We start from the raw sequence: 57,671 nt of genomic DNA, 5'->3' as shown, positions 1-57,671 counted from the left end.
CTTTATTATTTCCAATAATATGTTAATAACTCTATTGTAGAATTTTTCCTAAATATATTCAAGAAGATTCAAATAAAATTCAAAGAAATCTAAAGAATCATGTGTAAATGTTTATACTTAAAGTAAAATTATTGTATAATTAACTTGAATATGATTTATGGGGGTAATAATATGTCAAATATAAACTTAGAAAGTCAACTTTATCTCGAAAGAGAACAACGAACAAAGTGGTTTCAAGATGCAAGATTTGGAATGTTTATACACTGGGGATTATATAGTATTCCAGCATCAGGCGAATGGTTTATGACTAGAAAAAAAATGACTGTTGAAGATTATAAACCCTACTTCGAAGAATTTAATCCAACAAAATATGATCCAAAAGGATGGGCAAAACTTGCTAAAAAAGCTGGTATGAAGTATGCAGTTATGACTGCAAAACATCATGATGGATTTTGCTTATTTGATACAAAATATACAGATTATAAATCCACCAACACTAAAATTGGCAAGGATTTAATTAAAGAATATGTAGATGCTTTTAGATCTGAGGGAATTAAAATCGGATTATACTATTCTCTTCTTGATTGGCATCATGAAGATTATCCTGGCTTTGGAGATAGACATCATCCTATGAGGGATAATCAAGCTTTCAAGAATAAAGTACATAACTTTGAGAACTACATAGAATACTTCCATGGACAAGTCAAAGAACTTGTAACTGGTTATGGTAAAATTGATATAATGTGGTTTGATTTTTCCTATGATGATATGACTGGAGAAAAATGGCAAGCAACTAAACTTGTTGACATGATAAAAAAATATCAACCTGACATGATAATTGATAATAGACTTGATGATAAGAAAAATATCAAGAAATCTAATTTATCTATCTACACAGGAGACTTTGACTCTCCTGAACAAATAATTCCTCCCAAGGGTGTTGTTAATGAAAATGGGAACCCTATCCCTTGGGAAGCTTGTATAACTCTAAATAACAACTGGGGTTATGCTTCTATGGATAAAGATTATAAATCGCCCAAACAAGTTATTCGAAGCTTAGTCGAATGTGTTAGTAAGAATGGTAATATGATTTTAAATGTGGGCCCAAATGCTAAAGGGGAGATTCCAAAGGAATCCATAGAAATCCTTGAAGAGGTTGGAACTTGGATGCATGATAATGGTGATAGTATCTATGGTTGTAAATCTAGCGATTACTCCAAACCAGAATGGGGAAGATATACCCAAAATGGTAACCTTCTTTATGCTCATATATATGATAGGGGTATAGGTCACACTAACCTTAATAACCTCCGTGGGAAAATAAAAAAAGCTAGACTTCTTCAGGATGGTGCTGAAATTGATGTGGAATTTCCATGGATGGCTGAGGAATTTGAAACAGATGCCTTTATTAACTTAAGTGGAGCTAAATTACCTGATGAAAAGGATACTGTAGTCGAATTAGAATTGTTATAAGCACTATGTTTCAGATTAATTAATAAAGTTTAATTTCATTTAAAAGCAGAGTAACTCCAATTGTACAGTTCCTCTGCTTTTTATATAAACATTTATTCATCAACCAATCTATATCCAACCCCTACTTCAGTCTTAATGTACTGTGGATTTGCTGTATCCTTCTCTATTTTTCGCCTTATACTTGCCATGAATACTCTAAGGGATTGTGTTTCACTTTCGTATCCACTTCCCCAAATCTCATTGACAATAAACTTATGAGTCAAAACTCTCCCTGGATACTTTGACATTAATTCTATTACCTTATACTCAATAGGTGTTAAGTGTATTTCTTCGCCATCCATAAATATCCTATGTTTTTGAAAATCAATTTTTAAACCCTTGACTTCAAATGTAAGCGCTTCATTATTTGTATCCTGAATATTTTGTTTCCCATTTCTAAGAGCAACCCTAACTCTAGCTAAAAGTTCAGAGAGGCTAAAAGGCTTCGTCAGATAGTCATCAGCACCACAATCTAAAGCTTCGACCTTTACTCTTTCATTTCCCCGAGCAGATACCACTATTATCTTAGCCTTAGTATTTCCTCTTATCCTTTCTATTACCTTAAGTCCATCCATATCTGGAAGTCCTAAATCTAAAATTATTATATCCGGATTCATAGAAAAAACTAAGGAAACTGCTTCACTTCCGTAGCTTGCATCAATACATTTATATCCTTGAGTTTCCATAGATATCTTTATGAATTTACTAATAGACTTATCATCCTCAACTACTAGTACTAATGGTTTTATCTCCATCTATCTCGCCCCCTTCTTTTGGTATAATTACCCTAAATGTAGCTCCACCTTGTTTATTATTAAAAACTTCTATTCTACCATTATGAGCAATAACTATTGACTCACATATGGCAAGTCCAAGTCCTATTCCCCGATTTTCTAACTGATTTGAATTAGATTTCGTATAAAACCTTGTAAATATATATGGTATCTCCTCTTCTGGTATACCTTTACCATCATCTTCAACTTGAAAAATAACATTATTATCTTCAACTTTTACATTTACTTCTATATTCGAATCATCTGCGGTGTATTTTATAGCATTATGAATTATATTAACAAGCACTTGCTCAATTAATAATCCATCTACCGATAACAATATCATATCTTTTGGCAAATCTATTTTAATATCATGATTATCTGAGAATCTCCTAACCCTTGATATAGCTTCTACTACAATTTCTTCTACAACCTCTAAATTTTTTTTAATTTTAAGTGTTCCTTCATCTATTCTAGTCATGCTTAATATATTTTCAACAGAATGAATCAACCAGCTAGTATCTTCGCAAATGTTTTGAAGCAACTCTTTTTGTAACTCCTTATCCAACAAATCATAATTCTCAATAATAGTTGATGCAGATCCCATAATACTTGTAAGTGGCGTTCTTAAATCATGGGAAATTGACCTTAATAGATTTCCTCTTAATCGCTCACTTTCTACAGCCAAATTAGCTTGTTTACTTTTCTCAAATAAATCTTCTCTTTCAATTGCTAATGCTACTTGTGCTGATATTGATTCTAAAATAACCTTTTCATTACCCGTAAGAACTTCCTTTTCAAAACAACTCATACCTATAACACCTAAAATAGCCTTATGCCCTTTTATAGGGTAATAGTACCCTCGACTTTTGTTATAGAACTCTGTTCCAATGCCAACTGCTTCCCCTAAATTAAATGCCGCTCTTAATGCATTCTTTTCTAGTGAGTATTGAAATGTATTTTCCCGCTCTTTATTTGTACTAATGTATATTTTAGGTTCTATTAACTTATTTTTATCATCTACAATAGTTATAATAACATTTCTACTACATATCTCAACTAAACTTTCACCACAAAAATCCATTATCTGATTTTTATTTCTTGCTTTAAGTAATTTTTTGTTATTTATGTATAATAACCTGAGTCTTCTCTCTTTAATATATGATATTCTAACTTCTCTCTTTATCTTAGATGTTAAGGTACTAGTAATTACTGAAGTTAGAAGCATTATTAAAAATGTTATAGGATAATCTGACCTATATGCTCTAAAACTAAAGTAAGGTTCTGTAAAAAAGAAGTTGAACGATAATACCCCAATAATAGATGCTAATACCCCATAAATATACCCTTCCGTACTTCTCGCTGAAAATAATACACCTACTATAAACACAAGAATAATATTTGACTCATTAAGACCTATATTCTTAAAGAGAATTGCAATTATAGTCGCTACTGACATTATCCCTAAAACTTTTAAGCTATTTTTATCATTACAACATGTTTTATTTAATTGTTTATCCTCTATATGCATACCTTCGTACTCTTCCACTATATTCACATCCTTCAATCTATTACCTGTAATTATATGATTTTAAACTATAAAGTACAATGTTAAAAAGTTGATCAATATATTAAATTACATTAATCAACTTTCTTTATTCTAATGTCTCAGTTTCTAGTCCATTTAATTATTAAACCTTTGATTTTAAATTCACTTGCATAGTATTATTCGCTACTTAGTATCCTTCTTTTTCTTCTCTGCTTCCAACATCAAGTACCTTTGTTCATCTGAAAGCCGTTGGCGTTCAAGAGCCATAGCAACTTGAGATACAATCATCTGTAAAAATATCTTACTATCTTGGGTTAAGATTTCATTCTCGCAAAATATTCCTATTACTCCAAGTACCTTGCCTTGAGATATTACTGGCATATAAAATGCTCCAGCTCCCATTAAGGTATCTGTTCCTATTCCTGCTCTCTTTTTATTTGTAAATACCCAACTTGCAACTGCTTTCTCATCTTTACTTTTCATAAATAGTTCATCAATACGTTGGTTTTTTCTAATCATTAAGATTCCTTCTTCACCCTTAGCCGGATCTTCAGCATAGAAAATAACTGAATGCTTAAATAGTGATGTAATATACGTATTAGTAAGTTTTATTATATTTTCTAACCCTCTTGTTATTAGCAATTTTTTACTTATGTCATAAAGCACTTGAGTCCTTTGCTCTCTAGATGCTGAACTTTTTGCCTGTTCCTTAATCCTTAATGTTAATGCACTAGTTATAAGCGCCACAAGCATCATAATTACAAAGGTAATTGGAAATGTTGATTTCATTAAATCCATAGTATAATATGGATAAACAAAAAAAATATTGTAGCACATCACTCCTATTACAGAAGCTGCCATACCATAAAAATATCCTTGTGTAACTCTAGATACTATCACTACGGATAATATATATAATAGTGCTATATTTTCACCTGTTACACCTACTTTATTAATAATCATACATGCTATAGTCGTTAAAATAAATATTATCATAGTTTTGATAGTATCTATCCAAGAAATGTTAACCTCTGTATTCTCTTTTACTTTAGCATACTTTTTATACGGTTTAGTATTATTTATATCTGGAATAATATGAATTTCTACATCTGGTATAATAGAAATTAATCTATCCTCAAAATCATCATTGAATAGATACTCTAACCCACTTCTAGTTCTACGCTTTCCTATAATAATATTAGTTATTCCAGCTGTTTCTGCATACTTGGCAACAGTTAGTACAATATCACTACCATATAAAACTACAACCTCTGCTCCCATTTGTTCTGCCAGTGTCATATTATCTCTTAGAATCTTATTATGCTTCTCCGAATTGAAATTATCAGACTTCTCAACATATATTGCAGTCCAGCCACAATGATAAGCTTCTGCCATTCTTGCCGCCACTCGTATATTCCTAGCCGAAGATGGTGATTCACTTAAAAGCATAAGTATTCTAGAACTAACATTGCTCCTATTTATTGTGCCATTCTTAACCGAATTATCATGATATATTCTGTCAGCAGTTCTTCTCATAGATATCTCTCTAAGTGTGCTTAAATTCTGAATGGAAAAGAAATTATTCATAGCTGTAACTACTCTATCAGGTTTATATATCTTCCCATCCTCAAATCTCTTTAGTAATTCATCTGGTTCAATATCTATAAGCTCTACTTTCTCAGCAGAATCAAATATATAGTCAGGTACTGTCTCTTTTACTGCAACTCTCGTTACACCTTTTATAGTATCATTTAAACTCTCAATATGTTGGACATTTACTGTAGTGTAAACATCGATTCCCGAATTCAATAGTTCCTCTATATCCTGATATCTTTTCCTATTACGAACCCCCTCCGCATTGGAATGAGCAAGTTCATCAACAAGTATTACTTGCGGCTTTCTTTTTAATGCTTCGTCTAAATCAAATTCCTTTAACCATATACTTTTATATTTTATCTGTTTTACACTAATCCTTGGAATTCCATCTATAAGTTTCATTGTTTCTTCTCTAGTGTGAGGCTCAATGTATCCAAGTACCACATCAATTCCGTTTTCCATCAACATATGTGCATCTTCTAGCATTGCATAAGTCTTCCCAACTCCAGCTGAATATCCAAAAAATATTTTTAACCTTCCTTTATACTCATTTCCTTCTGCTTCTTTAACCTTACGTAAAAGTGCATCTGGGTTTGGTCTTTCATCATTATAAATATCCATCACCACCTATTTATACACAAATTAGGTGGAATGTAATAATTCCACCCTTGCTTCTACTCTATATAAGACCATCAAGGTCTAAATTTACCATTAATACATTTACTGTTGGCTCTCCTAATATCCACAAAAATCTGCCTTCAGTATGTTTTTTTATTACTTCTCTAACCTCATCTTCACTAATCCCACGCTGATTTGCCAGTCTGCTTACTTGATATTCTGCTGCCTCTATGGATATATGAGGGTCAACACCACTACCTGACGCTGTTACTAAATCCATTGGTATGTCTGCAGTATTTTCAGGGTCAAGTTCTTTTATAACCTTTATACGCTGTTCCACTAATATTTTTTGTTCCTCTGAAACTGGTGAAAGATTTGTAGGTGATCCTGTATCTGGCCTACCTATTAAATACTCTGGCTTTGTAAACTGCTGCGCCATAAGTTCTGACCCATAACTTACTTTTGTTCCATCTTCTAATGTAACTGAAATTATACTTCCGTTTGCTTTATCTTTAAATGCAAGCTGTGATATTCCTGTAACTGCTAGTGGATATATTATTCCACATATAACTGTTAAAGCTAATATACAAACTATAGCAGGTCTTAAAACTTTTTTCATATATTATATTAGTAAGAGATTAGTTCTACCAATCTCCTACTAAAGTCCACCTCCCTTATTTCCTTTGAATTATATTTAATATTTCTATTTAATAACCGTTAATTTACTTATGAAACTCCACAAACTGTAAGAATCACGTCTATTATTTTTATGGCTATAAATGGTGCAATAATACCACCTAATCCATATATAAGCATATTTCTTGAGAGTAATTTCCCAGCTGACATTTCACAATACTTAACACCTTTTAGGGATAATGGTATCAACGCTATAATAATTAAAGCATTGTAAATTACCGCTGATAATATTGCACTACTTGCACTTGTTAGTCCCATAACATTTAGTATTGAAAGTTTCTGGAAAATTCCACAAAACAACACTGGAATAATTGCAAAATACTTTGCTATATCATTTGCTACACTAAATGTAGTAAGCGCTCCTCTTGTCATCAATAGCTGTTTCCCAATCCTTACTACTTCTATGAGTTTTGTAGGACTTGAATCTAAATCCACCATATTTCCTGCTTCTTTAGCTGCTTGTGTACCCGAATTCATTGCCACTGCAACGTCGGCTTGTGCAAGTGCCGGAGCATCATTAGTTCCATCTCCCGTCATCGCTACAAGATGACCTTTAGCTTGATAATCCCGAATAAGCTGTAACTTAGCCTCTGGTGTTGCTTCTGCCATAAAATCGTCAACTCCAGCTTCTGCTGCAATTGCAGCCGCTGTCATTGGATTATCCCCTGTAATCATTATAGTCTTTATTCCCGCTCTTCTAAGATCTTCAAACTTTTCTTTAACTCCATTTTTAACAATATCCTTAAGATAAATTACACCCATAATTTTATCATTTTTTGCAACAACTAATGGCGTTCCACCTGCATTAGCTACTTTCTCCACAATACTTTGGCATTCACTTGGAACTTTACCACCTTTTTCAATGACATAAGCTTTAACTGCTTCTGATGCTCCCTTACGAATTTCATCACCACCAAAGTTTATACCACTCATCCTAGTTTTAGCTGAGAACTCTACAAATTTAGCATTCATATTTGAAAGATCTCTACCTCTTATACCAAATCTCTCTTTAGCAAGAACTACTATACTTCTTCCCTCTGCAGTTTCATCTGCAATAGATGATAGTTGAGCCGCATCAGCTAATTGTTCTTCAGTTACACCTTTAACAGGTATAAATTCGCTTGCTTGTCTATTTCCAAGAGTTATAGTACCTGTTTTGTCAAGAAGTAATATGTCTACATCACCAGCAGCCTCTATTGCTCTACCACTCATTGCAAGTACATTTGCCTGATTTAATCTACTCATTCCTGCAATCCCTATTGACGATAAAAGAGCGCCTATTGTAGTTGGTGCTAAACATACAAGTAATGCAATAATGTTTGTTAAAGAAACTGCACTACCAGAGCCTTCCTGCACACTTACAAATTTTGAAAATGGTAGTAATGTTGCACTTACTACAAGAAACACAATTGTCAATGTAACAAGTAATATTTGAAGAGCAATTTCATTAGGAGTTTTCTTTCTTGATGCTCCTTCTACCATTGCAATCATCTTATCTAAAAAACTTTTACCAGCTTCTGCTGTAACTCTTACAATTAGCCAATCAGAAACAAGAGTTGTTCCTCCTGTTACCGCACTTCGGTCTCCACCAGATTCTCTGATAACAGGAGCTGATTCTCCAGTTATCGCACTCTCATCTACAGATGCAACCCCTTCAATAACTTCTCCATCCATTGGTATTTGTTCTCCAGCGATACTTAGCACAATATCGCCTAGCTTTAATTCACTTGAAAGCACCTCTATATATTCAGAGTCAAAATTTGGTGTTTTCAATTTTTTAGCTTTTACATCTTTACGAGAAGCTCTTAAGCTATCAGCTTGTGCTCTTCCTCTTCCTTCTGCAATGGACTCTGCAAAGTTTGCAAATAATACAGTAAACCATAGTATTATAGCAATAGCAAAAGTGTATAGACTTGATTCATCTTTTATTCCTGTAAAAGATAAAATATACAAAACAGTTGTAAATATAGCCCCAATATAAACCACCAACATAACTGGACTTTTAATTTGTACCTTTGGCGAAAGCTTAATGAATGACTGTTTAATAGCATCAATAAATATTTTTTTTCTTGAATTCGATTCTTTCATATTTTCCACCTCTACTTCAATGTATTAACAAATTCAGCAATTGGTCCTAATGCTAAAGCTGGTAAAAAGCTTAATGCTCCAATAAGAATAACAACGCCTATTAGTAGTCCAACAAACATTCCATTGCTAGTTTCAAGAGTACCATCCCCTTTAGGAATACTCTTTTTCTTAGCCAAGTTTCCACCAAGGAATATAATCGCAACCATTGGTATAAATCTTGCTATAAGCATTATTAAACCTGTGATTATATTTGTATAAGGTGTATTTGCATTAAATCCTGCAAATGCACTGCCATTATTACCAGCAGTAGACGTAAATGTATATAGAATTTCTGAGAATCCATGTGCTCCAGAGTTTGTTAACCACTCTGTAACTTGTGGCAGCATAGTTGTAATTGCTGTTCCAAATAGAGCCAACAATGGCGGTGTTAAAATAACAATACATACCATTTTCATGTCAAAGGGTTCAATTTTCTTCCCTAGATATTCTGGTGTACGTCCAACCATTAGCCCTGCAATAAATACTGTGAGAATAGCAAATGCTATCATACCGTATAAACCACAACCAACGCCTCCAAATACAACTTCACCAAGCTGCATTAAGAACATAGCTACCATACCACCAAGTGGCGTAAAGCTATCATGCATGGAATTAACTGAACCATTTGAAGCTGATGTTGTAGCCGTTGCCCAAAGTGATGATCCTCCAACACCATACCTAACTTCTTTTCCTTCCATACTTCCCGAAGTACTTACTCCACTAAATTGCGGAGCTGCCATAATTTCACTTGCTGTTATAGCCACTAAACAGACTATAAATATAATAAGCATCGCTTTAAATATTGCTTTACCCTGCTTACTATCTCTCACTGCATGTCCGAATGTAAAACAAAGCCCAGCTGGAATAATAAGTATAGATAACACTTGAAGCATATTAGATATTGGTGTTGGATTTTCAAGAGGAAATGCTGAGTTTACACCAAAGAATCCTCCTCCATTTGTTCCAAGTTGTTTAATTGCAATTTGACTCGCGGCTGGTCCCACTGGAATAGTTGTAACCTCACCACTTTCAAGGCTTACTACCTCTTTATAAGGTGAAAGTGTTTGAACAACTCCTTGTGATACTAATATTAAAGATAACACCATCGCTAATGGAATAAGAATATATAATGTAGATTTTACCAAGTCACTCCAAAAGTTTCCGATTTTATTTGTCTCCTTACGAGTAAATCCTTTTATGAAGGCAAATAGCACAGCAATTCCTGTAGCTGCTGATACAAAGTTTTGAACATTTAGTCCAATCATTTGTGTTAAATATGACAATGTAGATTCTCCTGAATATGCTTGCCAATTTGTATTTGATACAAAACTTGCTGTGGTATTAAAAGCTAGATGTGCACTCGTTCCCGGAAGTCGTTCTGGATTCAGCGGTAATACACCCTGTAATAAGTGTAATGAAAATACAATCACAAATCCAACCATACTAAATGCTATTACAGACAACGTATATTTTTTTGCATCCATTTCTTCTTTTTCATTTATTCCCATAACTTTATATGTGATTTTTTCAACTGGAATAAATACCTTTGATAAAAACACCTTTTCCCCAATCATAACCTTGTACATATATTTCCCAAGTGGTATACCTAAACCGGCAAGTAAAACTACATATGCGATATTTTGAAGTATAATCCAAATCATAAATTTTCACCCCTAAATAAAACGTAGAAAAGATAAACTAATAAACCTAGCATTGATATTCCTGCAAATAATAAAATAATTTCCATGTACGTCCCTTCCTTCAACTTAATTCTTAACATAAATTAATTCTAACAATATTCATATAAAGATTGTGTTAAGATACTTGGCTTCTACATTAAGATTGCATTAATTCATCAATTTTCATGTACTTATTACCCTATATTGAAATAGACAAGTACAAATAAAAATAGCCTGTTAGTTTACATCTAAACTAACAGGCTATTTTCTTAATTATTTAAGACTTTGTAGTAAATCATCTAATCTATACTTTAATTCTTCTACTTTTTCTTTAGAAATATTTAGTTTGCAAAATACATCTTTTGGCACATCAAGTATATCACTCTTTAACCCTAATCCTATACGCGTTAATTCTACTATTACAACCCTATCATCGTTCACATCTCTATGCCTAGTAATTAAACCTCTACACTCTAACTTTTTTAATAAGGGTGTTAAGGTTCCCGAATCTAGATGTAATCTTTGACCTATTTCCTTAATTGTCATTCTTTCCTCTTCCCACAATACAATCATTGCTACATATTGTGTATAGGTAAGGTTATGAGTTTCAAGGATTGGTTTGTATAGCTTTATTACCTCTCTGGATGCTGCATATAAAGAGAAACATAATTGATTTTCTAATTTAATACAATCATAATTTTTCATATAAACTCTCCTACAGTACAAAATAACTTACTACAAATCACATAAAATAATTTATCTTACTTATGCTTCTTTGAGTCTACATATGAAACTGCTGATAGTGCAGCTACATTTCCTTCTCCTGCTGATTTTATATATTGGTATGGTCTACCAACGATATCCCCTGCAGCAAAGCAACCTTTTAAATTAGTTTGCATTAATCTATCTACTTCTACATGATTATCTACAATTGTTAGTCCTGGAACTAATTGGCCTGGTGATATGCTATCTCTTAAAATAAATAATCCATCAGTTATAATCACCTTTTCCTTTAGAACTAGCTTATCAACCGCATCTTCTCCTAATATTTCTACTGGAGTATCTTTAACTATCTCTATAGCTGAATCAACTTCCACTGCTTCCTTATACATAGGTATATAATAAACCTTAGCTGCTATTGTTGATATAAAATTCGCTTCCTCTTCTTCTTTTTTACTATATGCTATTATTGTAACTATCTTATTCTTGTACAGTGGAGCATCGCAAGTAGCACAATATCCTACACCCTTTCCAAGAAGTTTCTCTTCTCCTGGAAATAATTTTCCATACTGTATACCTGTTGCAAGTATTACAGATGTAGCTTCATAGATTTTATCATTTACCATTAAAGCAAAATACTCACCCATTGAATATATATTGTTTATTTTTTCTTCTTTGATACTTATATCCATTGACTTCAAATGATTATTAAACTCTTGTGCTAAATCTTTACCACTTGCCTTGTAAAATCCTAAATAATTATTAATTTCATGTGCTTTTGTTAACTTACTACTAAGCTCATTCGTCCCAAAAATTATAAAACTCTTATTTCTTATCTTCGCATTTAATGCCGCAGATATCCCCGCTGGCCCACTACCAACAATTGCAATATCATATCTTTCAGTCATAGATTTATACCTCTCATTTCTCATTTTAATAATTAGATTACTACTTATTATCTACTTCTTACTAATTATTATTTATATTATATATGATTTTCTACTCTAGCTTTTATCTTTTCTTTTGGAACAAACCCAACTAATGAATCTACCTTTTCTCCATCCTTAAATACCATTATTGTTGGAATTGATGCAACATTATATTTCATAGCTATATCTTGACTATTATCTATATTAACCTTAACAAACTTTGCCTTACCCTCAAGTTCACCTTTTAGCTCTTCAAATATTGGAGCTAACATTTTACATGGTTGGCACCAATCTGCAAAAAAATCTACTACTACAACATTATTTTTTATCTCATTACTAAACTCACTTGCGTTAACTATTTTTGACATTTTTATTCCTCCTAAATTTGAATTAAGTTTACATAAATAATATTTATATAAATTTAATTTTATACAATTTAATTTCTTAATATCAATATATGCTTACCCACTAAAAATGTCAACAGATTTTTATTTTTTTTTTAAACATTAATATATATTTTAACCAACATAATCATAAAAGCATTAGTCATTCATATTCTGTTAGTCATATTATTTTCAATTTATATTTCTCCATTTTTATTGCCACATTAAGTTCAATATATGTTAAAATATAGTAAACTATTTGAGTTTATAGGAGATATTATATATGCATGAATTTGAATTTATCAAAAATAAAAATGTAGGAATTATATATGACGTTTTAATCGGATTTCTATCTATTGTTGCAGTCTTTGTAGTTATATTTCAATTTAATGATAATCTAACTAGTTACCAAATAAGTACCTTAAACTGTTTTGATAATATAATTTATACAATATTTCTATTAGATGGCATAGCTAAATTATTCTTGTGCACTAATTATAAGAAGTTTGTTATGGAAAATAAAATAGATTATTTATCATTAATTCCACTCCAGTTTTTTATTTTCGGCAATCTTGGAAGTGTCTTTAAGCTTTTAAGGGTAGCAACATACTTTCTAAGAATAATTGATAATATGAAAATCTTTTTATTTAAAACTGGATTCCTACAAATTATTGCGGGAACTGGCATCGTAACCTTCTTTGGCTCTTTAGCACTATATTTTTTTGAAAAAGGTGGTGAAGCAATATCTACATATGGTGATGCCTTATGGTTAAGTTTAGTTACCCTAACCACTGTTGGTTATGGTGATATAAGCCCTAAAACTTCTGCTGGAAAGGTAATTGCTATTGTACTAATGCTTACAGGTATAGGCTTTTTATCCATGTTAACATCAACAATTTCATCTTACTTAATTTCAATGAAAGAGCAAAGAGATCCCTTATGTTTTAAAAATGATGATAGAGAATTTATTGATATTACCAATTTGTCCGATGAGAAAAAGGCTAGTTTAATTAGTTATTATAACTTCTTAAAAGAAAAAAACTAAGTTAAATTATTAAACATTTAATAATTTAGCTTAGTTATTTTAAATTAAAATACTGTTTTAACTACTTCATTATATAAGTTGGGAGAAATACCGCAGATGAATTTGTTATAAAATCCCCTATTCTAGTAAATATACCCACAGGTTTATCATCAGTTATATAAATACCCATAACAGGAAATTGCATAGAAGTTTTCGAACCCAATACAGAATGTCTTTCAATTTGTATTGGTGCAATATTAACACGTTCCTGAAAAACAACATCACTTATATCTTCAGGCATCTCCTCATAACTCATAGTTATACCTCCACCTTCTCGTGATAAATAGGGTTTCACTAAAAAATCTGTAGATATATTATTATCTGGAAATAAACAAGTATATGGAATATACTCCTTTATGAATTTTTCTTCTTCACTCGTATAAAGTCCCTTACCAATAAACTCATAAATAACCGCTAGATATCCCTTCGATTGTGTTACCAGTGTATGAGTCGGATTTATAAGTGAAATCGACTTATTTAATAGCGGGATAATATCAGATAAACTATCATCATAAGAAATCCAATCTAAAGGAAAATATCTATACATAGCATCAATGGCCGTATTATATAAGAATATTTTATTATCTTTGATTTCTAAGTCATAAATGTTACCCACAATTAAATTATATTCGCCTTCTTCGTTTAAAATATCATGCAATATAGACGTATTAAATAAATCTTCATAATAATTTGTAGATACAAACCCAATATTTTTCACTTCTTTATTCATCTTAATATCTTTAAGGATTTTCTTAAAGATGACACTAATATTATCTTTTAATCCCTCATTAGGATTTATGTATTCTAACCCCAATTCCTCTTTAACAATCTTCGTGATTCCAATACTTTCGACTAAACCAGCTGGAGTTTCTGAATTAAACTCTAATATTTTCAAATCTCCACTACTGTCTAAAACAAAATCTATTCTGCCAATTGCACATAGTGCATCAGTATCAGAATTAACTATCGCTTCTGCTAAAGTTTCTGGTAGCCCTAACAAATCAGAAAACATAGGAAAATTAACTTTTATAGCTTCACTAGTCTTTTTTAATATATTGCAAAACTTAACACTAGCTAAGTTCATTTCATCATAAATCTCTTGGGTGATAAGAAACCTATCTATTGATAAAAATTCATCTATATTTGTATATGGACCTGTAAAATTATATTCAAATAAAGCCCGCTCAACAACCTTATCCCATACTTTTTTTCTAGGTCTCAAATATTTTGAATCTATTTCTATAGGATAATCTTTAACCCCTAAGGGACACATCCAAGAATTACTATCATCTGTAAGAAAATTTTCACTCCATCGTATACAAATACCTATGAGCTTTTCTTTTGTAATATATGTTCCAAAATTTCCATAACCCAGTACTGGTAAATTCATATTATATTCTCCAGGTCTATAAGTATATTCTTGTTTTATATCTATCAAGTCTTGAACTATATGAACATTATCAGATTCTATAACCTGTTTAACCTGCTTTTCCCAGTTTTCTTTATTATAAAGTTTACCTATATATACCTGTCCACTATATCTTCCAAGGGAAGATTTAATAACATACTTATCTTTATTATTTATAAGGTTAGCAATTTGACTTTGAGAATTTTCATCAATGCCATTCTTAAATAAAGTCGTATATGGAATACATGTCTTTATATCCTGCTTTTCATTATTAGATAGTAGTGGCGAGTCTAATAATACTAATTCCCAAAGATAAGCAAAGAAAGTTTTAGCTTGTACTGCCACAACTCTAGGATCATTTAGTATTGTAACCTTTCCTTTATTAAAGGCATCTAGTATTTCTGCAAAATTATCTATTTCATAAAGATATTCTGCAGGAAATAGTTTTAAAATAACTTTAATTTTAACCTCACCAAAGGCATAGACTTCCTGATCTTTAACCGATAAATTTTTAGGTCCAACTTGATATATACTAATATTTGTCTCACTTAATATATCTTTAATATAAGTAGCTAAATGAAATTCTTCATAATGACATGGGTCCATAAGTATGCCAACGTTTATATTTTTTTCTTTATATAAATCATTACAAATTGATATCAATGAATCTATAAAATTTGCTTTAAAGTCCATGTTTATATTTTTATCAAAATCCAAAGAACCTGCTAACGCTATTTCTTTTTGAGCACAAGGTTTATCATAATTAAACTCTGCAAAATAAATCCCGCCCTTTGAATCTCTAAAGGTATCAAACCGTGTCCATATCATTGGAGCTATAGGACAAGTTAAATTGAAAATATCCTCTTTAAAAGGAAAGTCATCTATATATGAAAGAAGTTTATTATGATTTGTATTTAATTCACTAAGAACTCTAATTGAAATTTTATTAATAGTTTCTGAGTAATATACCATTTTATCATAACAACTTGTACCTATATAAAATGGTATTTGGCTATGAATATAATTTTCATAGCCACTACTAATCATATAATTGTTAAATAAAACATCTTCTGTGAATAATTTTTGATTTTTCATATTAACGCCTTTCTATTAATTTATTTTATAAATCCTAGCTAGAAGAACTTCCACCTTTTGAGCTACTATATCCTGATTTTCCTTTGGATACAGTAGTTGATTTTTTTGTACTAGTACTAGAGTCTCCATCATTAATATTTGTATTCCCACTACTATTAGTACTATTATTTGTATTTTTATTTATGAATCCAGATCTACCTCCATAAATATATCTAGTTGGGTTATAATATCCCCCCCCATTATAGTATCCCTCTTCCTCTTCTTCCTCTGTAACAGTTTGATTTCTAGTACAGCCAACAAATAAAGAAGCTGTCATTGCTGTAGCAACTGCAAGAGCCAATGCTTTATTTTTATTAGCATTTAGTAATTTCTTAAAATTATCCATACTTACCCCCAGCTTTTTATTTCAATATTTAAATCATTATTTGTTTCACTAACATATGCTTTCATATCACCTTTAACATCAGCCTTGGTATATACAATTAATTTAGTATATCCAATGCTTTTTAATACTTTCCCATACGGTAAATCCTCACTTAAAAACTCGTACTGGTTATTAAGCTTCTTTTTATATTCATCGTCTTCAAACTCGCCATATCTTTCGTAATCTAAAAATAGTACATAGGCTTTTGGCTTAATAATTTTCAAGTTTTCACCCAAAATTATTAACCTTTCAATTGAATCTTTATTTCCTATTAATCCGTATGGATGAAATAAAAAGTTAAAATTTATAATCGGTTTTATATTAAATTTATTATTAATCAAATAAGCCATTTCTAGAGATTCTCTCATATTAATATCTATAATAATAAATGTTTTTTCTAAGTCATGACTTGTTATATCCATTAATTTGTCTTTGTGTTCCCTGTAAATATATTGTTCATCTAATGAATATGTAATTTCAAAATCCGAATAAGTTTGAAGTGATACAAAAGGGCCGCTTCTCATAAAAGGTTCGAAATTCCCCAAATTAGATTTCCAAGCTCTATATATTTCTCTAAAGTTTTTTTCTTTCAAATTCATTTTTTCACCTAGCTTTCATAAGTAACCGCGAAAATTTTAGAAAGGGAAATGATTTGTTTAAAATTATCTACTGTATTAAAAGTAACATGCCTATCACTACATTCATTTTCCTGAACTTCACCCTTGAAAGTTATGTCTGGAGCCGAGTTTGACCATGAATTACTATTTTCAAAAATATTTATTTCTCTCTCATAATTCATATAATTATAAGGTAATTTATATACGATGGCAAAAATTTTATCAAAGGAAAGTATTTGTTTATAGCTCTTAAAATCTTCTACAGTTTCAACTACGATAAGACCTTTGCTCGTAACATTCAGGTTCCCCTCCAAAACTTCAAATGGCTCATCCTTTTCCCATTCCAAATAATCTCTATAAAGATATATACTCAAATTATTTACCCCCATATTCAAACTTCTTTATAAATAATAGTAGATTTTCCCCTATACAATTTCATTATTATAGCAAAAAATCTACTCATCATTTAAATTCTAGTTACCTTATTAGTTTATCTAACAACCTGAGAAACTATAATTGATAATCCAATAAGCATGCCTGCTAAAAATATAGCTATTGCTATATTCCCTTTTTCCAATTCTTTATTAAAATCTGCTGGCACTATAAAATCGAATAGCTTGTATCCTATTATTAAAATAATAATTCCAACTATCCCAAATAATAAGCTTACGCCTACATTCATTAACATTTCCATTTAAATCCCCCCTGTTTATTGTAATCTTTTCACCTTATACTAATTATAACCTATTTGGATATTTTTTCAAATATTTCTCAAAATTAATTACCCTAGTTAGAATTTTATTTTTGATATTTAAACTACTTACTTTATATTTTAGGATTTAATTTTATATTTAAATAAAAAAAATCACAACATTTTTCTACATTATTGTGATTTTTTAATAAATACAAATTTAATTTTGTTATTAAAACTTAATCTCTGAATTTTTTATTACTATTCTAGGTTAAGCTTATTTTTTAAAATATAATTAGTTATACAGAATAAAATTACAAATAAACATAAAGAAACAAGTATTGCACCTAGCAATATATATTGTGGATTTGCATAAACAAAATTTACACTTATAAATAATATAGTCATACCTATTCCTATTATTGTTTGTTGAATAATACTTATTATCATAAATCCAGCAAATGCTCCTAATAATTTTTTTGATTTAAATAACTGCCCTATAGAAAGAGCTGCATAAAACATCATAATTCCATGGGCTAAATTTACAATTCCAAGAATGATAAACTCTATAATAATAGGACCATTAACTCCGATTTCAGAATAAATATTTTTAAATTCTTTAATTATTGCCTTAACCATTTCTGGCTCGTATGCCATTATAACTATGGAAATTGCAGCCACAATAGTACTTATTATAATCCATATCATAGATACTACTAGTTTATTAACTATATTTTGTGAACTTTTTACTGGGATGGTATTCATTAAATAGCCTTCATCTCCAAATAGATTTTTATAAAATCTTTGTATAATTATAAAAAATGTTCCTACAAAAACTGCTATCATTGTTATAACATATCCCATCATTGTTATAATAGCAGGAATGCCCCCTAAGAAATCCATATTCGATTCATTAAAATTAATTCCAATAAACAGCTTGTTAATAATTGTAAATCCCAATAATGCCGCATAAAGAGGTATCATTATTCTCCCTATTGCCTTAAATTCATATTTCATTAATTTTCTTAGCATTTGAACACCTCCCTAAATAACTCATCTACTGTTTTCCCATTGCTTTCTCTTATTTCGTCTACACTCTTTTGTAACATTATTTCTCCATTAGATATAAAAATAACATCATCTAAGATTTTCTCTATATCTGCTATCAAATGAGTTGAAATTACTACTGTTGCATTCTCATTATAATTGCTTATTATAGTGTTTAAAATATAATCCCTTGCTGCTGGATCTACACCTGCAATAGGCTCGTCTAAAAAGTATATTTGTGCTTGCCTACTCATAACTAAAATAAGTTGGACTTTCTCTTTAGTTCCTTTAGATAATGTCTTAAGTTTAACATCTGATTCAATATTTAACCTTTTTAGCATATCATAAGCTCTATTTTCATCAAAATCCTCATAAAAATCTTTGAAAAAAGTTATAATATCAGATACCTTCATCCACTCATTAAGATAAGTTCTTTCAGGAAGATAGGAAACTATTTTTTGAGTTTCTATACCTTGTGTAAATCCTGCAATTTTTATTTCTCCGGATGTTGGCTTCAATAACCCATTAGCTATCTTTATTAAAGTTGTTTTACCACTACCATTAGGACCTAAAAGTCCAACTATTTTCCCCTTTTCTAAAGTTAAATCAATCCCCTTAAGTGCTTCCTTATTTGCATATTTTTTTACTAGTCCTTTGCATTCTAAAATAGGTTCACTCATTACTCCATCTCCCTTGCCATTTTTCCCACAAACTCCATTATTTCCTCACTGCTAAGTCCTAAATTTTTCATATTTTCAAGAAAATTTAACGCTTGATCTTTAGCTATGCTTAACTTAATCTCTTTTATCATCTCTACATCCTCCGTAATAAATCTTCCACTAGTTCTTTGACTATAAACAAAGCCTGCCCGCTCTAACTCTGTTAAAGCTTTTTGTATTGTATTAGGGTTTACTGATGCCTCCCCTGCCAACTCTCTTACAGTTGGAAACTTTTGTCCTGGCTTGTATTCTCCTGATATTATTTTTAACTTTATCTGCTCTATTAGCTGAATATATATAGGCCTTTGGTCTTTAAATTCCCATTCCACTTAATCACCTCTTTTGTATTATTGTATTAATACCTTAATACAATAATACAATTTTGTTTTAGTCTTGTCAACATCTACTTCAAAATTTTAGTTCCTAGCTATTCTTAACCTATAGATTTCAATACAATCCACTATTTTAAACTATATGTGTTAAGTTATATAACACAACCCCATGACACTCTTAATATCATGGGGTTATTAATTATGATTGTTTAGATTTTACAATTTATTATTTATATAACTATCTACTTATGATACGGTTCACCCTTTATAATCCTATATCCTCTATATATCTGCTCTAAAAGCATTACTCTAAATAATTGATGTGGAAATGTCATCTTTGAAAAGCACACTTTATAGTTTGCTCTTTTTATAACTTGCTCTGATAATCCTAAACTTCCACCAATTATAAAGACTAGGTTTGAATTCCCATCTACTCCACAGTTATCAATAAAATTAGCAAATTCTTCTGAAGAAATGTGCTTTCCCTTTAAATCCATTGCTACTACATAAGCGTTATCTTTTATCTTAGACAGGATATTCTGTCCTTCTTTTTCTTTAATCTGTACTTCTTCTTTAGTGGATGCATTATCAGGTGTTTTCTCATCAGGTAGCTCTATTATATCTAATTTGCAGTATCTTGAAAGCCTTTTAGTATATTCATCTATTGCATCTCTTAAATACTTTTCCTTTATTTTACCTACAGTTATTAATGTTATATTCATAGGTTTCCTCCTAAATTGTTATACTTCTTTACTAAAATTAGTATATATCTAAAGTCTATTTATTAAAAGAAAAACCTAACTAAATTAGAAAATCTAATTTAGTTAGGTTTTAATTTGTATATTTAGCCTTAGTAAAATTTTTATTTTAATGCCTTAAGGGCCACACTATTTAACAAACTCCATGGTTTATTGAAATGTGGTTGAAAAAAGAAATCTGTCATAGCAAGTTCTTCTATCGTCATATTGTTTTGTATTACTACCGATAATGTATTCATATGTTGAGTTAAGTCTATATCCGATATGATCTGACCTCCAAGAATTCTTCTAGTATCTTCATCATATACTAGCTTTATCATAGCCTCACTAAAAGTTGGCATGAATTCCGGTCTATTATTTTCTCTTAACTCTACTGATTTTATATTCATAGATGTAGTACTTCTTGCAACATTTTCTGTAAGCCCTGTAGATGCAATACACTTGTCATATATTTTTATTCCAGATGTACCTTGGGTTCCCATATATTTCAGTGTAGGATTCACTAAATTTTTAGCTACAAGAGTTCCCATTCTAACCGCATTAGTTGCTAGTGGTATATATCTCTTATCCCTAGCTGGATTATATTCTACAACGCAACAATCCCCTGCTGCAAATACATCCTCACAACTCGTTCTCATATATTCATCAATTATTATAGCCCCATTAGGAAGAGTATCTAATTTTCCTTTTACAAGTTCTGTACTAGGTGCAAACCCAATACAAAGTATAACCAAATCTGCTTCATGTGTATTTTTATCAGTAACAACTCTTGCTACTTTTCCATCTTGGCCTTCAAATTTTCTAACTTTTTCACCTAATGATAATTTTACTCCACGATTCGAAAATTCTTTTTCTGCAATATCAGTAAATTCTTTATCAAGATACTTACTCATTATTCTTTCTTCTGCATCTATTAACGTTACATTCTTACCTTCCATTTCAAAAGCTTCAACTAATTCTACTCCAATATATCCTGCACCTACAACTACCACATTCTTAGCTTCAGTAGATCGTTCTATAATCTCCTTAGCATGGCTGTAGTTCTTACAAAGTAATATATTATCTAGATTCTTACCTTCAAAATTAGGAACTATAGGCCATGAACCCAATGTTAGAACTAATTTATCATATCCCTCTTCAACAATATCATTTGTTCTTAAATTTCTTGAGGTAATACGCTTGCCATCTATATCAATATTGGTTACATCATAATTCATCCTCATACTTATGCCCATATTACTTAATTTTTCTGGTGAATTATAAAACAACTTCTCTGGCTCACTTACTATATTTGATACACTAAGTGCTATTCCACATGAAAGAAATGATACATTATCGTTCCTTTCATAAACAATTATTTCGCTATCTGGATAAAGTTCTTTTACATTTACAATAACCGCTGTTCCAGCATGAGTACATCCAACAACTGCAATTTTCATATACTATAACCCCCTTGAATTATATAATTTATTTTACTACACTTTTTCATTAATTTAACTTTCAATAGTTATTATTATCTAAAAATAAATACTATTAAGTATACTGTATTACTTATTTACATTATATTCAATATAGCTTTAACCTCATATATTTAAGTTACCTCTCTAATGCTCCATATTACACTTTCATAGCTTAGTTTTTGCATACACTATATTTTATATGCAATTCATATAAATATATAACATTTTAATAATAGTATTGTTATCTACTAAAAAAACACAAGAAAATATTTATTCTTTTTCTTGTGTTTTTTTCTTAATATCCTAGCTCTTTATTTAAAAATATAACATGTATTCTATCTTTATTTCCTTGTCTTCTTATTATAGTATATTCATTACAAATTCTATCTTCACTTGAACAATCCAAACAATATCCTACTTTAGTACAAGGTGTATTTCTATTTAACCTTTTACAATTTGCTGGAGCAGCTATTCTTTCATTTCTTCTTATAGCCTCATCTATGTCCTTTACTATTTTATTTTCTCCTAATACAACAATAACTTTATCAGGTCCATATAGCATAGCCGCTACTCTGTTTCCATTTCCATCCACATTATAAAGTTCACCCTTTTCAGTTATAGCATTAGTACCTGTAAAATACACATCTGCGGAAAATGACTGTCTATATATTTCCTTGACTTCATTTTTTGTTAGTCCTTCTTTGTACCTATCTAAAAATGTATATCTTCCACTTCTTAAATGTTCAATTACGCCAGTTTCAAATAAAGACATAGATCCTCCGCAGGCTACTGTAGCTCCAGACCATGTAATTTCTTCAATTTTTTTTATTAATTCTTCCTCACTGTTTACCAAATACCCATTCATTCCATTACTATTAAGGCAATTTATAGTTTGTTTGATTTTATTTTCCTTTAACCATATCATATTATCATCCATATTTAACTCCCCTTAAACAAATTTTCTATATATTGTATTGTAACATATATACACGTAATAATAATAAAAACCCTAATGAATTTTTTAGAAATTCATTAGGGTAATTTAAATATTATTTTCCACAACACTTCTTGTATTTTTTCCCGCTTCCGCAAGTACAAGGGTCATTTCTTCCAATTTTAACTTCATTCACAACTGTTTTAGATTCTCTCCAAGTTTTTTGAATTTCTTTTCTCTTTTCTACTGAAAATATTCTATCCCATTGTGGTAACGTATAAAGATAATCTGCTTTAGAATCAAGCATATTGTAATATAACTTTTCAAAGTCTATTTTAAAGTTTATTTCTGTATTATTTTCTATAGCTTCTAAATCTAGTTCTTTATCAATGCTTTCATTTATACCATCTAAAAATCCCATGAAATAAATTTCACTTACCTCAAAATGTTTAGCTAACTCTGCAAATTTCCCACTAATTACACCATCAGCTATATTTAAAGCCTTAATGTATATTGATTTCTCAATCTGAGCATATTGTTTCCAGAACTCAGGCTCACCATTCTCCTTAACAAATTCCACAACATACTCTGTCCAATTACTATATGCACTCATGTTATTTTCTCCTTCTTTATCCATAATTTTATAATATTAGTTTTGTTAATTATAATAGATATTTATTTATCTTTCAATATTATTTTACTGTTGTATACGTAAATTTTCTATTTCATCCTTACTAAACGGCTTCGAAATGTTGTAGTTGCCTCCAAGAGTTTCAACGCCTTGATTATCTATAGTAATCATAACCTTTTCTATAGACGATAACTGTGTCAATGAAGTGGTTATTGATTTTAATAAAGTTCCCTCTTGCACTGGCGTCATTTTCAAAACAACTTCATTACTTAAGCTAATATATGCTATTTTATCTTTAATTGAAAAACTTAAAAGTCTTGTACCTTTAGGAAATACTGGCTTGCTCTCACTTACAACGGCAGGACCCTTTATAAGTTCTTGCATTATAATTTCCCCTAAAAATTCCTCACTACTTATAAGCCTTGCCTCTTTTACTATATCAGCTTTATCTCCATTTCCACCAAAGTATAAATCTATATCTATATTATCATCTTTGGATGTTGAATTTTGGAGTTTTTCCTTGCTTATCATACTTGCCTTATCTTTTTTTATCCCCATTGTTTTTGAAGCATAAATTATACCAATTAATACAGCTACCCCAACTACTATAGCTATTAAAACTAGACTAAAGGTTTTTTTCTTCATATTACACCTCCTAATTTACGACTTAAACTATTTCTATATATCTGATACTAAACTATGACCATCTCTATTACACATTCTTAAACTAATATCCTTTTCTATATTGATATTATTTTCTCTTAATACACCTACAACTGTTTCATATGCAAGCTCCGGATAATTATTTGTTTTACTTAAATGTCCTAAATATATTGTTTTATATTCATCCTTAAGAATATCTACTATTGCCTTCCCACAATCCTCATTTGATAAATGACCTTGTGAGCTTAATATTCTTCGTTTTAATGGGTATGGATACGGACCAAATTTAACCATTTCCACATCATGGTTGCTTTCCAATAGAATTATATCACTATCTACTAATGCCTCTTTAACTTCTATAGAGAAGTACCCTAAATCAGTAGCTATGCAACAGGTTTTTTTCTTTCCATGTATTTTATATCCTCGTGGAGAAACCGCATCATGGGATATCGGAAAATTCTCTATGGTTAATCCTTTTATTTCACTGAATTTACCATCTATTATTTTAATATTCTCCACTCTTATATTTCCTATTTTAGTCTCCATAGCCTCCCATGTGAGACTAGGCGCGTATATAGGCACGTCATATTTCCTTGAAAATACCCCAGCACCCTTAATATGATCTGAATGTTCATGGGTTATGAATATACCGTCTATTGATTTGGGGTCTACACCTATATTGTTTAGTTCTCTATCTATAGACTTCCCCGGCATACCTACATCTATAAGTATATTACTGCCATTTTCAGATGCAAATATACTATTTCCACTGCTACCACTAAATAATGGGCAAAATTTCATAGTTTTCTCCTCAATATGTTATTCATTTAATTAATACAGGTAATTTTATTTCTTTACTCTAGCTATATCTGCACCTAATGCTTTAAATTTTTCTTCAATATATAGATATCCTCTATCTATATGTTCAATTCCCTCTACTTCAGTGTTACCTTCTGCTGCAAGACCTGCAATTACTAATGCTGCACCTGCTCTTAAGTCAGTTGCATAAACCTTAGCTCCTGTTAATTTTTCTACGCCATCAATTATAGCTATTTTGCCATCTACTTTAACCATTGCGCCCATCTTCTTTAATTCATCAATATGCTTAAATCTGCATTCATAAATACTTTCATTTACTACACTTCTTCCTTGAGCAATTGTTAAGAGTGTACTTATAGGCTGTTGAACATCTGTAGGGAATCCTGGGTACGGCAATGTTTTTATATTTACACCTTTAAGGCATTTTTTACTCTTTACTGTAACTGAATCATCATGTTCAATTATTTCTACACCCATCTCTACAAGTTTTGCTGAAATTGACTCTAAATGTTTTGGAATTACATTATTTAAAATTACTTCTCCACCGCAAGCTGCCGTTGCTATCATAAATGTACCGGCCTCTATCTGGTCAGGTATAACCGAATAGTTACATCCCGAAAGCTCTGAAACTCCTGTTATCTTTATTACATCCGTTCCTGCACCCTTAACATTTGCACCCATTGTATTTAAGAAGTTTGCTACATCTACCACATGTGGCTCTTTAGCTGCATTTTCTAGTATTGTAACTCCTTCTGCAAGTGTAGCTGCAAGCATGATATTTATTGTCGCCCCAACACTCACTACATCAAAGTATATAGTTGATCCAACTAATTTATCTGCAATTATATTTACTGCACCATGTTCTATGGTAACAGTAGCCCCTAATGCTTCAAATCCTTTTATATGTTGATCTATTGGTCTATCTCCTATTGGACATCCTCCTGGAAGCTCAACTCTAGCCTTTTTAAATCTTGCAAGAAGAGCTCCTAGCAGGTAATAAGACGCTCTCATCTTTCTTACCTCTGGGATTGTAGCATTTGTTGTAACTATATTTGTACTATCTATTTTAATGCAGTTTGTTCCTGCCTCAACTTTACATCCTAAATATTTTAAAATAACTTCTAAGCAATTAATGTCCTCTATATTAGGAACATTATCTATTATACAAATTCCTTTAGATGCTAATATTGCCGCAGGCAATATTGCCACTGCTGCATTTTTAGCGCCATCAATATTAACATTTCCGGATAATGGATTGCCTCCATTTATAACTAATTTTTCCATATAGGTATCATCCTCACTATTTATATAATGTTCATATTTTTACATATGCAACTTATTTTTAATCTTTAAAATCTCATAATTATAATTATATCACATTGTTCGTTACTTTTAATAAAAAATTTAAAATTAAACCGTGTTTTTTTTAGGAATTGTTTTACAATGCATATATACTTTAGATACTGGGTTATAATTAATTATATAAATCTATTATAACCTATAATAATATGTTATAATACGGTTAACTATAACATTATAATTATTTTACTTATTATATAATGTTTTGTAATTAAAACCTACATACCGGGAGGAAAAAAATGAAATATTATTTAGTTGCAGTAGTCGATGATAAATCCATTGATGAAATTATATCCATTCAAAAATTTTTAAATAAAAAGTATAGACTATATAAAAATATATCTAATTTATATATTCCTCTAGGTTCTGTATCAAATGTAGAACTTGATAAATTAGATGAGATAATAAAAAAAATTATATCTCCTTATAAAAAATTTAAAGTTGGTATCGATAATGATATCTATATTAATGATACTTCTAATACCGTAAACTTAAAGATTAAAGATAAGGGTTATATAAATAAAATATGTAGATCCATGTTTGATATGTTTACTACCCACGGAATTAGCATTAAGGAATTTTCAACTTTCACTTACTTTAACATGCCAATATCTAATGCAAATAATGCTATCAGAAAGGCATGTGTTAATAACTCTTTTAGTTTAGATAGTTCTAAAGATAAAACTGAGCTTCTTAACTTCACTAAAATAGATAAAGTAGAAATTTGGAAACAACTTAATAATCGACGTGATACACTAGTTAAAAGTTACTCCTTAAAAGACTTTTAATCAGCTTACTAAATACATATAAATTCTAAATATATAGATATATTTAGAATTTATATTAAATAATTATACAAGTATTTGGGCACACTATCCTTAAGGATGGTGATGAGCTATGTGGGGTATTATCTTTTCAATAATTGCAGGTATTACCATGAGCGTACAAGGTGTGTTTAACACCGAACTTTCAAAAAAAATTGGTTTATGGGAAACTACCGTATTAACTCAAGGTATTGCACTTGCCACCGCTTTAGTTGTATTGATGTTTGCCGGGGATGGTAATTTTCGAAATTTAAAAGATGCCAACAAACTTTATTTGCTTGCTGGTGTTTTAGGTACAGTAATCACTTTTACCGTAATTAAAGGCATGTCAAGCCTTGGTCCAGCTGTAGCTGTAGCCATAATTCTTGTAGCTCAACTTATTGCAGCGACTTTAATTACTCACTTTGGATTCTTTGGGTGTAAAGCATCTCTTTGCAGTCTTCGTCAATGTATAGGCGTGATTATAATGATAGGCGGAATCATAATTTTTAAATGGAAAGGATAATTTTTATCTTTTCTATTTTTATGTCACAGAAATTATCAATTTAACTAACCCACCACCTTACCTTAACACTTATACTTTAATACATCTTATTTATAACTTATAAAATGGAGGTATTCTATGGATTTTAAACAACTTGAAGCATTTATTACTGTGTCCAAGCTTAAGAGTTTTTCTAAAGCTGCTAATTCTATTTATTTATCCCAACCAACTATAAGCTCACATATATCTAGCTTAGAAAGAGAACTTAATGTACAACTATTTGATAGGACTTCTAAAGAAGTTAATTTAACTCCAGTGGGCGAGTCATTTCTTCAATATGCTAATGATATTATAAATACAAGAAATAATGCAATAACTGATTTAGCTGATTTTAATACCACTATCACTGGAGCTCTTAACATTTCCGCTAGTACAACACCTTGTAATTCTTTATTACCAAATCTTGTATCAAGCTTTAGTACACTTTATTCAAATGTTAAATTTAATATTAGAGAGCAAGGTTCTGTTTCTATAATAAAAGATATTATGGATCTTAAATGTGAAATTGGACTAGTCGGTACTATTATAAATAATCCCAAAATAAATAGTTATAAGATTATGAATGATGAGTTAGTTGTCGCTTCAAGTCCTAAGTTAAATTTTCCTGAAGTAATATCTATAGAAGATTTAACTAAACATCCCTTTATTGTTAGAGAAAAGGAATCTGCCACTAGACATACTTTAGAAAAACAGCTTCATTCTCACAACATTGATATGAAGAAAGTTAAGACTCTCTGTGAAGTTGATAGTGTACATGCTCAATTAAAATTTATTAAGCTCGGATTAGGGATTTCTATAATTAGTAAAAGTTTATGTGAAGATTACGTCTCAAATGGAACTATTAATATTAGTAAAGTTCAAGGTCTTGATTTAAATCGAGATATTTTTTTAGTTACTAGTTCTAAACGTACATTAACTCCAATTGCAAGAGCTTTTTTTACCATGTGCAAAGAAATATACAAGTTATAAAAGATGTATTTCACAACTTGTATATTTTATATTATATAAAAACTTTAACAAATGTAACACTCCTACATATACTAATAAGTGTAATCAGTATATAAGGGGTGTTATTATGTTTTTCAATAAAAAACTTGATCCAACACTAAAAGATATAATAGATAATAATATTTATAGTAAGTATAGAATTATAATTAAATACGGAATGATAAAAAATTCAATAGATAAAATGATAAAATCCTCAAAGGGTAATATTATTTATAATATAAATTCCTTAAATTGTTTGTGTGCATTAGTTACAAAACCAACAATTAAAAGACTCATTGAACTTCCTGAGGTTAAATATATTTGTCTTGATGATATAGCTTTTCTTTGTAACAAAAATGTACTTCATGCTAATTCCATATTTTTAGATAATAAACAATTTCAATCAATCAACGAAAAGTCTATTTCTGGCAATGGTATTTGTGTTGGAATTATTGATAGCGGTGTTTATCCTCATTTAGATTTAACTACTCCAACAAATAAAATAAAAAAATTCATAGATTTAATCAATGGTGCTACAAACCCATATGATGATAATGGCCACGGAACATTTGTATCCGGAATAATTTGTGGAGAAGGTACTAATAAAAAAATTAAACATCGCGGTATTGCTGTTAATAGTAACATTGCTATGGTTAAAGCTTTTAATAAATTTGGGAAAGGATATATCTCTTCTACCCTTTGTGCCCTAGAGTATCTATACAATCTAAGCGATGAATTAAATATTAAAGTCATCTGTGCTCCCTTTGAACTAACAACTTTAAATAAATTCACACTATCTCTTTATGATACATTCTTCTTAATGTTTAAAAAGAAAAACATATTAATAGTTGTACCCGCTGGTAATAATGAAAATAAAGAAGATACAATAAAAGGTTTAGCTTTATCCGATAAAGTACTTACCATAGGTGGTATTAACACCAACACTTCATATTTCTCTAGCGAATATTCTTGTTGTGGCTCTACTAAATCTTTAAAAAAACCTGACTTTGTAGCCGCTAGTGATGATGTTATTTCTTTAAATTCTGATACTACTTATATATCAGAACGTGATGGTGAAAAACTTTATCCAACACCACTTACTTCACTGTATACTACCTCTAGTGGAACTTCTATATCTTGTGCTTTTATCTCCGGTCTCTGCGCTTTATTATTTGAACTAAACAAAGATTATACTTTTGATGATATTTATACCTTATTAAAAATAAATTCTATTTTAATAAATGATAAAAAGTATAGACAAGGGAATGGATATATAAATGTAAGTAATCTTCTAAATACTGATTTACCTCATCATAAACAAGACTCTAAGAAGAAAAAAAAATAAACATCCCACAACACTATGGGATGTTTTTTTATTGTTCTAATCTTTAAATCTAGTTTAATTTTAGTTTTAAATTATTTGAATTTATTCCTCTAAAATTTTTATTTAAGTTACCATTTAATTTAAGAGAAGTCTTCTAATCATATCTATGGCTGTTATTGTGGTTCGTTCTCTTACCTTTTGTCTATTTCCTACAAAGTTCAATTCTTTTGTTGTAACTTTACCCTTATAATATATTCCAACATATACTCTCCCTACTGGTTTTTCATCTGTTCCACCACCAGGTCCAGCTACTCCAGTAGTTGAAATTCCTATATCTGCTCCCGATGTATTTGCTATACCACTAGCCATCTCACTAGCAACCTGATGGCTTACTGCTCCAAATTCTTCAAGAGTTTCTTTTTTTACACCTATTCTCTTCATCTTAGCTTCATTACTATAAGTTACTACACCCTCAAGTAAACTTTGAGAAATCCCTGGATAATTTACTAATCTTGCTGATACCATTCCACCAGTACATGATTCTGCCGTCGCTATTGTAAGCCCCTTATTTACTAAGACTTCTCCAAGAACATTTTCTAATGTAGTCTCACCTTCACCATAAATATTAGCACCCAAAATTTCTCTTATTTTTTCTTCTATTGGCTTTATAAGGCTATTCGCTTTAATTTCATCCTCAGCCTTCGCAGTAATTCTAAATATCATTTCTGAATCCTTAGCATAGGGTGCTACAGTTGGATTTTCACTATCTAACATATCCCCTAACATTTCCGCAGCTGCACTTTCTCCAACCCCTATGACTCTGAGAATTTTAGACACCAATACTTCTTTAGAATATTTTTTTAAATATGGTATTACACTTTCTTCAAACATTAGTTTCATTTCTTTTGGTGGTCCTGGTAACATTACAAGCACTTTATCTTTTTCTTCTATTATGCATCCCGGTGCTGTTCCATTATTATTTTTAAGTATTAAAGCATCACTTGGAAAATAAGCTTGTTTTTCATTAGTACTTCCCATAGGTTTATTTACCTTTAAAAAGTATTTTTTTATACTTTTTAAAGATTCTTCATGACAAATAGCTTTCTTTCCAAAGTAATCAAAAGCAACTTCCTTTGTCAAATCATCTTTTGTTGGTCCTAATCCACCTGTTGTAATTACTAAATCTGCCCTTGAAAAAGCCAATTCATAAGCTTTAGTTAACCTTTCCACGTTATCTCCAACCACCGACTGATAATATACAAATATGCCCTCTTCACTTAATCTCTTAGAAATATATTGTGAATTTGTATTTACTATATCCCCTAATAAAATTTCTGTGCCTACCGCAAGTATTTCACATCTCATACTTTACCTTTAATAAGAACTTGTTACAATTTATATTCAAAGTTAACTAATGAATATTCTAATGCATTTCATACACTATATTCATAACCAGTCTATTAAAGATTCACCCCCTTAGCTTAATGTATTTTTTAACTCTTTAAATAATTCTTTATCATTTTTAATCTTACTATCATTTCCTAAGACTACAATAAAATCTTTTTCCATTACATCAGATATAAGCTTTGAGAATCCATTAATATCTTTTACATTAGTATTTAAAATTTCTGTTCTTTCTCGCTGTCTGTCCTCATTTGATATACCTCTTATATGATAACTTATCGCAGTATCTCCAGCCATTGATGGTGTTAATGGCATATCTAACTCGCTAATTGTTCCTATTATATACTTTAGCATTTCTCTATCTGTAGTTGTAAAGTCTGCTACATATTTTGCAGCCTCATCATAAGCCTTTAGTGTCTCTCTTATATTAGGATCTCTATAACTTGCAAACATTAAATTTCCACTTCTAACTATATTTGCAAAGGCTCCATAAGCTCCACCCTGTACTCTAACTTTATTCCATAGATAATCCATACCTATTATAGTTTTTAGAACTAATAATTTCCCGGTAAATTTGTAACCTAATCTTTTATAGTTATATCCTTTAGCTACATATTGTACATTTGACGGTGTAAGCATTCCTTCTTTTTTATTATCTTCTATAAATTTATAATCTTTTAATTCTATATGTTCATCTGATAATACATCTAGAACTATGTTCATATTTTTATCAACAGCTTCAACTTCTTCATTTTGGCCTATTACCGTTACTATCATATTATTTTTATTGAAAATTTGTCTTCTTACTGCTTCCAACTTTTCAATAAACCCATCTATTTTTTCATCAAAGCTATTTTCAAACTCCTTTAAAAATCTATAAAAGTCATATCCTGATGTACTTTCTATATATGAATATGCTGGTGAAAAATATGAACCTAATCTAGTTGTTGCCACTTGATGACCCCTATCCATAAATTTCATTTCCATTCTTGATATTAAAACTCTAATTAAGTCTCTTATCCTTTTCTTGTCATCGAATACTGTATTTTTTATTATATCACTTAAGATATTCAATGCTTTTGGTAGTTTATCTACAACTACACTGCAATGTGCTTCAAAATATGGGCTATATTTAAGGGTATCCTTACTATCTCCATAAATCTCATTTTTAAAATACATACCACCAGTATTTATCAATATCTCATTAGACAAATCACTATAGCTATAGGTTTTTGTATTAACTTTACCCATTAAAGTACTCAATAAACTTATATATGGAATATCTTCTTGATTTAATACTTTGCTATTAAACATAAAACTTAAATAAGCAATCTTACTAGTGAATACATCATGGTGTAGTAATTTAATCCCCTTAGTACTAGTCTCTTCTATTTGTAATTCCTCTATTTTCTCTTCTATATCTTCAATTGACAGTACTGGTATGGTTTCTAATATTTCATCTGAATCTGGAGTTGTTTGCCTCTTTATTAAATTTCTTGTTTCATTTACTATATCCTTAATCTCATCCATAGATAGGTTAGCCTTGTAATCCTGTAATTTCTTATTTAGTTTTTCATCTTTTTCATCGGCTAATCCTTTCTTTGGAGATAATACTAAGATAGAACCATGGTTATTATTTAATAGATATTTTTCTATAAGATTTTCAAAATAATTAGATGTAAGTCCCATCTTCATCTTCTCAATGCCTTTTTCATATCTTAGATGTGTTAATGGATCACCTCCATGAAGCCAACTATCCATAGCTGTCATGTAGTAAAATAATCCCTTAGGCATTCCTTGGAAATCTGCTTCTCTTAATTTAAATTCTGTGATGTTTACACATGCCTCTATAAGTTTTTTATCAATACCATTGTCTACTAGATTTCTCAATGTAGTATATACAACATCTATAAATTTTTCTCTTTTATCACTATCCGTATTTTTAAGCACTATACTAAATACTGGTTGTAAAATACTATTGTCTAAACTTCCATAAACATCTTTTCCTAAGTTTGCATCTAATAGAGCTTGCTTAAGTGGAGCTCCTTGAGTTTCTAGTAATAAATACTCTAAGGTACTTAAACTTAGATATAATTCATCATCTGTAGATTTTCCTGTAACAAAATTTAGTGCCATGAAAGTTTTTTCATTTTCATCATCTTCTCTGGATATAGAGTATTCATACTCAGCTTCTTTTATTTCACTAAAAGGTTCTTCTGGTTTTATTTCAGAGTCAATTTTAGTCTTTTCGAAATTTATTAAATAATTATCATTTATAAATTTTAATCTCTGCTCTAAATCTCCATCTCCATATAAGAATATATAACTGTTTGATGGGTGGTAGTACTTGCTATGAAAACCTAAAAACTCTTCACTTGTTAAATCTGGTATTGCATCTGGATCTCCACCTGATTCAAAGCCATATGTGTTGTTTTTAAATAGAGACTCTTGTATTTTTCTCATCAAAATACCATCTGGTGATGAAAATGCCCCCTTCATCTCATTGTATACTACACCCTTATACGTTAAATCATCCTCGGCATTCTCTAATTCATAATGCCAACCTTCTTGCATCAAAATCTCCTTAGTATTATATATGTTTGGATAAAAAACTGCATCTAAATATACATCCATCAAATTAAAGAAATCTTTTTCATTTTTACTTGCTAAAGGATATATTGTCTTATCACTAAATGTCATTGCATTTAAAAAAGTGTTTAATGAACCTTTTATAAGTTCAACAAAAGGCTCTTTTGTAGGAAATTTTCTAGAACCACAAAGTACACTGTGCTCTAATATGTGTGCAACACCCGTATCATCGCTTGGGGGCGTCTTAAATCCTATTGCAAAAACTTTGTTGGAATCATCATTTTCTAAATGCAAAAGTTTTGCACCTGTTTTTTCATGAGTAAATACTCTTGAAATAGAATTTATCTCCACCACATTCTCTTCTCTATCTAATTTAAAACCATGGTATACATTGCCTATCTTGTAATTCATATTCTTCCTCCTTATGTAATGATATATTTTCTTGATTCTACTGTTACTATTATCTATCTGTACTAGTTTAATATTCATTATTTCATATATAATATAAATTTAATATTATATTATATACGAAATGTAACTCTATACCTACTCGTGACGACAATTCATTATTTTATAAATTTTCACTTAATATCATTATATATTATAAAGAGTTAATACTAAAGTTTTTAGTATTAACTCTTTATACACTTAAAATTGAACTTTTACTCTTTATAACTAAGTATAGGAGAAATAATTTTTGCCAAGGTATTAACAAAATTTAATTCATCATGAGTAAATTCCTTGTTATTAATCGAAACCGCTAGATAAATTACACCAATTATCTTAGATTTGTTTTTTAGTAAAACTATCATTTTAGACTTTACATCCGGAACATTTTTAAATTCCTCTACATGTTCCCAATCTATTGCACATAGATTTTCACCAGTTTTTATAGCTACCTTTACATTGTCATAGTTATACACACCAACATCTGAATTATTATCCACATCTACTATTTTAGAATATATTTTCTCTAATTCATCATTCTCAACCTTAAATATAGTACATAAATCCGCCTCAGTAATTTCTGCAATTCTATTTATTGAAATCATAAGCTTCTCTTCTATGCTTATTTCATCATTAATTAAATCTATGAACTCAATTACGGTAGATACATTTTTATAATCCTGATTACCACTTCCCACAAGTATTCCACTCAATCTATTAGTAGTGCTAATTTTAGATTCATAATATTCATTCCATATCTTTGTGTTGTTTCTACCATTATTTTTCGCAGCATATAGTGCTTGATCTGATTTTTCAATAAGTTCCTCATAATTAGTTGTATGATTTGGATAATTAGCTATTCCTATACTAACTGTTACATCTTGCTTGTCTCCCATGATTTTAGCTTCATATATCTTCACTCTAATTCTTTCTGCTATAGTTTCCGCCTCCAATATTCCAGTATATGGCAAAACTATAATGAATTCTTCCCCACCATATCTCCCAACTACATCATCTTTTCGTATATTCTTTATCATAACATCACATAGTTTACTTAATACTTTATCTCCCATTCTATGACCAAATGTGTCGTTAATATGTTTAAATTTATCTATATCTACCATTAAAGTTGAAAATTCATATCCATGAGTTGATGATAATTCTATTTGTTCATGAACAAATGTCTCTAAGTACTTTCTAGTTAATGTGTTTGTAACTCTATCAATTGTAGAGCTTTTCTTAATATTTAACTTATCTATTATCATGTATAGTATTTTTCCTATTGTTATACATTTATTCATTGTATCTTCGCTAATATTATTTAATTTTGAGTCACATTCTATATATATATACCCTATAATATCTTGGTTATACTCATATTTACTGCCTCTACTTGAATGCCTTAAAACTTGTGCTATAGGTATACACATAGATGATTTAATATAACTTTCAGCTTCATGACTTAGGATATTTCCACAGCTATCTTTAATTAACCCTCTATTCACTCTTAATGGAATACCTTTATTCCTAGAAATATTAACTAGTGTCATGTCCTCTGGCAGTTCTTTACACTCAATATTACTTGATATTACTGAAAATTTGTTATTATTCTCTACTACTATCTTAGTCTTTGAAGCTAATGTTATTGAGTTTATATATTTACATATGAATTCTATATTTTCATCACTATTTCCATGTAGATTATTAACAAGATCTTCAATGCTATTAACATCTTTCAACTCATCACTATTAAGTTTTCTTGCTTCATTTATGAACTTCTCATTTATAAAATCACTTTCTAAAATAATTTTTAGTACTTCCTCTATATTATCTATAAGGTTTAAATCTATAGGCATTTCACCCATATTAACTTCATTATTATAATAACTTTTTATATATAAAAGTATTTCAAAATATTTAATCATGTGACTTTCTCTTTTTAAAAATGATTTCCTATTATTTTTTGAAATTTGGCCTAAAATTTCTAGGATTATATTGCAAGCCTCTAAGAAATATTTAGTAGCATACACATAATTAAACTCACTATAATATGAATATGCTATAGTTCCATATACCCTCCACATAAGCATTGGATTCGTAACATCATTATACAAACGTGTAGATTCTGCCAAATCAGCAACTGATACTCCAATGTTTAATTTGCACCCAATATAATCCAATGTTAATTTGTTTATATTAGACTTTACACTTTCTCGTAGTTTATTCATATAGGTATACATTTCGCTTGCTATCAAATATTCTTCATTATTTAGTAACCTAATTACATGTTCACAAAGCATCGATACTCTTAAATCTATATATAATATTTTTTCACTTGCCTCAATTATATCATTTGTAGAAATATCTCCATTATTATCAATAGCATTATTAATAATATAAAGAAGTTGTACTTTATGCTTAATAACCGAATCTGAATTCCCTAATATATTTTTACCCTTAATTAAGCAATCTTCCGCTTTTTTACTTTCACCTAATAGATTATTTACATAATATAAAAATATATAATAAACACTAAGTTCTTGACCGCTAGCTGAATTAGCATCTATATAGCTAGTACAAAGATCAACATATCTAAAGCACTCTAAATATTTACCCTGCTTAAATAATACAGTTCCTAAATATATATAACTATAAAGATTTAAATATACAAATTGCTCTTGTATAGCTTTGTTAACTGACTCAATTAAATATTTATATGCTTCATCATAATTTAATAACACATAATTTACAAATCCTATATTTGCGCCTGATGTTATATCCCAAGCTCTATCACTATCACCTTTTTTTACTTTATATAGCTTCATAAACCATTCTAGGGCTTCTTCTGGACATTGAATATAATCACTATACATTAATCCGACGCTGTTATAAGCCCTTATTAGTTGACTTGTATAGTTATTGTTAGAGCACTCTTTAATTATTTCTTTTGATGTATCTAACGCTTCTTTAATTTTATTCTGATCTATTAGTGCATTACAATAACTATTTAAAAACATAAGCTTATATTCCAAATAATTTTCTTTGCATAATTGAATACCGTATTCAGTTAATAATTCCAGTTTTTTAAAATCTTGATTAAAAAATGAATTTCTTATTTCTATGATTAAATATTTTATTTCACCTTCAACATAATTAACCGATTTTAATAATTTGCTAATTTCATGTGTATAATATATAACCTTCTTATTATTACTCAAATCTCTATATAATGTTGCCATTTCACTCATGATATCTATAGTGGTTTTAACTTCATTAACTACATTACATAACTTTAATGCATTTTCATAATATTTAAGACTTATAGTCTTCTGGGATAACTTATTATACAACTTCCCAAGGTTCACATTAGCTTCTATTTCATCCTGAATAAAATTAAATCGATCTTCAATAGTATCTAAAATATCTAATATTTTTATGTTGCATTTAATTGCTTCTTTACTATTATTTATAGCCTCTAATCTCTCTTCATTTTTTTTATAATAATAAATTAATTTCTCTTTATCTCCTATTATATCTAGTTGATAAATAGTCTCTTCCAGATATACATTTAAATCTCCCTTGCAACAATTTATAAGCATTTGCGAGATCTCATTATGACGACACATCTTCTCGGTGTTATCTACAGTTCTATATAAATAATTTTTTAGAAATTTATTGTAAAAGCTATATACAAACCCATTATCCCCTATACTACTATATAAAATTCCCTTACTAACCAATTCATTAATTGTATTATTTATATTTTCTTCATCCACATTTATTATTTGTTTTATCATATCAATAGATATTGGCATATAAAAAAATGACATGATGTACAGAACTTCATATGATAACTTATCTAGATCACTTAATTGACTCTTGCATATTTTCTCTCTTCCTAAAGACATAAATATTTCATGCCCCTTAATTCTATTCCATTTGCCGGTATCCTTATTGATGTATATAATTTTCCTAGTAATTAAATCCTTAAGTGCCTCTTCTATAAACAATGGATTACCACTAGAATATCTATAAAACATACCTAAAAATTCCTCTGATACATGTGAAACATTTAAAATATTTTTTATAATCGTTCCTACTTTATCTTCTGATAATGTTCTTAGGTGAACATCTAGACTAACTCTTTCTGAAAGTTGTCCAATTAGTTCAATGAATTTATTATTTTTCAGACAATCTCCATCTCTATAGGCTAATACTATAGCTAAATTTCTATGTATACTAGGTTTACTTAATACCTGTTGTATTATACTTAATGTAAAATCGTCATATATACTCATATCATCCATAATAATAATTCCTGTATTTTTACTATAATACTCTTGTAAAAATGAAGAAATTTTTAATATAAGTACTAGTTTTGATTTACTGTCCAATAAATTAACATCCAAAACACCTAAATTGCCTTCTCCATTTATTTGAGGTAAAAATTTAACTAAATCCTTCTTATACTTATTTATTAAATTATTATCTGCAACTTTAACTATTTTTTCAAGCAATATTTCAATTGTCAATTTGCTAGAATCTACTTTATTGCTGATAATATAAATGCCACCACTACTTTTTACCTCTTTATTTTCTTTTATATTTATTCTATGTTTTATATGCTCTAATAGCCTACTTTTTCCTATTCCAATTTCACCATGCACCAAAATTATATTTTTTGATTGCTGAAATTTTTCTATATTCTCTATAGCTTCCAAAATTAAATTTACTTCTTCTTCCCTTTCTATTAAAGGTATACTAAAATTAAGATTTTCTAACGCAACATTGGCCTCATATTTATAATTTGTTCCATATAATTCATTGATATACCTAATTATATCAAATATATTTTTCACTTTTCGACCTTCGCTACTTTCACGCAATTCATTTAGCAGCATATAGATTTTATTTGAGCCTACATCTTTACACTCATTATTATTAACTTCATTTAATCCATTTACAATATTTTTATAAGATTTGATATGTCTGTACTTATTTTGATTTCTCGTTGTAATATCAACTAATATTTCCGAAAGCTTTTCTATGTAATAATTACTCTCAGTATATTTATTGATTTCTCCTGTAGCTATATCATCAGAATTCTCTTCATCATAACTAGTTATTCCAATTTCTCTATATTCAAGCATTATTGTTATTTTATCCTTTAGTTTAGGTTTAATATTAGATGTAATATAAATACTTTCTGCATTAAACGGAATTATCTTATTATAACTATAAGATTGAGTATATGCCATTTTACAAATTTCTACAAAAATATCTATTAGCATCTTCTCTGAAACCCCATCTACAAACTGCAACAATGATTTATACTCGCCAATCCATTCTGTAACATAGTAATAATTCCTCTTATTATTTTTATCTGTTTCATCTATTACTACGCCAAAATCTAAAATTTTTATAATTGTATCATTATCTATGCTGCCCATTTTTTCTAATTCAGATATACAAAACTTAAGTAGTCTTTCTTCCATATGAGTAGTATTTATTATACATAATTTAACTTTACTTATTCCTTGTGTTATATCCATAGCTTCATATACTGAATACGTCCTACTTTTATTTACTAACTCAACTATTTTGTACCTTTCATTCACCATCTTCATATCAAATACCTACCTAATCTAATTAATAACTCACTAATTAATACTCTGATTATTCTGTTAAATCATTATATCATACCTATACATAATATGTAATATATTGAAATATTTTATTTTAATTTGTATTTTTGTTTAAAAGAACTCATAAAGTTTTAAAAAACTTTATGAGTTCCATGATTAATCTAAGTTAACACTTCACATCCATTATCTGTAACAAGTATGGTATGCTCCCACTGCGCTGATAACAAATCATCCTCAGTAACCGCAGTCCAATCATCCTCTAATACTAAAGTTTCAGGCACACCTTCATTAATCATAGGTTCTACTGTAAATGTCATGCCTGGTAATAATACCATGCCTTCACCTCTTTCACCTATGTGAGGCACAAATGGTTCCTCATGAAATTCATTTCCGATTCCATGACCACCATAATCATATACTACCGAATAACCTCTACTTGTAGCTAACTGATTTATAACAAACCCTATATCTCCTAATGTATTAAAAGGTTTTATCTCTTCTATTCCTTTTATTAAACATTCTTTAGCTGTCTCTACTAACCTTCTTGCCTTTTCACTTACATTTCCAATTAAAAATGTTCTATTTGAATCTCCATAATAACCATCTAAAATACATGTAACATCTACATTTACTATATCTCCATCTTTTATTATAGTATCTTCATTTGGTATACCGTGACAAATTACATTATTTATAGATACACAAGTACTTTTCGGAAATCCATGGTAACCTAATGGTGCTGGATAGGCATTATGGGATACTGTATATTCATGAACCCAGCTATTTACTTCTTCCGTAGATATACCTGATTTTATTTTTTCTTCAACCATATCCAATATTTCCTTAGTTAAAGCACAACTCTTTCTTATACCTTCAATATCTTTTTTAGACTTTATAATATCTCTTGGTATTTGATATCCATATTTATCACTTAATTTTTCTAAATATTTATCCTGCTCCATATGACATTTCTTGTACTTTTGCCCACTTCCACACCAACAAATATCATTTCTATTTAACTTATCCATAGTTTCCTCCATTGACCGTAAATATAAATTTTATATTTCACCAATCTAATCACTTATATTTTTCATGTGTTATATATATTATAACACTGATTGCCTGTTATAATTAAAGTTTTTTTGCAATGTAAAAAGTCTTGTAAAATTTCTTATACAAAACTTTTTATTTTATCTTAAAAATGAATATAATTTTTACTTAAAAATCCTACTATCTTTCATTTCCTATAAAAAATAAAGCCAATAATCCTGCACCTGTGTGACTACCTATTGTTGGACCTAAATGATTAATAACACACTCTTCGACGTTGCCATTTTCCCTACATAATTTCTCTAATGCTCTGGCATCTTCTATACAGTCTCCATGAGATATTGTTATCATTTGAGGTTCACTACTAGTTTTTTGAATAAATTGATTCGCAAGTTCTGATATAGCTTTTTTTCTACCCCTTGCCTTAGAAATTGGTACAAGTTTACCCTCATTATCAATGTGAAGTATAGGTTTTACATTTAATAATGTCCCTACTGCCGCCGCTGAACTTGATACTCTTCCACCTCTTTTTAGATGATATAAATCATCTACTGTAAAATAATGGTTTACTTTTAATTTAGTACCTTCTACAAATTCTATTATTTCCTCTTTTGATTTCTCATCTTCCATCATTTTGTATACTTTATAAGCTAGAAGAGCTATACCCATACTTGCAGATAATGTATCTATTACAGTTATATCACTTGATGGTATTTCTTCTTTTATATCTACCGCTGCTGTCCTCGCGTTATTTATTGTTCCAGATAGGCCTGAAGAAAGCCCTAAATAAATAATAGACTTACCCTCTTTAACAATCTCTCTAAAAGATTCTTGAAATTTATATATATTTATCTGTGATGTAGTATACATCTCACCTGCTCTTAACCCTTCGTAAAACTCTTTGCTATCTATAACCTCACCAAAGTAATCTTCAACATCCCTACCTTTAAAGTTACATCCTATTGGAAGCCCTACTACATTAGGATTTTTTATAAATTCTATCGGCAAATCACTTCCAGAATCGACCATCAAAACTAAATTATCTCTCATGATTCCTCTTCCCCTCAACTTCTTATTACTATATTTTTAATTACTGTATAATAATAGTTATTTTATATACACTAGTTTCTACATAGTATTCGTCTTAATATCTTTTACTTTTAAAATGATTTAATTAAAAAGTTATAATTTCATCATACTTACATTTGCATGTTAACTATACTACTACGTATTATACCTTTATACAAATAAAATAACCAATTAATATTGGTAATGTAATTATATTATCACATATTGCAATAATTTACATTAACATTTTACATTAATTGGTTGTTTTTATTATTTTTTATTATTTTTACAAGTTTTACTTTTCTGTAAATTTTCCCATCTTTCTAAATTTGTAATATCTTTTTGTAAGTAATGACTCTATTGGTTCTCGACTTAATCTTTCTATTGCTTCTTTCAAATTTAAATATATACTCTTTGACATTCTTTTAAAATCTTCTTGTGCACCGCCTATTGGTTCTTTTATAACTCTATCGATTATATCCAATTTAAATAGATCGTCCGAAGTTATTTTCATCTTTTCTGCGGCCTCTTTAGCTTTAGATGCATCTTTATATAATATAGATGCAAATCCTTCTGGTGATAAAATGGAGTATATTGAATTTTCTAGCATCCAAATCTCATCTGCTACAGCTAATGCTATTGCTCCCCCACTCCCACCTTCACCTATAACTATAGATATTATTGGAACTCTCAGCGTGCTCATTGTCATAAGATTCTTTGCTATAGCCTCTCCGATTCCTCGCTCTTCTGATTCTATACCACAAAAAGCCCCTGGTGTATCTATAAATATTATCACTGGCCTTTTGAACTTCTCTGCTTGCTTCATAAGTCTTAACGCTTTCCTATATCCCTCAGGCCTTGGCATTCCAAAATTCCTATCTATATTTTCCTTTGTATTATTTCCTTTTTGTATACCTATTACCGTTACACTTTTATCTAGAAACTTCGCTATTCCACCTACTATAGCACTATCATCACCATATCCTCTATCACCTTTTAATTCAATAAAGTTTGTGAATATATCATTTATATAATCTAACGACGTAGGTCTTTTTATGTTTCTAGCTATATTAACCTTTTCCCATGAAGTAGCTTTACTCTCCATAACCTTACTACACCCTCTAACACTCTAAATTTCAACTATTATGCAATTCTAAAATGGTACTAAGTGTGTGTTTCATATCTTTTCTATGCACTATTTTATCTATATATCCTTTTTCTAGAAGAAATTCTGCCTTCTGAAAATCCTCAGGTAACTTTTCTCTTATTGTTTGTTCTATAACTCTTCTTCCTGCAAAGCCAATAAGTGTATTAGGTTCTGCAAGGATTATATCTCCGAGCATTGCAAAACTAGCAGTTACACCACCAGTCGTAGGATCTGTTAAAACTGTAACATATAGCAATCCTTCACTGTTATGGTAAGACAACGCTGCCGATGTTTTTGCCATTTGCATCAATGAGAAAATACCTTCCTGCATTCTAGCACCACCTGAACAAGTAAAGATAATAATTGGTAATTTATCCCTTGTAGCTATCTCTATTGCCCTTGTTATTTTTTCACCAACCACACTACCCATACTTCCCATTAAAAAGTTACTATCCATTACACATAGTACAACTTTTTTGGACCCTATATTTCCACATCCCGTTATTACTGCATCATTCATATTGTTTTTTTCTTTTACTACGTTTAATTTCTCTTCATACTCTGGAAAATCTAAAGGATTAACTGAATACATATTACTAAACCATTCTATGAAAGTTCCATCATCGATTATTTGTTTAATTCTTTCTCTAGCCGTCAACCTAAAATGACCTCCACAAGAGTAACAAACTTTCATATTATTTTCTAAATCGCCTCGATATATTGTCTTCCCACACCCTAAGCATCTAACCCACATTCCATCTGGTACATGTGGCTTTTCTATTTTTTCTTCATCTTTGGTAGGCTTTATTTCTATATAAAAACTCTTCTTAAATAATCCTTTTAACTCTCTCATATCCTTACCTCATTTAGATTAAACTTATAACTATAATTTAATCACCTATAATAAAAATCTCAAATACTTAAATTACGTATGCAATTTATTAATCTTAAAATAGTTATTACATGAACTTTAGTTAGAAATTTAGTAGTTTTACTTATTATTTTTAAGATACATTTCTAGAAAACTTGTATCAAATTCTCCATTAACAAAATTATCATTAGATAAAATACTTAACTGAAGATCTATATTTGTACTAACACCTTCTATTATAAATTCTCCTAGAGCTCTCTTCATTTTACTTATAGCTTCATTTCTATCTCTACCATGAACTATTAACTTTCCAATCATAGAATCATAAGTGTGTGGTATTTTATATCCTTGATATACTGCTGAGTCTAACCTTATTCCATTTCCACCCGGCACATATAAATTTGTTATTAATCCTGGGCATGGCATAAAATTTTTATATGGGTCCTCAGCATTTATTCTACACTCAATTGAGTGTCCTTTAATTCTTATATCCTCTTGAGAAAAACTTAACTTTTCTCCATATGCTATCTTGATTTGCTCTTTAATTAAGTCTATCCCTGTAACCATCTCTGTTACTGGGTGCTCCACCTGTATTCTGGTATTCATTTCCATAAAATAAAATTTCATATTCTTATCTACTAAAAACTCTATAGTTCCAGCATTAACATATCCTATAGATTTAGCAGCCTTAACTGCAACTTCACCCATTTTTATTCTCATCTCTTCATTAACAATAACAGATGGTGCTTCTTCTAATACCTTTTGATTTTTTCTTTGCACCGAACATTCACGTTCTCCTAAGTATACTGTATTTCCATAGTTATCAGCTATTAACTGAATTTCTATATGTCTAGGTTTCTCTACAAACTTCTCTATATACATCGAATCATCATTAAATGAAACTTTAGCTTCTCTTTTAGCCGCATTGAAATCACTTATAAGCTGACTCTCATTATTTACTACTCTAATTCCTTTTCCTCCACCTCCACTGGAAGCCTTTATCATTACTGGATATCCTATTTCTTTCGCTACCCGCAATGCTTGTTCTTCATCTTCAACAATCCCTTTAGATCCTGGTACTACTGGAACTCTTGCCTCTTCCATAAGTTGTCTAGCTTTAGACTTGTTTCCCATATTTCTTATATTATCTGATGTTGGTCCTATAAACTTAATATTACATTCCTCACACATTTTTGCGAATCTATTATTCTCTGATAAAAATCCAAATCCAGGATGAATAGCTTCTGCACCCTTTAATATAGTAGCACTTAAAATGTTATTTTCATTTAAATAACTATCTTTTGAAGGTGATGGACCAATACAAACGCATTCATCTGCCATTTGTGTGTGGAGTGCGTCCTTGTCACCCTCTGAATATACTGCCACCGTTTGTATTCCCATTTCCTTGCAAGCTCTAATTATCCTAACCGCAATTTCCCCTCTATTAGCAATTAATATCTTTTTAAACATCTCGCTACCTCTCTTACTTTCTATACTCCTACAGCAAATGTCAACTCACATTCACAGGCAATATTTCCATCGACTGTTGCTACGGCTTTCCCGATACCCATTGGTCCTTTTATCTTTATAATTTCAACTTCTAACTTTAATCTATCGCCCGGCACAACTTTCCTTCTAAATCTAGCATTTTTTATTCCACCAAAATATGCTATCTTCCCTCTAAATGCCTCATCATAAAGTAGTGCTATTGCACCAACCTGAGCTAATGCTTCAATTATTATTACCCCTGGTAGTACTGGCTCTTCTGGAAAATGTCCTTGAAAAAAGTATTCGTTCATTGTTACATTTTTATATCCTATAGCCCTCTTCATAGGCTCTAATTCTTCTACTGAATCTACAAATAAAAATGGGTATCTGTGAGGAATTATATTTTGTATTTCTTTTATATTTAATTTTACATTTGATTTATCTTCAATTAAATCTGACATTAAATTCACTCCCTCTATAATTAAACATCCTAATACTCAATTAATTTCTTATTGCCATTATTGGTTGCCCAAATTCGATGACTTCTCCATTCTCTACAAATACTTCAGCTATAATTCCATCAACTTCACACTCTATTTCATTCATTAACTTCATAGCTTCAACTATGCAAAGTGTAGATCCCTGTGAAACACTATCTCCAACCTTAACATATGGTTTTCCATCTTCTGTTGGAGATGAATAGAAAGTTCCTACCATTGGTGATTTTAGAATAAATCTTTTATCTACACTAGCTACTTCATCAATACTAACTTGTGATTTTAAATTTACCTGTGCAATTTGACTAGTTGGATCAATAGTATCAAATTCATTACTCTCCATAGTAGTATGTCTACTTATAATCTTATTCTCTTCAGAATAAACCACTTTACTATTATCATTTTTACTCATTCTTATTTTAAGTCCAGCTTCCTCAAGTTCTAATTCTTTCAAATTAGAGTCATTCACTAGTTTTATTAATCTTTCTATGGCATCATAATTCATTACTATTCCTCCCATTTCTTAAATAAAAGTGTAGCATTATGTCCACCAAATCCTAATGAATTTGATAATGCGTACTTAAGATTAGCTATTCTTCCAACCTTTGGAACATAATCTAAATCACAGTCTTCATCTGAATTTTCAAGGCCTACTGTTGGTGGAATAAAACCTTCCTCCAAAGCCTTAATACATGCAATAGACTCTATTGCCCCAGATGCACCTAAAAGATGTCCAGTCATAGACTTTGTAGAACTAACTGGAATATTATATGCTAAATCTTTAAATAAATTTTTAATTGCAACAGTTTCAAACTTATCATTGTAAGGGGTACTAGTACCATGGGCATTTATATAAGAAATCTCTTCTAATCCTATATTTCCTTGCTCAATAGCAAGTTTCATAGATCTTGTTGCGCCTTCACCATCTGGACTCGGCGATGTTATATGATAAGCATCACAAGTAGACCCATAACCCACAACTTCTCCATATATTTTAGCTCCCCTTGATCTTGCATGCTCAAGTTCCTCTAAGATAACTATGCCCGCTCCTTCTCCCATTACAAATCCACTTCTGTTTTTATCAAAGGGAATAGATGCTCTTTTAGGGTCCTCACTATTACTAAGCGCCGTTAGCGATGTAAATCCTGCAAGTCCCGTAGCTGATATTGAAGCTTCTGCTCCACCAGCAATAATTACATCAACTCTATTTGACCTTATCATTTCAAAACCTTCACCTATACTGTTTGTACCTGTAGCACAAGCTGTAACTACTGACATGCATGGCCCTTTAGCTCCATATTTTATTGCTATATTTCCCCCCGCTATATTTCCTATCATCATAGGAATCAAAAAAGGTGATACCTTAGTTGTCTCTCTATCTACCATTCTTTTATATTCATGCTCTAATGTTTGAAGTCCACCAATTCCTGAACCTACTAAAACACCTAATCTATAACTATCTATTTCTTCCAGATTCAACTTTGAAGATTTTACCGCTTCATCTGCTGCTACCATTGCAAATTGACAGTACTTATCCATCCGCTTACTTTCTTTTTTATCTAAAGCTATTTCCGGGTCAAACTCTTTAACCTCAGCTGCTATTTTCACCTTGAACTTTTCAACATCCATAGATTTTATGAACTCTATACCGCATTGTCCAGCCTTAATTCCATTCCAAAAACTATTTACATCATTTCCTATAGGCGTTACTGCTCCCATACCTGTAATTACAACTCTTCTATCCACTTATTTTTCCTCCTATTTAACTACATTACCATTCCGCCATCTACATTTATAACTTGACCTGTAATATATCCCGCGTTTTCTGAAGCCAAGAAAGTTACTGCCTTTGCTACTTCTTCTACCATCCCAAATCTATTTAAAGGAATCACATTCAACATAGTATCCTTGACCTTATCACTAAGCACATCTGTCATATCACTCTTTATAAATCCAGGTGCAATGGCATTTACTGTTATTCCTCTACTTCCAACTTCCTTTGCAATAGATTTTGTAAGTCCTATAACTCCAGCCTTTGATGCTGCATAATTTGCTTGACCAGCATTTCCTACAATGCCTACTACTGAAGAAATGTTTATTATTCTTCCATGTTTTTGTTTAATCATATGGGATACAACACACTTGCAGGTATTAAATACACCTTTAAGGTTTATATCTATTACCTTATCAAAATGTTCTTCTTTCATTCTCATAAGTAATCCATCTTTTGTTATACCTGCATTATTAATTAATATATCTATTGAACCAAATGTATTTATCGCTTCATCTATTAAAAGTTTACCTTCTTCAAGTTTACTTACATCTGATTTTACTAAAATAGAATTACCACCGAGCCTCTTTATTTCCTCGGCAACTTCTCTAGCCTCAATCTCACTACTAACATAATTTATTATCACATTAGCTCCACACCTTCCAAACTCTAAAGCAATAGCTTTACCTATTCCTCTACTTCCTCCAGTGACTATAACATTTTTTCCTTTGAACATATTTATATCATCTCCTATACACTTAGCTCTAAATATTTTAAAGTGTTATAAATGGATTCCTTGTCTTCCACATTCAATACTTTAACTTCTTTATTAATCTTTTTTACAAATCCACTAAGTGATTTTCCTGGTCCCACCTCGATGAATGTGTCTATTCCCATGTCTATCATTGTCTCTATTGTCTTCTGCCATTTTACTGATGATTTAACTTGATTTTCTAATAACTCTTTAAGATCATCTATATCTGATAAAACCTCTCCCGTAACATTTGGTATTACAGTAACAGTAGTTTCATTAAATTTCACATTATTAATTTCATTTCTTAACTTTATTGAAGCGTTTCTCATTAATGTTGTATGAAAGCCTCCATTTACAGCTAACTTAATAGTCCTCTTAGCACCTTTTTCATTTAACATTGTAATAGCTTCATCTACTAGGTGATTTTCTCCTGAAATTACAGTTTGAGAACTACAATTATAGTTTGCTATTGATATTACACCTTTAGAACTAAGCTCCCTACATATATTTTCAATAGACTCAATGTTACCACCAATTATAGCTGCCATTGCACCCCTTGTATTATCAGTATCTTCCTTCATAAATAAGCCTCTTTGCTTAACCACTTCTATACCCTCTTCTTGATTTATAATTCCACTCGTAATTAAAGCTGAGTACTCTCCCAAGCTTAAACCAGCCACCGCCACTGGATTTATTCCATATGATTTTAATATTCTTGCTAATGCTATCGAAACTGTAACTATCGCAACCTGATTATTCTCAGTAGATATTAATTCTTCTATAGGACCATTAAAACAAAGATCTCTTATATCTCTCCCTAAAATTTTACTTGTAGTGTGAAATATGTCTTGAACAATTGGAAACTCTTCATATATTTCCTTTCCCATACCAATATATTGGCATCCTTGACCCGGAAAAATAAAACCTATCTTCCTCATAGTTACCTCTCTATATTAAAAATTATTTGATAAAGCTTTAAGTAGTCTTTCTGTACCTTCTACAAAATCTTTTATAATATCTTCGCAGCTCTCTTGTTTCTTTATCAGTGCCGCAATTTGACCTGCCATTACTGATCCATTGTTTACATCACCATCTATTACAGCTCGTTTAAGAGCACCTACACCTAATCGCTGCAACTCTTCCTCTGATGTACCTTCTTTTTCTAGTTTTATATACTCTCTAGATAATTTGTTTCTTAAAACTCTTATTGGATGCCCCGTGCTTCTAGCTGTTACTATGGAATCAATATCCTTTGACTCTATAATTTTCTTTTTATAATTTTCATGAACAGTGCACTCATTTGCTACAAGAAATCTAGTTCCAACTTGAAATCCACTAGCTCCTAGAGCTAATGATGCTACCATTCCTCTTGAATCGCCTATACCGCCAGCTGCTATAACAGGAATATTTACAGCATCAACTACTTGTGGAAGAAGTGCCATAGTCGTAAGCTCCCCTATATGTCCTCCCGCTTCACAACCTTCTGCTATTATCATATCTGCTCCACTTCTCTCCATTCTTTTTGCAAGTCCTGTGGATGCTACAACTGGTATTACCTTAATATTATGACTTTTCCACATATCCATATACTTGCCTGGGTTTCCTGCTCCAGTGGTAACTACACTTACTCCTTCTTCACAAACAATTTTTGCAACCTCATCTGCATTATCACTAAGTAACATTATATTTACTCCAAAAGGCTTATCTGTAAGTTCTTTTGCTCTTCTAATTTCCATTCTCACATTTTCAGGAAGATTACTTCCTGCTGCAATAATACCAAGTCCTCCAGCGTTAGAAACACTACTAGCCAAGCTACTATCTGCAATCCAAGCCATAGCCCCTTGAATTATTGGATATTTTATTCCTAAGATTCCACATATATCTGACTTAAACATACATACCTCCTATTATTAAGGTCAGATAGTTATCTATCTGACCTTATCTTCATTACTTAACTTTCCCTTGTATATAGTTTGAAATGTCTTCAACAGTCTTAATATCCTCGATATCTTCATTTGGTATCTCTATATCAAATTCTTCCTCTAAACTCATAACAATTTCAAATATTTCTAATGAATCTATTCCTAAATCATCTGTAAATGAAGCTGTTATATTTAACTCCTCCACCTCTACTGATAACTGTTTTGCTACAACCTGTTTAACTCTTTCTAATACCATTTTTTCTTCCTCCTATATATTTAAATTTTAATATTTTTACCTATTCCATTTTAGCAATGCGCTACCGTAAGTTAACCCACCACCAAATCCTATGATTATTATGTTATTACCACTCTCTATAATCCCTGACCTATTAGCCTCATCTAATGCTATTGGAATGCTTGCACTAGATGTATTTCCTGTAGTGTCTAGATTTATAATAAATCTAGATAGTGGAATCCCAATTTTTTTACTAAAACTTTCTATCATTCTTAAATTTGCTTGATGTGGAAGAATAAAATCTATATCATCCTTACTTAGTTTACTTGTTTTAATTATTCTGTTAAACTCCTCTTCCATAGTTCTAACTGCAAATTTATAGATTTCTTTTCCATTCATTTTTATCTTATAGTCAGATTCATCCTTCTCTAATGTATAAGGATTTGTTAAAGGTAACACATTACACGTAAGTGATTCCCCTTTTGATCCTACACTTTTACAATTAACATATGATATATTTTCATTATAATCTGAAGTTAATACAGCAGCCCCTGCTCCATCACCAAATAATATACATGTATTTCTATCTTCCCAATCTACAATCTTAGATAAAACCTCTGCTCCAATTATAAGGGCATTCTTTGCTCTACCAGTAGCTATATAGTTATTTGCTATATCTAAGGCAAATATAAAACCACTACATGCTGCATTTATATCAAATGCCATAGCATTTATAGCTCCAATATTTTTTTGCACATTACATGCAACTGAAGGTATTAAAGCATCTGGACTAACCGTAGCTACTAAAATTAAATCTATATGGATACCTTCTAGCCCGCTATTTTCCAAAGCTGCAACTGCAGCCTTTGTTGCAAGCTCAGTAGTATCCTCATCTTTTGATATACACCGCTTTACTATCCCTGTTCTCTCTTGTATCCATTTATCTGATGTATCAACAATGCTTTCTAGAACCTTATTTGAAATCACATTATCTGGTGTATAAGATCCAGTACCTAGTATTCTTGAACCATTCACAATGTTTCTCCTTTACTTCTTTTTAAGATTATACTTTTCCTTTAAAAACTCATTTACTTTTCCTAGGGATTTTACTAATACTGCCTCTTCATCTTCGGAGAGACCACTTATAGTTTTAGTTATCATTTCCTGATGAAACTTTTCATGTACTCTATATGCAAGCTTTCCCTTTCTTGTAAGTGCTATCATTACCGATCTTCTATCTTCTTCACCTCTGGTTCTTTCAACATATTCCTTCTTAACAAGCTTCGTTATAGCTGTAGTTAATGTTCCAACCGTTATTCCTAAATCATTAGCTACCTCGGTCATAGTTCTTGGCTTATACATTCCTATAGCCTCAATTGTATGTATTTCAGTAACGGATAAATCATTAAGTATTCCCTGACTTAATGCATTTTGCTCTATCTCTAAAATATCATTAAATATAGTTACTAATAATTCATTAAGTACATGTTTATTTGAATTGAAGGACTTCATTAAAACTCCCCCTTCCTTTTGTTTGATTTTCAAATAGTTTGATAATCAAAGTATATTACTAAAAAAAATATAAGTCAATATATTTTTAATTTTTATTATATTTTTCCAAGTATTACTATAAAAGCTTAAAATAAATACTCTAAGCTTTTATAGCATAGCTACTAATATTCTGTTCCTCCACTATATGCAAGTGGATTTACAACCATTCCATCTACTCTTATTTCAAAGTGAAGATGTGGTCCGGTGCTATCACCAGTACTTCCAACTTTAGCTATATTCTGACTCCTAAAAACAGTTTCTCCAGTAACTACATTTAGCTTACTGCAATGTGCGTATACTGTTTGTAGTTTACCACCATGGTCTATTATTACAACATTTCCATACCCATTTGCAACTCCTGCAAAACTTACTTTTCCATCTAATGCTGCCTTTATGGACGTACCACTCTCTGCGGCTAAATCTATACCTTTATGATTATAACCGTTTCTCTGCTCTCCAAATGTAGACGTTAATACTCCTTTTATTGGTGTAGTTATTGAACTATGTAAAAAAACTTCCCTATACAACTCCGATTCACCCCTACTTAGAGGTCTGAATGCTACTTTATCACTGTTCCCTTTATCTACTATAAAACTCACTATACTATCGTCATGTGAGTTATTATACTCTATTATTTTATTTACAACGCCCTCTTCTGTTAAGATTTCAGATTTATCGCAAGTTGTATCTTCATAGAGTATTTCATTATACAATGTAATATCCTTTATATCACTTATATTAGCACTATTAATATAAATGTCCTTTACCATACTTATGGCATCATTCCCAACAATTTCATTCGAAACCACACCTATATACTTATCATCTGATTTCATTATTAGTGCCTTTATTCTTTCGTTTTTTTCTACATATTCATTTTTATCTACAGTATTTATTCTAAGCATAACTAAAATACATAAGGTTGATACGCACACTATGATCAATTCTTTAACTAGATTTGGCTTCATAGTATTACCTCCCTACTACAATGATAATATACCCATTATTAAATTTTTTAATCAAAAACTCTAATTTAATAATTTCATTTATTATTCATTTGTTTAAAATTTATTAAAAATCTTTATTATGAAATTTCCGTTTTAATGAGTTTACTATATGATATACTATGACTATATAATAATCTTTAGTTTTAATTATTGTATGTATCAAAAATCTAAAACTAATAATATATGTATGTTCTAATTAAATTTAATATTTCTTTATGATAATACAGAAAGGTCGCGATTCTATGAGTACTTTTATGTTTAAAACCAAAACTTTAGATTATACTCCTGTAAATAATGTATTTATTGACAACTATATGGCAAATGCTAGAGGAGAATATATAAAAGTTTATCTTCTTGGTCTTAAATATTGTGTCAGTGGTGAGATAGGTGTTAATTCAACTCTTATAGCTTCTGCACTTTCCCTTCTAGAAACCGACGTAATAAATGCTTGGAATTACTGGAATGACGAAGGTGTTATAAAACTAAATCCTATAGATAATATGGGAAACTACAATATAGAGTTTTTAGAATTACTTAAAGTTCAAGATAATAAATCAATAAATCTTCTAAAAGAACTAGACAATTCCTTAGTTAAGGATATGCTTCAAGATATAGAAAGACTTTTAGCTCGACCTCTATCTCCAAAGGAAATGACCACATACCTTGGCTGGCAAAAGGATTTCAACTTTTCTCCGGAGCTAATACTTCTTCTTATAGAATACTGTGTATCTAGGGGAAAATCCGACTATAGATATATCGAAAAAATTGCTTTATCTTGGAATGATAGTAATATAACTAATATAGATCAAGCCCAAAATTTCATAAAAAAACACGAAGATAAATGGGTTAACATTAGAAAAATATTAACTTATTTAGGTATTAAAAACGGGGATGTAATGAAACCTCAAGAAGAAATTCTTGAAAAATGGTTAAATGTATATAACTTTCCTCTAGATATTATTTATAAAGCTTGTGACATCTGCTTTGAAAGACTTAATCGAGCTGATTTTAAATATATAGATGGGATTTTAAATAGTTGGTTTAAAGACAATATTAAAACGCTTCAAGATATAGAAATTAGAGATAAAAAGAAGGTTAATTTTAAATCTATTGTAAATGATTCATCTAATAATAATGCTGGATCAAAAAATAAGGGTAAATTTAACAATTATGATCAGCGAAGTTATGACTTTGATGATTTAGAAAGAAAACTTTTAGGATGGGATAATAATGACTAATGCTCACCACTTACAACTTATAAAAATTTATGATGAAATACAATCTAAACAAAAACAGGCTCTTGATAATCGAAAGAGCGAAGTTAAAGAACGTATTCCTGAAATAGATGCCATCGAGAAAAAAATAGGTAATTTTTGCATAAAGTTATCCTTAAGTGCTTTTCAAGATATACCTAATAGAGATGAACATCTTCAAACTTTAAGAAAAACGATAACTAACTTAAGAGTAAAAAAATCTGAACTTTTAGTATCTAATGGATATCCTATAGATTATCTGGATATTCATTACTCTTGTAATAAATGTAAGGACACAGGATTTATTGGTGTTTCTCAATGTAGTTGCTATAAACAAAAATTAAATAACCTTTATTATAAAAATAGTGATCTTTATGCTGTTTCTAGTGAACATAACTTCACTAATTTTAATATGGAATTTTATACTGATAAAAATAATGGCCCTGAAAAATATAGTCCTAGATCAAATATGAAAAAAATACTAAATTGCAGTCTTAAATTCATAACTAACTTTGATTCTACTTATGAAAATTTACTTTTCTACGGGAATTCAGGGACTGGAAAAACATTTTTGTCCCACTGCATTGCTAAGGATTTAATAGACAACGGTTATTTCGTAGTTTACAAAACCGCTGAAGAATTAATCAAAAATCTAAGAGATGTTAGATTTAATAATAATTCAACTTTGGAGAGTCATCTTATAAATTGTGATTTATTAATAATTGATGACTTAGGTACTGAGATATCCTCGGAGTTTTCTAAATCTGAATTATTTAATCTTCTAAATACTAAGCTTCTACGGAATAAAAAGATGTTAGTTTCTACAAATTATTCCCTAGATGAACTTTCATCCATATACTCTGAAAGAATTACCTCAAGACTTTTTGGTAATTTTACTCTATGTAAGTTTTATGGAAGTGATATTCGCCTTCAAAAAAAACTATCACCATAATACGTCCTCTATAAATAATTAAAATCCTACTCTTTAATAATTAATTTATAGAGTAGGATTTTTCATATTCAAATATTTTAAGGTTCATATAAGCCTCCCATCATAAGATAATCCTCCTGATTCTTTTCAACTATAGGATTAATATCTGAATTAATAAATGTAGATCTTATTATAGCAGCATCCCCATACTTACCTCTTATTTTATCAATAGTTTTATCTAATGATTTTTGCTTCTCCGACTTACTATCATCAAACAGTGACCTTTGATAAATTTTATTACTACTCAGTTTTGTAACTCTAACCCCTAATAACCTTATCCCCTCACCTTTCCACATATCTTTAAATATTCTAGTTACATCATTGAATAGCTGTGTAGTAGAGTCTGTGGGCGTCAATAAGGTTTTCTGGTGAGAGTATGTCATAAACATATTAGACTTAATAGACACTGCAACAACTCCACCTAATGTATTATTTTCTCTTAACCTCATTGCAACTGTCTCTGTAAGATTTAATAATACCTTCAATGCATCATTCTCATTTAAAATATCATTTTTTGTTGTAGTAGAATTACCAATCCCCTTTATATCTATGCAAGATTTTCCATCAACCTCTGAATTATCAATACCATTAGCATATTCATATATAGTAATTGCATAACTCTTAAATATAGTCTTTAGTATATTTAAGTTGTATGTTGCCAAATCTCCAATAGTGCATATATTAAGCTCTATCAATTTCTTTTTTGCCGACTTTCCAACCATGAATAAGTTTCCAATTGGCATTGGCCATAACTTCTTTTCTATCTCATTTTTAAATATTGTATGTATGTGATTTTTCTTAGGAAAATCACTTGCCATTTTTGCAAGTAATTTATTATTTCCTATTCCAATATTTACAGTAAAGCCTAATTCATTTTCAAGCCTTAATTTTATTTCATTAGCTTTATTTAGATAATCATTTTTAAAGTGGCTTACATCCATAAATACTTCATCTATTGAATATCTTTCAATAGTATTTGAATAATCTCTTATTAATTTAAACATAGCATTACTACATTCCATATATAGCTTATGATTTGGAGGAAATATTTTTAAGTCAGGACATTTTTTCAAAGCAGCCACTACCGGTTCTCCTGTTATTATATTAAACTTTTTAGCTGGTATAGATTTAGCCAACACTACTCCCCGTCTATCTTCAGAACTTCCACCTATTATAGAAGGTATTTTTCTTATATCTATAGAATTTTTATCATATTGAAGTTGATTTACTGCTGTCCAAGACAAATATGCTGAATTAACATCTATATGAAATATTATTTTTTCTAACATTGATTCCATAAATATCACCTCTTTTAAGATTAAGCTTCATACTAATTTTAACGAACTAATGTTCATTTGTAAATATATAAATTCTAATTAAGAATGTATAATTTTAAATTTACGGCTAAAATCCTAGAGGATTTTTAAATAATTCAATGTGTAAATTTAATTAGAACATATATATTAAAAAAATAAAAAACATTATAAAATTATAATGTTTTAATCTATAAATATAAAAAAGGTTCTGAATAAATTCAGAACCTTTTGGAGCTGGCAATAGGAATCGAACCTACAACCTGCTGATTACAAATCAGCTGCTCTACCGTTGAGCCATGCCAGCGTACATGGCGACCCAGAAGGGACTCGAACCCTCGACCTCCGGCGTGACAGGCCGGCACT

51 protein-coding genes and 1 tRNA gene are annotated in these 57,671 nt (G+C 30.1%); 8 read left to right on the top strand and 44 right to left on the bottom strand.

The window, feature by feature from the left end:
- Positions 1–171 precede the first annotated feature (171 nt).
- Positions 172–1,473, top strand: a complete 1,302-nt coding sequence (locus tag RSA29_RS10850) for an alpha-L-fucosidase (protein WP_346942959.1) — start codon at positions 172–174, stop codon at positions 1,471–1,473.
- Between the two features lie 92 nt (positions 1,474–1,565).
- Here the strand turns inward: RSA29_RS10850 and RSA29_RS10845 are convergent, their stop codons facing one another.
- The 9 genes from RSA29_RS10845 to trxA all read right to left on the bottom strand — a co-directional run bounded on the left by RSA29_RS10845 (position 1,566) and on the right by trxA (position 12,567).
- Complete coding sequence (locus RSA29_RS10845) at positions 1,566–2,267, bottom strand: response regulator transcription factor (protein ID WP_346942960.1); 702 nt, start codon at positions 2,265–2,267, stop codon at positions 1,566–1,568.
- On the bottom strand, positions 2,236–3,834 hold the full coding sequence (locus tag RSA29_RS10840) for a DUF4118 domain-containing protein (RefSeq protein ID WP_346944429.1): 1,599 nt from the start codon (positions 3,832–3,834) through the stop codon (positions 2,236–2,238). Before RSA29_RS10840 ends, RSA29_RS10845 begins: the two co-directional genes overlap by 32 nt.
- A 183-nt stretch (positions 3,835–4,017) precedes the next feature.
- Positions 4,018–6,051 carry a DUF4118 domain-containing protein gene (locus RSA29_RS10835; RefSeq protein WP_346943001.1) on the bottom strand — a complete coding sequence of 678 codons (2,034 nt, stop codon included), beginning with the start codon at positions 6,049–6,051 and terminating at the stop codon, positions 4,018–4,020.
- Between the two features lie 58 nt (positions 6,052–6,109).
- Positions 6,110–6,667, bottom strand: a complete 558-nt coding sequence (kdpC, locus tag RSA29_RS10830; protein ID WP_346932800.1) for a K(+)-transporting ATPase subunit C — start codon at positions 6,665–6,667, stop codon at positions 6,110–6,112.
- 107 nt (positions 6,668–6,774) lie between these two features.
- Complete coding sequence (gene kdpB, locus RSA29_RS10825) at positions 6,775–8,832, bottom strand: potassium-transporting ATPase subunit KdpB (protein ID WP_346942962.1); 2,058 nt, start codon at positions 8,830–8,832, stop codon at positions 6,775–6,777.
- Positions 8,833–8,843: 11 nt separating this feature from the next.
- Positions 8,844–10,532 (bottom strand): potassium-transporting ATPase subunit KdpA, encoded by a 1,689-nt coding sequence (gene kdpA, locus RSA29_RS10820; protein WP_346942963.1) that lies wholly within the window; start codon positions 10,530–10,532, stop codon positions 8,844–8,846.
- 291 nt (positions 10,533–10,823) lie between these two features.
- Positions 10,824–11,255: a MarR family transcriptional regulator gene (locus tag RSA29_RS10815; RefSeq protein ID WP_346942964.1), complete on the bottom strand. Its 432-nt coding sequence runs from the start codon at positions 11,253–11,255 to the stop codon at positions 10,824–10,826.
- Between the two features lie 56 nt (positions 11,256–11,311).
- Positions 11,312–12,178, bottom strand: a complete 867-nt coding sequence (locus RSA29_RS10810; protein WP_346942965.1) for an NAD(P)/FAD-dependent oxidoreductase — start codon at positions 12,176–12,178, stop codon at positions 11,312–11,314.
- Positions 12,179–12,255: 77 nt separating this feature from the next.
- Entirely contained in the window at positions 12,256–12,567 is a 312-nt protein-coding gene (gene trxA / locus RSA29_RS10805) for a thioredoxin (protein WP_346942966.1), read from the bottom strand.
- Between the two features lie 298 nt (positions 12,568–12,865).
- Here trxA and RSA29_RS10800 point away from each other — a divergent pair, with 298 nt between their 5' ends.
- A complete protein-coding gene (locus RSA29_RS10800) occupies positions 12,866–13,627 on the top strand; it encodes an ion channel (RefSeq protein ID WP_346942967.1) in 762 nt (253 codons plus the stop codon).
- A gap of 61 nt (positions 13,628–13,688) precedes the next feature.
- Here the strand turns inward: RSA29_RS10800 and RSA29_RS10795 are convergent, their stop codons facing one another.
- The 15 genes from RSA29_RS10795 to RSA29_RS10725 all read right to left on the bottom strand — a co-directional run bounded on the left by RSA29_RS10795 (position 13,689) and on the right by RSA29_RS10725 (position 26,548).
- Entirely contained in the window at positions 13,689–16,169 is a 2,481-nt protein-coding gene (locus tag RSA29_RS10795; RefSeq protein ID WP_346942968.1) for a glutathionylspermidine synthase family protein, read from the bottom strand.
- 34 nt (positions 16,170–16,203) lie between these two features.
- A complete protein-coding gene (locus RSA29_RS10790) occupies positions 16,204–16,554 on the bottom strand; it encodes a hypothetical protein (protein ID WP_346942969.1) in 351 nt (116 codons plus the stop codon).
- Positions 16,555–16,556: 2 nt separating this feature from the next.
- The gene (locus RSA29_RS10785; protein ID WP_346942970.1) at positions 16,557–17,192 is read right to left on the bottom strand and encodes a normocyte-binding protein; all 636 of its coding nucleotides are present in this window, start codon (positions 17,190–17,192) and stop codon (positions 16,557–16,559) included.
- Positions 17,193–17,200: 8 nt separating this feature from the next.
- A complete protein-coding gene (locus RSA29_RS10780) occupies positions 17,201–17,584 on the bottom strand; it encodes a hypothetical protein (protein ID WP_346932810.1) in 384 nt (127 codons plus the stop codon).
- A 116-nt stretch (positions 17,585–17,700) separates the two neighbouring features.
- The gene (locus RSA29_RS10775; protein WP_346932811.1) at positions 17,701–17,904 is read right to left on the bottom strand and encodes a DUF350 domain-containing protein; all 204 of its coding nucleotides are present in this window, start codon (positions 17,902–17,904) and stop codon (positions 17,701–17,703) included.
- 258 nt (positions 17,905–18,162) lie between these two features.
- A complete protein-coding gene (locus RSA29_RS10770) occupies positions 18,163–18,933 on the bottom strand; it encodes an ABC transporter permease (RefSeq protein WP_346942971.1) in 771 nt (256 codons plus the stop codon).
- Positions 18,927–19,628, bottom strand: a complete 702-nt coding sequence (locus RSA29_RS10765) for an ABC transporter ATP-binding protein (RefSeq protein WP_346942972.1) — start codon at positions 19,626–19,628, stop codon at positions 18,927–18,929. The genes RSA29_RS10770 and RSA29_RS10765 overlap by 7 nt, the downstream gene beginning before the upstream one ends.
- Positions 19,628–19,996: a GntR family transcriptional regulator gene (locus tag RSA29_RS10760; protein WP_346942973.1), complete on the bottom strand. Its 369-nt coding sequence runs from the start codon at positions 19,994–19,996 to the stop codon at positions 19,628–19,630. The genes RSA29_RS10765 and RSA29_RS10760 overlap by 1 nt, the downstream gene beginning before the upstream one ends.
- 245 nt (positions 19,997–20,241) lie before the next feature.
- Positions 20,242–20,721: a 23S rRNA (pseudouridine(1915)-N(3))-methyltransferase RlmH gene (gene rlmH, locus RSA29_RS10755; RefSeq protein ID WP_346942974.1), complete on the bottom strand. Its 480-nt coding sequence runs from the start codon at positions 20,719–20,721 to the stop codon at positions 20,242–20,244.
- Between the two features lie 140 nt (positions 20,722–20,861).
- Positions 20,862–22,196, bottom strand: coding sequence for an FAD-dependent oxidoreductase (locus RSA29_RS10750; RefSeq protein WP_346942975.1), 1,335 nt, complete (start codon positions 22,194–22,196; stop codon positions 20,862–20,864).
- Between the two features lie 316 nt (positions 22,197–22,512).
- Positions 22,513–23,154 (bottom strand): lactate utilization protein, encoded by a 642-nt coding sequence (locus RSA29_RS10745; protein ID WP_346942976.1) that lies wholly within the window; start codon positions 23,152–23,154, stop codon positions 22,513–22,515.
- Between the two features lie 112 nt (positions 23,155–23,266).
- Positions 23,267–23,764, bottom strand: coding sequence for an SEC-C metal-binding domain-containing protein (locus RSA29_RS10740; RefSeq protein ID WP_346932845.1), 498 nt, complete (start codon positions 23,762–23,764; stop codon positions 23,267–23,269).
- Between the two features lie 84 nt (positions 23,765–23,848).
- On the bottom strand, positions 23,849–24,427 hold the full coding sequence (locus tag RSA29_RS10735) for a GerMN domain-containing protein (protein ID WP_346942977.1): 579 nt from the start codon (positions 24,425–24,427) through the stop codon (positions 23,849–23,851).
- 33 nt (positions 24,428–24,460) lie between these two features.
- Positions 24,461–25,246 carry an MBL fold metallo-hydrolase gene (locus RSA29_RS10730; protein ID WP_346942978.1) on the bottom strand — a complete coding sequence of 262 codons (786 nt, stop codon included), beginning with the start codon at positions 25,244–25,246 and terminating at the stop codon, positions 24,461–24,463.
- 45 nt (positions 25,247–25,291) lie between these two features.
- Positions 25,292–26,548: a UDP-N-acetylglucosamine 1-carboxyvinyltransferase gene (locus tag RSA29_RS10725; RefSeq protein WP_346942979.1), complete on the bottom strand. Its 1,257-nt coding sequence runs from the start codon at positions 26,546–26,548 to the stop codon at positions 25,292–25,294.
- Positions 26,549–26,862: 314 nt separating this feature from the next.
- On the opposite strand from RSA29_RS10725, the gene RSA29_RS10720 reads away from it, so the two are divergent.
- From RSA29_RS10720 to RSA29_RS10705, 4 genes are all read left to right on the top strand, one after another.
- Positions 26,863–27,411: a hypothetical protein gene (locus RSA29_RS10720; protein WP_346932821.1), complete on the top strand. Its 549-nt coding sequence runs from the start codon at positions 26,863–26,865 to the stop codon at positions 27,409–27,411.
- 109 nt (positions 27,412–27,520) lie between these two features.
- Positions 27,521–27,952, top strand: coding sequence for a DMT family transporter (locus RSA29_RS10715; RefSeq protein WP_346932822.1), 432 nt, complete (start codon positions 27,521–27,523; stop codon positions 27,950–27,952).
- A 117-nt stretch (positions 27,953–28,069) separates the two neighbouring features.
- Positions 28,070–28,960, top strand: a complete 891-nt coding sequence (locus RSA29_RS10710; RefSeq protein ID WP_346942980.1) for a selenium metabolism-associated LysR family transcriptional regulator — start codon at positions 28,070–28,072, stop codon at positions 28,958–28,960.
- Between the two features lie 106 nt (positions 28,961–29,066).
- Entirely contained in the window at positions 29,067–30,323 is a 1,257-nt protein-coding gene (locus tag RSA29_RS10705) for a S8 family serine peptidase (protein WP_346942981.1), read from the top strand.
- 114 nt (positions 30,324–30,437) lie between these two features.
- On the opposite strand, the gene RSA29_RS10700 is transcribed toward RSA29_RS10705, so the two are convergent.
- From RSA29_RS10700 to RSA29_RS10615, 18 genes are all read right to left on the bottom strand, one after another.
- Complete coding sequence (locus RSA29_RS10700; RefSeq protein WP_346942982.1) at positions 30,438–31,667, bottom strand: competence/damage-inducible protein A; 1,230 nt, start codon at positions 31,665–31,667, stop codon at positions 30,438–30,440.
- A 111-nt stretch (positions 31,668–31,778) separates the two neighbouring features.
- The gene (locus tag RSA29_RS10695; RefSeq protein ID WP_346942983.1) at positions 31,779–34,706 is read right to left on the bottom strand and encodes an insulinase family protein; all 2,928 of its coding nucleotides are present in this window, start codon (positions 34,704–34,706) and stop codon (positions 31,779–31,781) included.
- A 251-nt stretch (positions 34,707–34,957) separates the two neighbouring features.
- The gene (locus RSA29_RS10690) at positions 34,958–40,369 is read right to left on the bottom strand and encodes a diguanylate cyclase (RefSeq protein ID WP_346942984.1); all 5,412 of its coding nucleotides are present in this window, start codon (positions 40,367–40,369) and stop codon (positions 34,958–34,960) included.
- Positions 40,370–40,548: 179 nt separating this feature from the next.
- The gene (locus RSA29_RS10685; RefSeq protein WP_346942985.1) at positions 40,549–41,415 is read right to left on the bottom strand and encodes a methionyl aminopeptidase; all 867 of its coding nucleotides are present in this window, start codon (positions 41,413–41,415) and stop codon (positions 40,549–40,551) included.
- A 202-nt stretch (positions 41,416–41,617) separates the two neighbouring features.
- A complete protein-coding gene (locus tag RSA29_RS10680; RefSeq protein ID WP_346942986.1) occupies positions 41,618–42,487 on the bottom strand; it encodes a DegV family protein in 870 nt (289 codons plus the stop codon).
- Between the two features lie 313 nt (positions 42,488–42,800).
- Positions 42,801–43,610 carry an acetyl-CoA carboxylase carboxyltransferase subunit alpha gene (locus RSA29_RS10675; protein WP_346932830.1) on the bottom strand — a complete coding sequence of 270 codons (810 nt, stop codon included), beginning with the start codon at positions 43,608–43,610 and terminating at the stop codon, positions 42,801–42,803.
- Positions 43,611–43,641: 31 nt separating this feature from the next.
- The gene (gene accD / locus RSA29_RS10670) at positions 43,642–44,505 is read right to left on the bottom strand and encodes an acetyl-CoA carboxylase, carboxyltransferase subunit beta (protein WP_346942987.1); all 864 of its coding nucleotides are present in this window, start codon (positions 44,503–44,505) and stop codon (positions 43,642–43,644) included.
- A gap of 138 nt (positions 44,506–44,643) precedes the next feature.
- Positions 44,644–45,993: an acetyl-CoA carboxylase biotin carboxylase subunit gene (locus RSA29_RS10665; RefSeq protein WP_346942988.1), complete on the bottom strand. Its 1,350-nt coding sequence runs from the start codon at positions 45,991–45,993 to the stop codon at positions 44,644–44,646.
- Positions 45,994–46,013: 20 nt separating this feature from the next.
- Positions 46,014–46,472, bottom strand: coding sequence for a 3-hydroxyacyl-ACP dehydratase FabZ (gene fabZ / locus RSA29_RS10660; protein WP_346942989.1), 459 nt, complete (start codon positions 46,470–46,472; stop codon positions 46,014–46,016).
- Between the two features lie 40 nt (positions 46,473–46,512).
- Positions 46,513–47,013, bottom strand: coding sequence for an acetyl-CoA carboxylase biotin carboxyl carrier protein (gene accB / locus RSA29_RS10655; RefSeq protein WP_346942990.1), 501 nt, complete (start codon positions 47,011–47,013; stop codon positions 46,513–46,515).
- A gap of 2 nt (positions 47,014–47,015) precedes the next feature.
- Positions 47,016–48,254 carry a beta-ketoacyl-ACP synthase II gene (gene fabF, locus RSA29_RS10650; RefSeq protein WP_346932834.1) on the bottom strand — a complete coding sequence of 413 codons (1,239 nt, stop codon included), beginning with the start codon at positions 48,252–48,254 and terminating at the stop codon, positions 47,016–47,018.
- Positions 48,255–48,274: 20 nt separating this feature from the next.
- Positions 48,275–49,015 carry a 3-oxoacyl-[acyl-carrier-protein] reductase gene (gene fabG / locus RSA29_RS10645; RefSeq protein ID WP_346942991.1) on the bottom strand — a complete coding sequence of 247 codons (741 nt, stop codon included), beginning with the start codon at positions 49,013–49,015 and terminating at the stop codon, positions 48,275–48,277.
- A gap of 14 nt (positions 49,016–49,029) precedes the next feature.
- Complete coding sequence (fabD, locus tag RSA29_RS10640; protein ID WP_346942992.1) at positions 49,030–49,971, bottom strand: ACP S-malonyltransferase; 942 nt, start codon at positions 49,969–49,971, stop codon at positions 49,030–49,032.
- A gap of 15 nt (positions 49,972–49,986) precedes the next feature.
- Positions 49,987–50,928, bottom strand: coding sequence for an enoyl-[acyl-carrier-protein] reductase FabK (fabK, locus tag RSA29_RS10635; protein WP_346942993.1), 942 nt, complete (start codon positions 50,926–50,928; stop codon positions 49,987–49,989).
- 52 nt (positions 50,929–50,980) lie between these two features.
- The gene (gene acpP / locus RSA29_RS10630) at positions 50,981–51,211 is read right to left on the bottom strand and encodes an acyl carrier protein (protein WP_346942994.1); all 231 of its coding nucleotides are present in this window, start codon (positions 51,209–51,211) and stop codon (positions 50,981–50,983) included.
- Between the two features lie 36 nt (positions 51,212–51,247).
- A complete protein-coding gene (locus RSA29_RS10625) occupies positions 51,248–52,225 on the bottom strand; it encodes a beta-ketoacyl-ACP synthase III (protein ID WP_346942995.1) in 978 nt (325 codons plus the stop codon).
- 12 nt (positions 52,226–52,237) lie between these two features.
- Entirely contained in the window at positions 52,238–52,702 is a 465-nt protein-coding gene (locus RSA29_RS10620) for a MarR family transcriptional regulator (RefSeq protein WP_346942996.1), read from the bottom strand.
- A gap of 161 nt (positions 52,703–52,863) precedes the next feature.
- The gene (locus tag RSA29_RS10615) at positions 52,864–53,709 is read right to left on the bottom strand and encodes a M23 family metallopeptidase (protein WP_346932841.1); all 846 of its coding nucleotides are present in this window, start codon (positions 53,707–53,709) and stop codon (positions 52,864–52,866) included.
- A 281-nt stretch (positions 53,710–53,990) separates the two neighbouring features.
- Here RSA29_RS10615 and RSA29_RS10610 point away from each other — a divergent pair, with 281 nt between their 5' ends.
- A complete protein-coding gene (locus RSA29_RS10610) occupies positions 53,991–54,986 on the top strand; it encodes a DnaD domain protein (RefSeq protein ID WP_346942997.1) in 996 nt (331 codons plus the stop codon).
- The gene (locus RSA29_RS10605) at positions 54,979–55,953 is read left to right on the top strand and encodes an ATP-binding protein (RefSeq protein ID WP_346932843.1); all 975 of its coding nucleotides are present in this window, start codon (positions 54,979–54,981) and stop codon (positions 55,951–55,953) included. Before RSA29_RS10610 ends, RSA29_RS10605 begins: the two co-directional genes overlap by 8 nt.
- A 77-nt stretch (positions 55,954–56,030) precedes the next feature.
- Here the strand turns inward: RSA29_RS10605 and RSA29_RS10600 are convergent, their stop codons facing one another.
- Together RSA29_RS10600 and RSA29_RS10595 are read right to left on the bottom strand one after the other, a co-directional pair.
- Positions 56,031–57,290 (bottom strand): DNA polymerase IV, encoded by a 1,260-nt coding sequence (locus RSA29_RS10600; protein WP_346932844.1) that lies wholly within the window; start codon positions 57,288–57,290, stop codon positions 56,031–56,033.
- 247 nt (positions 57,291–57,537) lie between these two features.
- Positions 57,538–57,612: transfer RNA gene (locus RSA29_RS10595), tRNA-Thr, on the bottom strand.
- Positions 57,613–57,671: the final 59 nt, after the last annotated feature.

Source organism: Clostridium sp. (genome assembly GCF_036660475.1).
Taxonomy (GTDB): Bacteria; Bacillota; Clostridia; order Clostridiales; family Clostridiaceae; genus Clostridium_J.
This window is presented reverse-complemented; position numbering and strand designations above follow the sequence as displayed.

Coding starts and splice junctions, on each gene's coding strand:
- RSA29_RS10850 (WP_346942959.1), top strand. CDS start 172: ATGTCAAATATAAACTTAGAAAGTCAACTTTATCTCGAAAGAGAACAA.
- RSA29_RS10845 (WP_346942960.1), bottom strand. CDS start 2,267: ATGGAGATAAAACCATTAGTACTAGTAGTTGAGGATGATAAGTCTATT.
- RSA29_RS10835 (WP_346943001.1), bottom strand. CDS start 6,051: ATGGATATTTATAATGATGAAAGACCAAACCCAGATGCACTTTTACGT.
- kdpC (WP_346932800.1), bottom strand. CDS start 6,667: ATGAAAAAAGTTTTAAGACCTGCTATAGTTTGTATATTAGCTTTAACA.
- kdpB (WP_346942962.1), bottom strand. CDS start 8,832: ATGAAAGAATCGAATTCAAGAAAAAAAATATTTATTGATGCTATTAAA.
- kdpA (WP_346942963.1), bottom strand. CDS start 10,532: ATGATTTGGATTATACTTCAAAATATCGCATATGTAGTTTTACTTGCC.
- RSA29_RS10815 (WP_346942964.1), bottom strand. CDS start 11,255: ATGAAAAATTATGATTGTATTAAATTAGAAAATCAATTATGTTTCTCT.
- RSA29_RS10810 (WP_346942965.1), bottom strand. CDS start 12,178: ATGACTGAAAGATATGATATTGCAATTGTTGGTAGTGGGCCAGCGGGG.
- trxA (WP_346942966.1), bottom strand. CDS start 12,567: ATGTCAAAAATAGTTAACGCAAGTGAGTTTAGTAATGAGATAAAAAAT.
- RSA29_RS10800 (WP_346942967.1), top strand. CDS start 12,866: ATGCATGAATTTGAATTTATCAAAAATAAAAATGTAGGAATTATATAT.
- RSA29_RS10795 (WP_346942968.1), bottom strand. CDS start 16,169: ATGAAAAATCAAAAATTATTCACAGAAGATGTTTTATTTAACAATTAT.
- RSA29_RS10790 (WP_346942969.1), bottom strand. CDS start 16,554: ATGGATAATTTTAAGAAATTACTAAATGCTAATAAAAATAAAGCATTG.
- RSA29_RS10785 (WP_346942970.1), bottom strand. CDS start 17,192: ATGAATTTGAAAGAAAAAAACTTTAGAGAAATATATAGAGCTTGGAAA.
- RSA29_RS10775 (WP_346932811.1), bottom strand. CDS start 17,904: ATGGAAATGTTAATGAATGTAGGCGTAAGCTTATTATTTGGGATAGTT.
- RSA29_RS10770 (WP_346942971.1), bottom strand. CDS start 18,933: ATGCTAAGAAAATTAATGAAATATGAATTTAAGGCAATAGGGAGAATA.
- RSA29_RS10765 (WP_346942972.1), bottom strand. CDS start 19,628: ATGAGTGAACCTATTTTAGAATGCAAAGGACTAGTAAAAAAATATGCA.
- rlmH (WP_346942974.1), bottom strand. CDS start 20,721: ATGAATATAACATTAATAACTGTAGGTAAAATAAAGGAAAAGTATTTA.
- RSA29_RS10750 (WP_346942975.1), bottom strand. CDS start 22,196: ATGAAAATTGCAGTTGTTGGATGTACTCATGCTGGAACAGCGGTTATT.
- RSA29_RS10745 (WP_346942976.1), bottom strand. CDS start 23,154: ATGGATGATAATATGATATGGTTAAAGGAAAATAAAATCAAACAAACT.
- RSA29_RS10740 (WP_346932845.1), bottom strand. CDS start 23,764: ATGAGTGCATATAGTAATTGGACAGAGTATGTTGTGGAATTTGTTAAG.
- RSA29_RS10735 (WP_346942977.1), bottom strand. CDS start 24,427: ATGAAGAAAAAAACCTTTAGTCTAGTTTTAATAGCTATAGTAGTTGGG.
- RSA29_RS10730 (WP_346942978.1), bottom strand. CDS start 25,246: ATGAAATTTTGCCCATTATTTAGTGGTAGCAGTGGAAATAGTATATTT.
- RSA29_RS10725 (WP_346942979.1), bottom strand. CDS start 26,548: ATGGAAAAATTAGTTATAAATGGAGGCAATCCATTATCCGGAAATGTT.
- RSA29_RS10720 (WP_346932821.1), top strand. CDS start 26,863: ATGAAATATTATTTAGTTGCAGTAGTCGATGATAAATCCATTGATGAA.
- RSA29_RS10715 (WP_346932822.1), top strand. CDS start 27,521: ATGTGGGGTATTATCTTTTCAATAATTGCAGGTATTACCATGAGCGTA.
- RSA29_RS10710 (WP_346942980.1), top strand. CDS start 28,070: ATGGATTTTAAACAACTTGAAGCATTTATTACTGTGTCCAAGCTTAAG.
- RSA29_RS10705 (WP_346942981.1), top strand. CDS start 29,067: ATGTTTTTCAATAAAAAACTTGATCCAACACTAAAAGATATAATAGAT.
- RSA29_RS10700 (WP_346942982.1), bottom strand. CDS start 31,667: ATGAGATGTGAAATACTTGCGGTAGGCACAGAAATTTTATTAGGGGAT.
- RSA29_RS10695 (WP_346942983.1), bottom strand. CDS start 34,706: ATGAATTACAAGATAGGCAATGTATACCATGGTTTTAAATTAGATAGA.
- RSA29_RS10690 (WP_346942984.1), bottom strand. CDS start 40,369: ATGAAGATGGTGAATGAAAGGTACAAAATAGTTGAGTTAGTAAATAAA.
- RSA29_RS10685 (WP_346942985.1), bottom strand. CDS start 41,415: ATGGATAAGTTAAATAGAAATGATATTTGTTGGTGTGGAAGTGGGCAA.
- RSA29_RS10680 (WP_346942986.1), bottom strand. CDS start 42,487: ATGAGAGATAATTTAGTTTTGATGGTCGATTCTGGAAGTGATTTGCCG.
- RSA29_RS10675 (WP_346932830.1), bottom strand. CDS start 43,610: ATGGAGAGTAAAGCTACTTCATGGGAAAAGGTTAATATAGCTAGAAAC.
- accD (WP_346942987.1), bottom strand. CDS start 44,505: ATGAGAGAGTTAAAAGGATTATTTAAGAAGAGTTTTTATATAGAAATA.
- RSA29_RS10665 (WP_346942988.1), bottom strand. CDS start 45,993: ATGTTTAAAAAGATATTAATTGCTAATAGAGGGGAAATTGCGGTTAGG.
- fabZ (WP_346942989.1), bottom strand. CDS start 46,472: ATGTCAGATTTAATTGAAGATAAATCAAATGTAAAATTAAATATAAAA.
- accB (WP_346942990.1), bottom strand. CDS start 47,013: ATGAATTATGATGCCATAGAAAGATTAATAAAACTAGTGAATGACTCT.
- fabG (WP_346942991.1), bottom strand. CDS start 49,015: ATGTTCAAAGGAAAAAATGTTATAGTCACTGGAGGAAGTAGAGGAATA.
- fabD (WP_346942992.1), bottom strand. CDS start 49,971: ATGAGGAAGATAGGTTTTATTTTTCCGGGTCAAGGATGCCAATATATT.
- fabK (WP_346942993.1), bottom strand. CDS start 50,928: ATGTTTAAGTCAGATATATGTGGAATCTTAGGAATAAAATATCCAATA.
- acpP (WP_346942994.1), bottom strand. CDS start 51,211: ATGGTATTAGAAAGAGTTAAACAGGTTGTAGCAAAACAGTTATCAGTA.
- RSA29_RS10620 (WP_346942996.1), bottom strand. CDS start 52,702: ATGAAGTCCTTCAATTCAAATAAACATGTACTTAATGAATTATTAGTA.
- RSA29_RS10615 (WP_346932841.1), bottom strand. CDS start 53,709: ATGAAGCCAAATCTAGTTAAAGAATTGATCATAGTGTGCGTATCAACC.
- RSA29_RS10610 (WP_346942997.1), top strand. CDS start 53,991: ATGAGTACTTTTATGTTTAAAACCAAAACTTTAGATTATACTCCTGTA.
- RSA29_RS10605 (WP_346932843.1), top strand. CDS start 54,979: ATGACTAATGCTCACCACTTACAACTTATAAAAATTTATGATGAAATA.
- RSA29_RS10600 (WP_346932844.1), bottom strand. CDS start 57,290: ATGGAATCAATGTTAGAAAAAATAATATTTCATATAGATGTTAATTCA.